Annotated in this window: 40 protein-coding genes and 4 pseudogenes (2 of these 44 only partly in view); 14 read left to right on the top strand and 30 right to left on the bottom strand. The window is 61.5% G+C overall.

Annotated elements, in window-relative coordinates; all coding sequences use genetic code 11:
* The 8 genes from DLM46_RS30570 to deoC all read right to left on the bottom strand — a co-directional run.
* Window positions 1-182: the 5' end (the start) of an ABC transporter permease gene (locus DLM46_RS30570; protein WP_115106892.1), read on the bottom strand. 874 nt of this gene lie to the left of the window's left edge; only the first 182 of its 1,056 coding nucleotides appear in the window; the start codon lies at window positions 180-182; its stop codon lies beyond the left edge, outside the window.
* Window positions 183-202: 20 nt separating this feature from the next.
* Window positions 203-1,729, bottom strand: coding sequence for a sugar ABC transporter ATP-binding protein (locus DLM46_RS30565; protein ID WP_208866352.1), 1,527 nt, complete (start codon window positions 1,727-1,729; stop codon window positions 203-205).
* A 55-nt stretch (window positions 1,730-1,784) separates the two neighbouring features.
* Window positions 1,785-2,789: a substrate-binding domain-containing protein gene (locus DLM46_RS30560; protein WP_115106880.1), complete on the bottom strand. Its 1,005-nt coding sequence runs from the start codon at window positions 2,787-2,789 to the stop codon at window positions 1,785-1,787.
* Window positions 2,790-2,841: 52 nt separating this feature from the next.
* On the bottom strand, window positions 2,842-3,888 hold the full coding sequence (locus DLM46_RS30555; RefSeq protein WP_115106890.1) for an ABC transporter permease: 1,047 nt from the start codon (window positions 3,886-3,888) through the stop codon (window positions 2,842-2,844).
* A gap of 11 nt (window positions 3,889-3,899) precedes the next feature.
* Window positions 3,900-4,838: a ribokinase gene (gene rbsK / locus DLM46_RS30550; protein ID WP_115106879.1), complete on the bottom strand. Its 939-nt coding sequence runs from the start codon at window positions 4,836-4,838 to the stop codon at window positions 3,900-3,902.
* Window positions 4,835-5,314 carry an RbsD/FucU family protein gene (locus tag DLM46_RS30545; protein WP_115106878.1) on the bottom strand — a complete coding sequence of 160 codons (480 nt, stop codon included), beginning with the start codon at window positions 5,312-5,314 and terminating at the stop codon, window positions 4,835-4,837. The genes rbsK and DLM46_RS30545 overlap by 4 nt, the downstream gene beginning before the upstream one ends.
* A 63-nt stretch (window positions 5,315-5,377) precedes the next feature.
* Window positions 5,378-7,771, bottom strand: a complete 2,394-nt coding sequence (locus DLM46_RS30540) for an aldehyde dehydrogenase family protein (protein ID WP_115106877.1) — start codon at window positions 7,769-7,771, stop codon at window positions 5,378-5,380.
* 22 nt (window positions 7,772-7,793) lie between these two features.
* The gene (gene deoC, locus DLM46_RS30535) at window positions 7,794-8,804 is read right to left on the bottom strand and encodes a deoxyribose-phosphate aldolase (protein ID WP_115106876.1); all 1,011 of its coding nucleotides are present in this window, start codon (window positions 8,802-8,804) and stop codon (window positions 7,794-7,796) included.
* Between the two features lie 148 nt (window positions 8,805-8,952).
* On the opposite strand from deoC, the pseudogene DLM46_RS30530 reads away from it, so the two are divergent.
* Window positions 8,953-9,262: pseudogene (locus DLM46_RS30530) on the top strand (DDE-type integrase/transposase/recombinase); the annotation flags it as partial.
* A gap of 14 nt (window positions 9,263-9,276) precedes the next feature.
* Here the strand turns inward: DLM46_RS30530 and DLM46_RS30525 are convergent.
* From DLM46_RS30525 to DLM46_RS30515, 3 genes are all read right to left on the bottom strand, one after another.
* Window positions 9,277-10,326, bottom strand: a complete 1,050-nt coding sequence (locus tag DLM46_RS30525; protein ID WP_115106875.1) for an alpha/beta fold hydrolase — start codon at window positions 10,324-10,326, stop codon at window positions 9,277-9,279.
* A 92-nt stretch (window positions 10,327-10,418) separates the two neighbouring features.
* Window positions 10,419-11,927, bottom strand: a complete 1,509-nt coding sequence (locus DLM46_RS30520) for a M81 family metallopeptidase (RefSeq protein ID WP_115106874.1) — start codon at window positions 11,925-11,927, stop codon at window positions 10,419-10,421.
* 113 nt (window positions 11,928-12,040) lie between these two features.
* Window positions 12,041-13,324, bottom strand: coding sequence for an MFS transporter (locus tag DLM46_RS30515; RefSeq protein WP_115106873.1), 1,284 nt, complete (start codon window positions 13,322-13,324; stop codon window positions 12,041-12,043).
* Between the two features lie 135 nt (window positions 13,325-13,459).
* On the opposite strand from DLM46_RS30515, the gene DLM46_RS30510 reads away from it, so the two are divergent.
* Window positions 13,460-14,377 carry a LysR family transcriptional regulator gene (locus DLM46_RS30510; protein WP_115106872.1) on the top strand — a complete coding sequence of 306 codons (918 nt, stop codon included), beginning with the start codon at window positions 13,460-13,462 and terminating at the stop codon, window positions 14,375-14,377.
* 205 nt (window positions 14,378-14,582) lie between these two features.
* On the top strand, window positions 14,583-16,181 hold the full coding sequence (locus tag DLM46_RS30505) for an EAL domain-containing protein (protein ID WP_115106871.1): 1,599 nt from the start codon (window positions 14,583-14,585) through the stop codon (window positions 16,179-16,181).
* A 90-nt stretch (window positions 16,182-16,271) separates the two neighbouring features.
* Here DLM46_RS30505 and DLM46_RS30500 read toward each other — a convergent pair whose 3' ends face one another.
* The 6 genes and pseudogenes from DLM46_RS30500 to DLM46_RS30470 all read right to left on the bottom strand — a co-directional run bounded on the left by DLM46_RS30500 (window position 16,272) and on the right by DLM46_RS30470 (window position 22,502).
* The gene (locus DLM46_RS30500) at window positions 16,272-17,864 is read right to left on the bottom strand and encodes a gamma-glutamyltransferase family protein (RefSeq protein WP_115106870.1); all 1,593 of its coding nucleotides are present in this window, start codon (window positions 17,862-17,864) and stop codon (window positions 16,272-16,274) included.
* 19 nt (window positions 17,865-17,883) lie between these two features.
* A pseudogene (locus tag DLM46_RS30495) lies at window positions 17,884-19,263 on the bottom strand (aspartate aminotransferase family protein); the annotation flags it as partial.
* 167 nt (window positions 19,264-19,430) lie between these two features.
* Complete coding sequence (locus DLM46_RS30485; RefSeq protein WP_115106868.1) at window positions 19,431-20,156, bottom strand: ABC transporter permease; 726 nt, start codon at window positions 20,154-20,156, stop codon at window positions 19,431-19,433.
* Window positions 20,153-20,851, bottom strand: coding sequence for an ABC transporter permease (locus DLM46_RS30480; RefSeq protein ID WP_115106889.1), 699 nt, complete (start codon window positions 20,849-20,851; stop codon window positions 20,153-20,155). The genes DLM46_RS30485 and DLM46_RS30480 overlap by 4 nt, the downstream gene beginning before the upstream one ends.
* A 68-nt stretch (window positions 20,852-20,919) precedes the next feature.
* Window positions 20,920-21,714 carry an ABC transporter substrate-binding protein gene (locus DLM46_RS30475; RefSeq protein WP_115106888.1) on the bottom strand — a complete coding sequence of 265 codons (795 nt, stop codon included), beginning with the start codon at window positions 21,712-21,714 and terminating at the stop codon, window positions 20,920-20,922.
* 116 nt (window positions 21,715-21,830) lie between these two features.
* The gene (locus DLM46_RS30470) at window positions 21,831-22,502 is read right to left on the bottom strand and encodes a GntR family transcriptional regulator (protein ID WP_115106867.1); all 672 of its coding nucleotides are present in this window, start codon (window positions 22,500-22,502) and stop codon (window positions 21,831-21,833) included.
* A gap of 343 nt (window positions 22,503-22,845) precedes the next feature.
* On the opposite strand from DLM46_RS30470, the gene DLM46_RS30465 reads away from it, so the two are divergent.
* The 5 genes from DLM46_RS30465 (at window position 22,846) to DLM46_RS30440 (ending at window position 31,222) form a co-directional block, all read left to right on the top strand.
* The gene (locus DLM46_RS30465; RefSeq protein ID WP_165848085.1) at window positions 22,846-23,319 is read left to right on the top strand and encodes a peroxiredoxin; all 474 of its coding nucleotides are present in this window, start codon (window positions 22,846-22,848) and stop codon (window positions 23,317-23,319) included.
* A 410-nt stretch (window positions 23,320-23,729) separates the two neighbouring features.
* A complete protein-coding gene (locus DLM46_RS30460) occupies window positions 23,730-24,440 on the top strand; it encodes a response regulator (RefSeq protein WP_115106887.1) in 711 nt (236 codons plus the stop codon).
* A gap of 11 nt (window positions 24,441-24,451) precedes the next feature.
* The gene (locus tag DLM46_RS40615; protein WP_244306423.1) at window positions 24,452-26,344 is read left to right on the top strand and encodes a sensor histidine kinase; all 1,893 of its coding nucleotides are present in this window, start codon (window positions 24,452-24,454) and stop codon (window positions 26,342-26,344) included.
* 317 nt (window positions 26,345-26,661) lie between these two features.
* Window positions 26,662-29,004, top strand: coding sequence for a sensor domain-containing protein (locus DLM46_RS30445; protein WP_115106865.1), 2,343 nt, complete (start codon window positions 26,662-26,664; stop codon window positions 29,002-29,004).
* Window positions 29,005-29,323: 319 nt separating this feature from the next.
* Complete coding sequence (locus DLM46_RS30440; protein ID WP_115106864.1) at window positions 29,324-31,222, top strand: potassium transporter Kup; 1,899 nt, start codon at window positions 29,324-29,326, stop codon at window positions 31,220-31,222.
* Between the two features lie 133 nt (window positions 31,223-31,355).
* Here the strand turns inward: DLM46_RS30440 and DLM46_RS30435 are convergent, their stop codons facing one another.
* From DLM46_RS30435 to DLM46_RS30410, 6 genes and pseudogenes are all read right to left on the bottom strand, one after another.
* Window positions 31,356-32,792 carry an efflux transporter outer membrane subunit gene (locus tag DLM46_RS30435; protein WP_115106886.1) on the bottom strand — a complete coding sequence of 479 codons (1,437 nt, stop codon included), beginning with the start codon at window positions 32,790-32,792 and terminating at the stop codon, window positions 31,356-31,358.
* Window positions 32,793-32,799: 7 nt separating this feature from the next.
* A complete protein-coding gene (locus tag DLM46_RS30430) occupies window positions 32,800-34,374 on the bottom strand; it encodes a DHA2 family efflux MFS transporter permease subunit (RefSeq protein WP_115106863.1) in 1,575 nt (524 codons plus the stop codon).
* A 17-nt stretch (window positions 34,375-34,391) separates the two neighbouring features.
* Window positions 34,392-35,474, bottom strand: a complete 1,083-nt coding sequence (locus tag DLM46_RS30425) for an HlyD family secretion protein (protein ID WP_115106862.1) — start codon at window positions 35,472-35,474, stop codon at window positions 34,392-34,394.
* 63 nt (window positions 35,475-35,537) lie between these two features.
* Window positions 35,538-35,972: a MarR family winged helix-turn-helix transcriptional regulator gene (locus DLM46_RS30420; RefSeq protein WP_115106861.1), complete on the bottom strand. Its 435-nt coding sequence runs from the start codon at window positions 35,970-35,972 to the stop codon at window positions 35,538-35,540.
* Between the two features lie 188 nt (window positions 35,973-36,160).
* Window positions 36,161-37,069, bottom strand: a complete 909-nt coding sequence (locus tag DLM46_RS30415; RefSeq protein ID WP_115106860.1) for a LysR family transcriptional regulator — start codon at window positions 37,067-37,069, stop codon at window positions 36,161-36,163.
* 163 nt (window positions 37,070-37,232) lie between these two features.
* A pseudogene (locus tag DLM46_RS30410) lies at window positions 37,233-37,517 on the bottom strand (AMP-binding protein); the annotation flags it as partial.
* Window positions 37,518-37,853: 336 nt separating this feature from the next.
* Here DLM46_RS30410 and DLM46_RS30405 point away from each other — a divergent pair.
* Together DLM46_RS30405 and DLM46_RS30400 are read left to right on the top strand one after the other, a co-directional pair.
* Window positions 37,854-43,295, top strand: coding sequence for an AAA family ATPase (locus DLM46_RS30405; protein ID WP_115106859.1), 5,442 nt, complete (start codon window positions 37,854-37,856; stop codon window positions 43,293-43,295).
* 291 nt (window positions 43,296-43,586) lie between these two features.
* A complete protein-coding gene (locus tag DLM46_RS30400; protein WP_115106858.1) occupies window positions 43,587-44,984 on the top strand; it encodes a sensor domain-containing diguanylate cyclase in 1,398 nt (465 codons plus the stop codon).
* 135 nt (window positions 44,985-45,119) lie between these two features.
* Here DLM46_RS30400 and DLM46_RS30395 read toward each other — a convergent pair whose 3' ends face one another.
* From DLM46_RS30395 to DLM46_RS30375, 5 genes are all read right to left on the bottom strand, one after another.
* Window positions 45,120-46,184, bottom strand: a complete 1,065-nt coding sequence (locus tag DLM46_RS30395; RefSeq protein ID WP_425274030.1) for a lactonase family protein — start codon at window positions 46,182-46,184, stop codon at window positions 45,120-45,122.
* 168 nt (window positions 46,185-46,352) lie between these two features.
* The gene (locus DLM46_RS30390; protein ID WP_115106856.1) at window positions 46,353-47,909 is read right to left on the bottom strand and encodes a methyl-accepting chemotaxis protein; all 1,557 of its coding nucleotides are present in this window, start codon (window positions 47,907-47,909) and stop codon (window positions 46,353-46,355) included.
* Window positions 47,910-48,182: 273 nt separating this feature from the next.
* Window positions 48,183-49,469, bottom strand: a complete 1,287-nt coding sequence (locus DLM46_RS30385; RefSeq protein WP_115106855.1) for a GRP family sugar transporter — start codon at window positions 49,467-49,469, stop codon at window positions 48,183-48,185.
* A 19-nt stretch (window positions 49,470-49,488) separates the two neighbouring features.
* Entirely contained in the window at window positions 49,489-49,674 is a 186-nt protein-coding gene (locus DLM46_RS30380; RefSeq protein ID WP_115106854.1) for a hypothetical protein, read from the bottom strand.
* A gap of 271 nt (window positions 49,675-49,945) precedes the next feature.
* The gene (locus DLM46_RS30375; protein ID WP_133300395.1) at window positions 49,946-50,521 is read right to left on the bottom strand and encodes a hypothetical protein; all 576 of its coding nucleotides are present in this window, start codon (window positions 50,519-50,521) and stop codon (window positions 49,946-49,948) included.
* 461 nt (window positions 50,522-50,982) lie between these two features.
* On the opposite strand from DLM46_RS30375, the pseudogene DLM46_RS30370 reads away from it, so the two are divergent.
* The 4 genes and pseudogenes from DLM46_RS30370 to DLM46_RS30355 all read left to right on the top strand — a co-directional run.
* A pseudogene (locus DLM46_RS30370) lies at window positions 50,983-51,322 on the top strand (IS6 family transposase); the annotation flags it as partial.
* Window positions 51,323-51,644: 322 nt separating this feature from the next.
* On the top strand, window positions 51,645-53,024 hold the full coding sequence (locus tag DLM46_RS30365) for an agmatine deiminase family protein (RefSeq protein ID WP_165848083.1): 1,380 nt from the start codon (window positions 51,645-51,647) through the stop codon (window positions 53,022-53,024).
* Window positions 53,025-53,084: 60 nt separating this feature from the next.
* On the top strand, window positions 53,085-54,314 hold the full coding sequence (locus tag DLM46_RS30360; RefSeq protein WP_244306422.1) for a phosphatidylserine decarboxylase family protein: 1,230 nt from the start codon (window positions 53,085-53,087) through the stop codon (window positions 54,312-54,314).
* Window positions 54,315-54,373: 59 nt separating this feature from the next.
* Window positions 54,374-54,655, top strand: coding sequence for a hypothetical protein (locus DLM46_RS30355; protein WP_115106850.1), 282 nt, complete (start codon window positions 54,374-54,376; stop codon window positions 54,653-54,655).
* A 70-nt stretch (window positions 54,656-54,725) separates the two neighbouring features.
* Here the strand turns inward: DLM46_RS30355 and DLM46_RS30350 are convergent, their stop codons facing one another.
* Both DLM46_RS30350 and DLM46_RS30340 read right to left on the bottom strand, forming a co-directional pair.
* Window positions 54,726-55,607, bottom strand: a complete 882-nt coding sequence (locus tag DLM46_RS30350) for a transposase (protein WP_115106849.1) — start codon at window positions 55,605-55,607, stop codon at window positions 54,726-54,728.
* Between the two features lie 998 nt (window positions 55,608-56,605).
* Window positions 56,606-57,671 carry the 3' portion of a sensor histidine kinase gene (locus tag DLM46_RS30340; RefSeq protein WP_115106847.1) on the bottom strand. It continues 749 nt past the right edge of the window, so the window shows 1,066 of its 1,815 coding nt (coding positions 750-1,815); the start codon falls outside the window, past its right edge — the gene reads right to left on this strand; it ends in the stop codon at window positions 56,606-56,608.

Here is a 57,671-nt window from a genome sequence, read left to right as displayed (position 1 = left end):
TGGAAAAAGCGCGGATTGATCGCCCCGACAATCAGACACGTCAGCACGAGCAGCGCGACGGTGAACCATTCGGGGTTGCGCATCAGACGCGTGTGCATGTCGAGCTTGCGCACGCTCGGCGCGATGGCCTCCACTGCGGCTGCCGTCTCGGGATGCGGAGCAGACTGAAGGGATTCGTTCATGAGATTGCTGTTCACGTGAGTCAGGCGGCCTCGGAAAGAAGTGCGTGATACAGGCCGGCCTCGTCGAGTTGATCGGCACGGTATTGGGCGGCAACGCGACCTTTCTTCATCATCAGGATGCGGTCGCAGTTCTGTAACAGTTCGGGCAGGTCGTCACTGATCAGAATGATGCCGATACCCTGCTCCGACAAACGCTGCATGATGCGGTAAATGATGTCCTTCGACCCGACGTCGACGCCTACCGTTGGCCCGTGCAGAATCAGGACGCGCGGATCGATTGCAAGCCAGCGGCCAATCAGCACGCGCTGCTGGTTGCCGCCGGACAGCGACTGAACGGGCTTGTCGACGTCGGGCGTCGCGATCTGCAGATCCCTCACCGTGCGCTCAGCCAGTTCCTGCGCGCGGCGCCGGTCGATCTGCGCGAAGCGGTCGCGCAATGTTGAGATCATCGCGGTAATGACGTTGTCGCGGATCGGCTTGTCGAGAAACAGGCCTTCGTTGAGGCGATCCTCGGGCACATAGCCGATTCGCTGCGCCTTCGCATCGGACGGCGTGCGCAGCCGGACGAGGTTGCCATCGAGCGTCACGGTGCCGGCATCCGCGGGACTCACGCCAGCCAGCGCACGCGCCAGTTCATTGCGGCCCGAATCGAGCAGGCCGGTCACGCCGAGAATCTCGCCGCGATACAGCGAAAACGACACATCGGCAAACTGGTTGCGGCGGCTGAGCGCCTTGACATCGAGTATCACGTCATGCGCATCGGTACCGGCGACCTGGCGATACCGCTCGGTCGATAGATGCTTGCCCGTCATCAGTTCGCTGATCTGTGCTTTCGTGAAGTTGGCGATCGGGCCTTGAGCCATCTTCTGGCCGTCGCGCAGCACGATCACCTCGCCGCCGATCGTGAAGCACTCGTCGAGCTTATGGCTCACGAACAGTACGGCGACACCCTCCGCACGCAGCTTCGCGAGCACCGCGATCAGGTTATCGACTTCCTTTTGCGTCAGCGATGTGGTTGGCTCGTCCATGATCACGAAGCGCGCCTCGCTTGCGATCGCACGCGCGATTGCAATCAGCTGGCGCGTCGCGAGCGGCAACTGTTCGATCAATGTGCGCTGAAATTCGGCGTCGCCGGGCAAACCGACTGCCCCGAGCGCGCGGGCCGCGGTCTGCGCGAGCGCCTTGCGATCGAAGGTCCGTGTGAGGCGGCCGTTATGCCCGGCAAGTTCGACCGTCAAACCGATGTTCTCCGCTACGCTCATGTTGGGCAGCAGCGACAGGTCTTGATAGACCGTCTCGACGCCCGCGGCGAGCGCCTCCAAAGGCGACAGGCGCGCGTGCCGCGTGCCTTCGATCACCAGTTCGCCCTGGTCGGGCGGTTGCGCGCCCGAGATGATCTTGATCAGCGTGCTCTTGCCGCAACCGTTCTCGCCGAGCAGATGGTAGATCTGCCCGCGCTCGAACTGCAGACTCACGCCACGCAGCGCATACACGCCGGTGAAGTGCTTATGGATATCGACGACTTCGAGAAGCGGTGCCTGACTCATGTTCACCTGCAACGTTGAAGGCGGCGCGCGCCGGTACGGCGCACGCCGCCGCACATCAGAACGGATACTGCTTGTAGTTCGTCTTGTCGACGTCGACCCAGCCCGCTCCGCGCACGATGATGCCCTTGCCCGGTCCCTTGCTGACGGTCACCTTGTTATAGCCGACGATGCCGAGGTCCGCGCCGTTCTCCACCGTTTTGCCGGCGACCAGCATCTGCGCGACCTTGTTCATCGCGATGCCGGCGAGCTTCGGATCCCAGAACGCGATGCCGTTGACTGCACCGCTTTCAAGGAATTTGCCAGCCTCGGTCGGCAGACCCGTGCCGTACACGCAGATCTTGCCGACCTTGCCCGCTTCTTCGACCGCGCGGCCAATGCCGATCACATCCAGCGACGACGAGCCCTGGAAGCCGTTCAGGTCCGGATGCTTGCGCAGCACTTCTTTCGCGACCTTGTACGCCTGTTCGCCGTCGTTATTGGTTTCGAGCTTCGGCTCGACGAGGTCCATCTTCGGGTATTTCTGCTTTGCATTGCCGATGCCGCCGTCGGCCCACTGCACCTGCGAACGGCTGCCGAGCGAACCCACCAGCACCGCCCATTTGCCCTGCTGGCCCATGCATTTCGCCAGACGTTCGTTCAGACCTGCGCCGTATGCGGTGTTGTCGAACGCTTCGATGTCGACCATCGTGTTCTTCTCGTTGTCCGCTTCATGCGTGACGACCTTGATGCCACGATCCATCGCTTTCTTCAACGCGGGCTCCAGCGTCGGCGGGTCGAACGGCACGACAGCGATCGCCGTGACCTTCTTCGCGATCAGGTCCTCGACGATCTTCAGTTGCTGCGCGGCGTCGGCGCGGCCGGGACCTGTCTGATACACGTTAATGCCCGGGTTGTTCTTGCCGAACTCCTTGACACCTTCGTCCATCCGGTTGAACCAGTTGATGCCGGTCACCTTGACGACCGTGACGATCGTCTCGTCAGTCGCGGCTTGCGCCGTGAGGATCGCGCCCGCCGCGAGAGCGGCGCCTGCGACGGCGATAGCAAGTCGATTCAGTTTCATGCGATGTCTCCTGTGTGGTTCGAATGTGCTGCACATGAAGGAAGGGTTGAATCTAACGTCCCGTCGACGCGGGCGGCCGCGGCAGGTTGGGCGCGGCTCGCGCGCCGCCAATGCCGAAGATCGTGCGAACCCGTTCGCCGCCCGCAAACGCCAGCGACGCAAGCAACAGGAAGCCCCACGCGCAATCGCCGAAGAACTGCGATACGCCTAGCAGATTGAACAGGCTCGACAGGAATTGCAGTGCCGTCGCGGCGAGGAATACGCAGACAATGCGTCCATAGCCGCCCGACGGATTCACGCCGCCCATCACCGCGATCAGGATCGCGATCAGCAGATATGAGTTGCCGTAGTCCCACTTTGCGCTCGACGTATGCGTCGCGCTGATCAGACCGGCGAGCGACGCCAGCACGCCGCACAGGCCATACGTGATGATCAGCATCCGCGTACGCGGGATGCCAGCGTAGAACGCCGCCTTGGGATTGGTGCCCATCAGGAAAAGACGCAGACCGAACGGCATGCGCCTCAACACCCAGCCGAGCACGAGCACTGTCACAACGAAGATCGCGAACGAGATCGGAATCTGCAACCACGTGCCGTTGCCGATCGCCGACAACGGATCGACGTATTCGACCCGTACCGACGCACCGTTGCTCAAGACGACAGCGATACCGGTGAACAATAGCGACGTGCCAAGCGTGCACAGGATCGGCGTTAGACGCAGGCGCGCGATCACGATCCCGTTCAGCACGCCGCCGAGCACACCCATCGCCAGCACGATCGCGGTGAACACGGCCGTGTAGAGCGCAGGCGAATCGTCGGCGGAGACAAGATGCGGCAACAGCATTGCTGCGACCATGCCGGAGAGATTGGAAAGCGCGACGCCCGACAGGTCGATGCCGCCGTTGCCCGACACCATCGACAGCATGATGCCGAGTGCGAGCAGCCCGAGTTCCGGCAACTGACCGCCCATCGACTGCAGGTTGTCGATGTCGACGAACTGCCCGTGCGACAGCACCGTCGCAACGATCACGATCAGCAGGTTCACGCCAACCAGGAAGTTCAGCTGCCTGTCCCTGAACCAGGACGACCAGGACGTCATGTTCAGGCCGCTCACGATTGAACCGCGAGCGGAGCGTGAACGCCCAGCACCGCGTTGATTTCGTCGAGCGTCGGCATCGACGGCGCGGTGCCCGCCCGCGTGACCGACAGGCTCGCCAGCGCGCAGCCGAAGCGCACTGCGTCGAGTGGAGAATCGCCGCGCGACAGTGCCGCAGCGAGGCCGCCAGCAAAGCCGTCGCCTGCGCCGGCGGTTTCCACCACACGGCCGCAATCGAATGCGGGCACGTGCTCCGAAAGCTCGCGCGTGTGAAGTAACGCACCCGCTTCGCCGAGCGTCACGATCACCGCGCGCACGCCCTTCGACAGCAGGATGTCGGCTGCACGACGGGCATCGTCGAGCGTTTCGATCGGCACGCCCGTGAGCGCCGTCGCTTCGGTTTCGTTCGGCGTGATGTAGTCGCACAGCGGGAACATGTCGTCATCGAACGGCACGGCCGGCGCGGGGTTGAACACGGTCGTCACGCCATGACGGCGCGCGAGTTCGAGACCGCGCTTCGCCGCCGGGACCGGTTGCTCCAGTTGCGTGACGAACACCTTCGCTTTTGCAATGTCGGCCTCGATCGCCTCGACGTCGGCGGGGCCGAGCGTGCCGGCGGCGCCGGCCGCGACGATGATCGCGTTGCCGCCTGTGACGTCATCGACGTAGATATGGGCTGCGCCCGTTGCCATGTTGTCGACCACCGTCGCGCGCGACGTGATGCCTTCGGCGGCCCACGTCGATTGCGCGATCTCGCCGAATGCGTCGCCGCCGATGCGCGTGCAGAACACGACGTCCGCGCCGGCTCGCGCGGCAGCCACTGCCTGGTTCGATCCCTTGCCGCCCGGGCCCATCGCGAACGAGGTGCCGGCAATCGTCTCGCCAAGCGCCGGCATCCGGCTCGCGCGGAAGCTCAGATCGGTCACATAGATGCCGAGAATGACGACGCTCATCGCGTACCCTCCGCGGCGTTGGGCGCATCCGGAGCGAGGTCGACACCCTTCTTGAAGATGAAGCAGCCGTAGCCGCGCGCTTCGCCCGTGGCAATCACGCAGTACGCCTGTTTTGCCCGCTCGTAGAACGCGAAGCGCTCGATCGACGCGAACGGTGTCGAACGTCCTTCCGCATGATCGACTTCGCGCTGCGCTTCTCGCTGCACGGCAGGCAAGGCATCGGCATCGCCGACTACTTCCATGCGTTCGGCCGGATGATCGACGAACGAGTCGAGCGGCAGGACCGACAGCACCGCGCGAATGGCGCGCGGCGCGTTCGCGCCGTCAAGCCGCAGCACTTTGCCCAACACGGTTTGACGGGCGACGGAATCCGCGGGGAAGTTCGCGTCGCAGACGACCACTTCGTCGCCGTGGCCCATCGCGCAGAGTGCATACAGCACGTCGGGGTTGAGCAACGGATCGATATTCTTCAGCATGTGTCTCCTCCAACTTACGGGCGCCTGTTACAGGTCTGAGCCCACGGCTGTCATTGCCGGCGATCAGTCGCCGTACGGAATCCAGATGTTCTTGACCTGCACCGCCTGCCGCAGGAACGGCAAACCTTCTGCTGACGCAGCGTGCCAGTCGAACACGCGCCCATGATCGACGAACGTGCGCTTCAGATTGCCGACCGATTCACGCTCGACAAGCGTCGAGAGTTCAGCGCCGCCGAAACTCCACAGCGCGTCGACGTCATCGTGCTGGGCAAGTATCTTTGCAAGCGTCGCGTGTTCGCCGGTGACGATGTTCAGCGCACCCGCCGGCACATCCGATGTCTCGACCACCTGATAGAAATCCGTCGCCATCAACGGGCAGCGTTCGCTCGGCACGACGACTACCCGATTGCCCATCGCAAGCGCCGGCGCGATCACCGACACGAAACCCAGCAACGGCGCTTCGTCCGGGCTGATCACGCCAAGCACGCCGAGGGGCTCGTTCATGGCGAGTGCGACGCCGCGCAATGGCGGCGAATGGACTGCGCCGTCGAACTTGTCGGCCCACGCGGCATACGTGAAGAGCCGCGTGATCGATGCCTCGATTTCACGCCCGGCTTCGGCCTCGTTCGATCCTGCACGAATCACGAGTTGCCGTCTGAATTCGTCCGCGCGCGCCGAGAGGTTTTCCGCGAGGTAGTAGAGTACCTGAGCGCGGTTATGCGTGCTGGTCTGCGACCACTTCGCCGCACTGCGCGCCGCTGCGACCGCATTGCGAATGTCCTTGCGGCTACCGTCCGCCACCTCGCCGACGATAACCCCGGACGGCGCACGCACGACGCGCGAGCTGCCGTTGTCCGGCCGCATCTGCTTGCCGCCGATGAACAGCTTCGCGGTCCGATCCATCGTGCTGAGATAGACGTCGGCTTGCGCGACGGGTCTCGCCTCGTCGCGTTCGTTCGCGCGCAGCGGCAGTTTGGTCCACGCCTGCGGCTTTAGGTACTCGTAGATCCCCTCACGGCCGCCTTCCCGTCCAAAGCCCGACTCGCGATAGCCACCGAAGCCGACACCCGCATCGAACAGGTTCGTCGCATTGATCCACACGACACCGCATTCAAGACGCGGCGCGATGTCGAGCGCGCGGCCGATCGTTTCGCTCCACACGCTCGCAGCCAGTCCGTAACGTGAATGGTTCGCGAGCGCGACCGCTTCGTCGGGCGTGCGAAAGCTCATCGCGACCAGCACCGGTCCGAATATTTCCTCCTGCGCAAGCGTCGAGGCGGGCGCAACGCGGGTGACCAGCGTCGGTGGGAAAAACACGCCGTTCTCAGGCATCCGCAGATGTGCGGGCTGGTAGATCTCGCACCCTTCACGCTCGCCTTGCGCGACAAGTAACTCGATGCGCTCCCGTTGCACCTCGTCGACAACCGCGCCCATGTCGATGCTCTTGTCGAGCGAGTGACCGACGCGCAGCGTCTCCATCCGGCGCTTCAGCTTTTCGATGAAGCGCGCTTCAACCCCCTCCTGCACCAGCAGACGCGAACCCGCGCAGCAGACTTGCCCCTGGTTGAACCAGATCGCGTCGACCACGCCTTCGACCGCGCCATCCAGATCGGCATCGTCGAAAACAATGAACGGCGACTTGCCGCCGAGTTCGAGCGTGAGCGACTTGCCCGAGCCCGCAGTCGCGACACGGATCTGCCGGCCGACACTGGTCGATCCGGTGAACGCGATCTTCGCGACCTGAGGATGGTCGACCAGCTTTGCGCCCGTGCGGCCGTCTCCCGTGACGACGTTCAACACGCCTGCTGGCAGACCCGCGCGATGCGCGAGTTCCGCGAACAACAGTGCCGTCAGCGGCGTAAATTCAGCTGGCTTGAGCACCACGCAATTGCCGGTGGCCAGTGCTGGGGCGATCTTCCACGCCAGCATCAGCAGCGGGAAATTCCACGGCACGATCTGCCCGATGACGCCAAGCGGTGTCCAACCCGACAGCTCGCTTTCCTGAAGTTGCGCCCAGCCGGCGTGATGCAGGAAATGTCGCGCGACAAGGGGAATGTCTATGTCGCGCGTCTCCCGGATCGGCTTGCCGTTGTCCAGCGATTCGAGCACGGCGAAGAGCCGGCTATGCCGCTGCACCATCCGTGCGAGCGCATAGAGATGCCGCGCGCGGCCCGCGCCACCCAATGCCTGCCACGCGGGCAGCGCCTTGTGAGCGGCAGCGACCGCCGCGTTCACATCGGCCTCGTCGCCTTGCGCGATGTTTGCGAGCACACGGCCCGTCGCAGGCTCGCGGGATTCGAATGCTTCAGCACCGTCGCCAGACTCCGACACGCGGAAAGCGCCATCGATAAAGTGGCCGAAGCCGTTCGCATGCTCTGCGATCCAGGCGCGCGCGGCCTTGTCGTCTTCCGGGGCTGGTCCGTATTCCATCGAAGAAAAATATTCAGCTACGCTCATGTGGGGTCTTCGTTGTGCGAGGTCACGCGACCGGGTGACGATGGAATGCGGAATAGCGGCCGCTCACGTGATGCTCGAGTTGTCGCTCGATATCGGCCAGCAGGCTCGATGCACCGATACGGAACAGATCCGGTTCGAGCCATTGCCGTCCAAGTTCTTCTTTCATCAGGATCTGGTATTCGAGCACGGACTTCGCAGTCGACACGCCGCCCGCCGGTTTGAAACCAATTTCGATGCCGGTGCGCTCGAAGTACTCGCGGATCATCCGGACCATCGCGAGCGACACGGCAAGGGTCGCGTTGACGCCTTCTTTGCCAGTGGACGTCTTGATGAAATCGGCGCCCGCCATCATGCAGACCATCGACGCCTTCGCGACGTTCGACAGCGTGCAGATGTCGCCAGTGGCAAGAATCGCCTTCACGTGGGCATCGCCACACGCGGCGCGAAAATCGCGCATCTCGTCGTACAGCGCCTGCCAGTTGCCACTGAGCACGTGCTCGCGGGTCACCACGATATCGATCTCGGCAGCACCATCGGCCACCGACGCTTCGATCTCTTTGAGTTTCAGCGGATGGGGGATCAACCCGGCAGGAAATCCAGTGGACACGGCCGCGACCGGAATGCCGCTGCCCGCCAGCGCCGCGACCGCCGTGCTCACGAAGCGGTGATATACGCAGACCGCCCCCGTAGTGATGGACTTTGCCTGCATTCCAAGCGCTTCGAGCAGATCGTCACGCACCGGGCGGCGGGCTTTTGCACACAGACGCTCGACGCGGCCAGCCGTGTCGTCCCCAGCGAGCGTGGTCAGGTCAATGCACGTGATGGCCTTGAGCAGCCACGCGGCCTGCGCGTCCTTTTTGACCGACCGGCGCGTGCCGAGCGTCGCGACGCGCTGCTCGACCGCCGACCGGTTCACGCGCAACGTGTCGATCCACGACAGGTCGAACGGAACACCGGGATTGCGAGCACGGGAGTGCGACGCGTGCGCGCGACCCGGCCACGCGACCACGGAACTGGATGCTTCATCGAACATGGGTAGGCTCGTTGTTGTGCATTGCGCAACACTTATTGATAACTTGGTATCAGATTAAAGCACAAATGTTATGATTGTGACATAGGGAAAACCTGCATCTCACGGCGGTGCGGCTGGCAGCTGGTGCGGCAACCGGCTGCCTCGATTCGTGGTCAGTTATGAAACCGTGCGCCGTTCATGTAGATAAATTTGGCACGGGCTTCGCGCATCGCGTTAAAGCTGCGCGTCGCAAGCCGGGCTCGACCTGGCACCTCGTTGAAGTGTTCGTGAGGCTGCGCGGCGAGCCTTATCTGCTGTGGCGAGCAGTCGATCAGCACGGCGTCGAGCTCGATATCCTGCTGCAGAAACGTCGGGACAAGGCGGCAGCCAAACGGTTTTTCATGCGCGTGCTTGCCGCGTGTCCTGAGGCACCGCGCAAGATCGTGACCGATCAACTGCGCAGCTATCTAGCCGCGAAAGATGCGCCGGCGGATCACATGCGCGCGACGTCGATCACGGCATCGGCAAAGGCTCTCGGCGCTTCTTGCGGCAAATTGTGACCAATGCCGCCATCGATATTCCGGTGCTGATACTTGCCGGTGAATTTTTTCGCGTACACCGCCGGATCAGGATGCGGCGCGCCGTTCGCATCGCCTTCCATCGTGATCGTCGGGACCGTAATGACGGGCGCCGCAGCGAGACGCTTTTCCAGCGCGTCGTATTGCGACTCGCCTTTCACGAGACCCAGCCGCCAACGATAGTTGTGAATCACGACTGCAACATGATCGGGATTCTTGAAGGCCTCTGCGGACCGGTCATAAGTTGCATCGTCGAAGCTCCATTTCGGCGACGCAAGCTGCCAGATGAGCTTCGAAAAATCATGCCGGTTGGCCTCGTAGCCAAGCCGTCCGCGCTCCGTGGCGAAGTAAAACTGATACCACCACGCGAATTCGGCCTTCGGCGGCAACGGCGCCTTGTTGGCTTGCTGGCTGCCAATCAGATAGCCGCTGACGGAAACCTGCCCCGCACAACGCTCCGGCCACAGCGCCGCGATGATGTTCGCGGTCCGCGCGCCCCAGTCGAAAGCGCCAAACACCGCCTTCTGGATCTTCAACGCATCCATCAACGCGATGATGTCGACCGCGACCACGGCCTGCTGGCCATTGCGCATCGTTTTGCTCGACAGGAAACGCGTCGAGCCGTAGCCGCGAAGATACGGAACGATGACCCGATAGCCCGCCGCGGCAAGAATCGGCGCGACCTCGACAAAGCTATGGATGTCGTAAGGCCAGCCGTGCAACAGGATGACGACGGGGCCGTTCTCCGGCCCGACTTCCGCATAGCCCACGTTGAGCGTGCCCGCGTTGATCTGTTTGATCTGGTCGAACGACGCATTCGACGTCGCGCCATTCGCCGCAGCGACGCCTTGTGCGGATTGATTCGACTGGGCGCGAACAAGCCCGGTCAGGCTCAATTCCATTGCACCGATACCGACTGCGGCGGTCCGCAAAAAGCGGCGCCGGGAGTTGATTTGATCCGACATGAAAATTCTCCTCTTAGGTTGATTCCACTCATGAGCGCGCGAGCTTGAATCGCGCCGGTATGCATGCAAAGTTCGCGTGGTCGACTGTGCCGTCATGCGAGGGTTGAGCGAATCTCGTCGAAGGAAGGCCCCTTCGGACGTATCCGGATGTGCGGATCAAGACGCTGCCACGGCAGGTCGGCCGGGTCCGCAGCCATCGGTCCGGGCGCCTTCGCGACAAGAATGGTCTCTGCGATCGCCTGAAAATCCGCACGAAAATGGACGGAGCTTTTATTGACCAGAATCTTCATCTGCTCGGGTTCGATGCCCGCAACGCGATAGAGATTGCGGTCGAAAATCTGCATCTTGACGCTGCTGACAGCGATTCGCACGCCGTCGATACGCAGGCACGCAACCGGTCCGAGTTCGCCCGTCATGCCGTTCAGCATCGGGCCGTCAAAGCGGAAGCGGCCATCGGACAGATGCTCCACCTCGAACGTGCCTTTCAGCGGCTCATCGCCGGGCACCCCCGAACGGCCAGCCAGCGCAAGCTCGATGCGCGCGCCGACACCGGCGCGATGTGCGGCCGCCGCCGCGTCCGCATCCCAGATCACACCGACGGCCGCATCGGTTGCACCATTGCGCAGCAGCGCTCGTACCATGCCCATCGTATTCGAGTCGCCGCCCACGCCGGGGTTATCCTGCGTGTCGGCGATGATGACTGGCTTGTTGGCGCTCCGGCTGATCCGCATGGCTTCGATAACGGCTTCGTCGGGTGTAAGGAACGGCACTTCCCATGACGATTCCTCTGCGAGCATTCTGGCGTACAGCGTGTCGATCGCCTTCGTGAGCGCGCCATTGTCGAATCCGTAACCCCAGATCACCGGACCGCACTCGGGGAAGTCCGCAGCCGGAAAACCCGGCGCAAACGACAGCGACACGACCGTATCGCGCTCAAGCGCTGCCAGCGCGGTGTACATGTCATGAGCGGGCGCGACCAGCGTGCACATGCCGTTCACCGGAATCAGAAATGGAATGCGCCGGACGACGCGCGTGAATCTGCGCTTCTCCGCGATCAGCCTGTCGAGCAGATGCGCCGCGCGCTCGCCCGTTTCGGCCATGTCGACGTGCGGGTACGTCCGGTACGCAACCATCGCGTCCGCATGCTTCAACATACGCTCGGTCACGTTCGCATGCAAATCAAGGGACACCACGCACGGCATGCTGTCGCCGACCACCGCACGCACGCGCTCAAGCAACTCGCCTTCGCCGTCGTCGGCATGCTCCGCGACCATCGCTCCGTGCAGGTCCAGATAGATGGCATCGAAGCCGCCTGCTTTGACAGCGTCGGTGATCTCGCCGGCAATGCGCTCGAATGCGTCCACGGTCACATGCGCCGACGCGCTCGCGCCCGCCCAGATCACCGGAATCAGCTCATGCCCTTGCGCCTGCGCGACCTTGATGAAACCGCCGATCGGCACGTTCACATCGCGCAGATTCAGCACGTCGGCGCCGCGTGCCAGCGGCGGAAAACCTTCGCCCTGGATGAAGCTCTGGAACGACGCCCTGGTCGGCGCGAATGTGTTGGTCTCGTGTTGAAAGCCTGCAATCAGAATCTTCATTGCCGTTCATCCTTCTGTTCGATACGGAAAGGACAAGGCCTTTCCAAAGCTATGGTGCGTTGCCTGGGGAAACATTCAGCCGTCAGGCGTTGCATGGCAGCAGCGTTGAATCGTCAATGGATGCCGCGCTTGCTGGTGATAATCACGACCGATGCAATCGCAGCCATGCCTGCCATCACGAGCAAACCTGCATGCATGTTGCCCGTGGCGGCCTTGGTCCAGCCGATGACGGCCGGTCCCCAGAAGCCACCGGACAATCCGATCGTGTTGATGAGCGCAATGCCGCCCGCTGCGGCCGGCCCTTTGATGTACTCGGAGGGAATGGCCCAGAAAACCGTGTACGCCATCCACATCATTGCCGTCGCAAGCGTCAGCGTAGCGAGCGTCAGGAAGAGATTGCCGTCGGTGAAAATGGTCGCCGCGAGAAGCAGCGCGCCGACGAACGCGGGCACCGCGCTGTGATGGCGCCGTTCGCCGAGACGGTCCGAACGGCGACCGGCGAAGTACATGCCGAACGCGGCCGCAACATAAGGAATCGCGACGTACCAGCCGAGCCGCGTCGTATCCGCCACACCTTGATCTTTCAGCAACGTCGGCAGCCAGAAGCTGATCGCATAGATCGGGAAGATGATGCAGAAGTAAGCGAGCGCGAGAACGTAGATGCGCGGATTCTTCGCCACGGCGCGGAACGAATGGTCGTGCGTGGTGGGAGCACCGACCTCGCTTTCGAGAAGACGTTGCTCGTCGGCAGAAAGCCACTTCGCCTCGGACGGACGGTTCGACAACACGAACAGCGTCAGCACGCCGAGCACGATGCACGGCAAGCCTTCGACAAGGAACATCCACTGCCAGCCAGCCAATCCGCCGACACCCGAGAACGTCGTCATCAGCCACGCCGATAACGGCCCGCCGACAATGCCGCCGATCGGTCCGGCGACGAACACGACGGCAATCGCGCGCGCCATGCGCGCGGGGCCGTACCAGCGCGACAGGTAATAGATCATGCCAGGCGCGAAGCCGGCTTCGAAGACGCCGAGCAGGAAGCGCATAGCGTAGAACATCGGCACGTTGCGCACGAAGAGCATGCACGCGGACGTAATGCCCCACAGCACGAGAATGCGACTGAAGGTCTTGCGTGCACCGACTTTCGGCAGCATCAGGTTGCTCGGAATCTCGAACAGCACGTAGCCCAGAAAGAAGATGCCCGCGCCGACGCCATAAGCGGCATCGGAGAATCCGAGTTCGCTTTGCATCTGGAGTTTGGCAAACCCGACGTTCACGCGGTCGAGATACGCGAACATGTAGCAGGTGACGAGAAACGGCAAAAGCCTCCAGTTGAGCTTGCTGTAGAGAGACGAAACGGCATCTTCGGCTCTCAAGGTCTGAATCGCTGACATGTGTGTCTCCGTTTTCCCTGTATTCGCCCGGCTCGTCGGGTATGTGCATCGTGCCGCGGAGAAAACTCACTAGCAATAGCAACTATGTTCACGTATCGTTGCTCTATGAGCAACGCAAGGAATCGGAGCCTTTCAATGCGCGAAATTAACCAGACACGGCTGCGCTATTTCCACGAAGTGCTGGTGCACGGCACGATTCGCGGCGCCGCGGACAGCATCAACACGTCGCCGTCCGTGATCACGCGACAGATCAAGCTGCTGGAAGACGAGCTAGGCGCGACGCTCTTCGAGCGTGAGGCGCGCGGCGTCAAGCCGACCGAGGCCGCGGCGTATCTGCTGGAGTTCTGGCGTGGGTATCGATCGCAACAGGAAAAGTTCGAGGACCAGCTGCATGCGCTGAAAGGCCTTCAGCAAGGGCATATTCAGCTGGCCATCAGCGAAGGCTATGTCGACACGCTGGTCGACGACGTGCTCGCGGAATTCTGCACGCAGTATCCGAAGCTGGACGTCGGCGTGGAGATGCTGCCCGTCGACGATGTATTGAACGAAGTCGCGGAAAGCCGCGCGCATATTGGGCTCGCGTACAACCCGCCACCGCATCCGCGTATCGAATATCGCGCGAGTTCGGCGCAACCCGTTGTGCTGCTCGTTCGCCGCGATCATCCGCTGGCGACACGCGGCGGCCCGGCGAATGTCGACGATCTGCTCGCCTGGCCGCTCGCACTGATGCCTGCGACGTTTGGCATCGGCCACGTCGTCAGGATGCTGGAATTCGCCGAGAACATCAAAATCAGCCCGATATTGACCACGAATTCGCTCGCCGCGCTGAAGCGCTTTGTTTCAGCAGGGCATTTCGTGACGCTGATCGGCGAATTCGCCGCATATCGCGAGATTGCGGCCGGCGACCTGTGTATCGTGCCGATCGCGCACCCTCTGTTTCAGGGCACGAAAGCACGATTGCTCGTTAAATCCGGGCGGCCGCTTGCGGCCGGCGCTCAGGAACTGCTCGAATGGATCGTGAGGCGGATGCCGATGTTCGACAACGAAAGTTGAACGCGGCACCAGATCGACATACGGCCCGAGACTTCGATGCGCTAGTCCCTGTCACGTCCAGATCGCGGCACCGTCGTAGGCACCCACCCCGCCGGCCCGTTCGCAATAACATGCTTGATAAATTCGTCTTAAGATACGAACACACCGGCTATACCAGACATCCGTTTCGGATGCCGCCAGTTCACTCCTTTTGCCTCACGCGACTATGCATGACACATCGGAAGCTGTCGGCGAGACGATGCCCAGTGGGTGGTTCAGCAGCCTGATTACCGACTGGCGCGGGGTAAAGCTGCGCCCCTCGCTACTCGTCGCAATCGGTTGCGGCGTTGTCGTCCTGCTGACCGCCCTTCTGCTTGGCGAGCAGTACGCGGCTAGCGCGTTGGCCACGCGTGAACGTCTGATTGGCAACGATCTGGTTGCGTCCGTCGACAGTATCCTGAATCTCGTCAGGTCGCGCCGTCGAACCGAACTGGCGGCGCTCGCGGGACGACCGTGTGGGGATGTCCTGCGTCCCCTGTCGAAGTTGCAGACCTACATCCCGTACATTCGCGGAGCGAATCTCGTGGTCGACGGACGCGTTTATTGTTCCTCCGGCCTGGGACCGATCGACGTTCCGTTATCCGTCTATCTGACGCCGAGCGCCGCGGGTGCCAGTATCAACCTTCTTCCGCAGACCCCATACCACCCAAATGAGCCGGTCCTTGTGATGTTCGATGCAACGGGTAAGGGCACGGGCATTCTGTACATTATCGATGGCGACTATATTGCGGATGCTCTCTCCCACGGCGTCAGATACGGTGCGCAGTATGCTGCTCTGTCAATCGCGGGAGTGGCGCTTCTGACCGACGATGGTGCGTTCGTGCCGCTCTCGAAGTCCCCACCCGTTTACGCGATGCGCGTTGCATCCAGCGCGTGGCCGCTTTCCATCATGGTGTCCCCGTCGGCGGACTTTGTTTCGCAGATGCGCTGGAAGTATGGGCTTATTTTTGGTGCTGCCGGTGTACTGCTGGACATACTTATTGCGGCCGCATATCTCCTGGTGTTTGCGCCACGCCGTCTGCTTCTCGCGGCAGTTCACCGCGCGTTGCGGCAGGACGAGTTTCACGTGGTCTATCAACCAGTCGTAGACCTCGCCAGTCGCGACGCAGTTGGCGTTGAAGCCCTGTTACGATGGCATCACCCGAAGTGGGGGCCCGTCAGTCCCGCTTTGTTCATGAGCGAGGTCGAGTCCAGCACGCTTCATGCGGCTGTGACGAGATTCGTGCTGCACACGGTAGTGGCGGACATGAGCCGTCACGCGCCAATGCCGCCGTTGCGCGTCGCGGTCAACATCTCGCCAAGAGACCTGGGAAGGAAAGGCTTCGTCGCGGAAGTCCTGGCCGTGAGCGGCAGACTGCCGCAAGGCGTCAGTCTTACTCTGGAGCTGACTGAACGGTTTCTTCTCGATAAAAGCGTCCATACCGCGGCCATCTTCAGGACCCTCAGGACACAGGGAATCAAATTCGCGATCGACGACTTCGGTACACACAACAGCAACCTCGATCTTCTGGGACGGTTTCCTTTCGACTTCATAAAAATTGACCGCCAGTTTGTGAGTCAGGTCGATACAGGCGGTGCCGAGCTTATCAAAGGCATTGTGGCCATGGCCAGGCACTTCGGCTTGCAGGTCATCGCTGAAGGTGTGGAAACCGAGGCTCAGCATCAGGCGCTGCAGGATGTGGGTGTGCGGTTTGGTCAGGGATACCTCTATCAGAGACCACTGCGAGCCGAACAACTCGCCTCAAGGCTGCAGGAACACCGGTAACTAACTGCCGCCCACGCCTGTCCTGTTTGCGGCTGATAAGCCTCGCTCATCCCTGTTCAGACGATATCCGCAAGCGTGGCCCGGAAGCGGTCAGAGACCTAACGCGCAGCCGTCTTTGCGATGATCGGACGCACCGGCGAGGGTGCCCTCCTCCCAGTCGATCCAGATGGCCTGCGCGCCGCCGATGGCCCAGTTCGGCCGCACGAGCCTGAACCCCCGCTTCGTCAACTCGTCGCGTGTCGCTATTGGCAAGGTGGATTCGGCTTCGACGACACCCGTGCCCGGTTGCGGAAACACGCGCGGCAAGGAAATGGCCGACTGCATGTCCAGACCATAGTCCAGCACCTTCGACAGGAAGTGAGCGTGCCCCATTGCCTGATAGTGACCACCCATCACCCCGAAGGTCATCTGCACTTTTCCGTTTCTCGTGACCATGCCTGGAATGATGGTGTGCATCGGTCTTGCACGCGGCGCGATCGCATTGGGGTGTCCTTCCTCGATGGCAAAGCTCTGTCCTCGGTTGTGCAGCATCACGCCGCTAACGGGCGCCATGATCCCACTGCCAAACGGATGAAAAAGCGAGTTGATGAAGCTTGCGCAATTGCGATCCTTGTCGACGACGCAGATATAGACCGTGTCCTTGTGGTCTGCGGGTGGGTACGTGGGGATATCCGTCATCGCATGTTCGAGCGTAATTCTCGAGCGCAAGGCGGACACTGATTCGTCGGACAGCAGCCGGTCGATATCGATCGGCTGGCCTCGCGGGTCGCCGAGCAGCGCATCGCGGACCGAGTACGCGAGCCGCGTCGCCTCGATTTCGCGGTGCAGGCGATCGGCGCCGAGCGGATCGTCGGTCGCATCGAAGCCTTCGAGAATTTTCAGTATCAGTAGCGCAATGATGCCTTGCCCGTTCGGCGGACACTCGTGAACGTCGTATCCGCGAAAGCTCGCCTTGATGGGCTTCACGTATTCACCGCGATACTGTGCGAAGTCGTCCAGTGTGTGCAATCCGCCCTTGCGCTTCAGGCTCTCGACCATATCCTCCGCAATGAAGCCCTCGTAGAACACGCGCGGCCCCGCTTCGGCGATGGCCATGAGCGACTTCGCGAGCGCCGGCTGCCGGTGAATCGTTCCCGCAGCCGGCGCAGCACCGCCGACCAGCATCTGCTCACGGCTTACGTCGTCCAATCCAAGCAGCGCAGCCTGGTTCGCCCAGTCCGCTGCCGCGCGTGGCGCGATGGCGTAGCCCTCGCTCGCCAGCTTGATCGCGGAAGCGAAAAGCGCATTGAACTCCATCGAACCGTGATCGCGTGCCAGGGTTGCCCACGCGTCGACTGCGCCGGGCACCGTTACCGCATGCGCCGAATGACGCTCGATCGACGAAACACCCATCGACGCGAGCGTCGCTACGCTCGCCGCCTGTGGCGCCCACCCCGAGCCGTTGAAGGCGATGATGTCATCGCTGCCGCCACGCGAATACAGCGCGAAGCAGTCTCCGCCGATGCCCGTCGAGCCGGGCTCGACGACGCACTGTACCGCGCAGGCCGCAATTGCCGCATCCATCGCGTTGCCGCCGGCCTCCAGGATCTTCACGGCGGCCAGCGTCGAAGCGGGATGCGACGTGGCGGCCATGACGTCCTTCGACATAACCAGCGATCGTCCCGGTTGCTCGAAATCTCTCATTCTGGTTTCCCCTGTCCCGTCAATGGTTCTGCTGCGCTCTACGCAGCGCCAGCGTGTCGTCCAGTGCGCACTTCGCGGCATCGAATATTTCGTCGATCTGCGCATGCGTCACGATGAGCGGCGGGCAGAAATTGACGGTATCGCCCAACGCGCGTGTGATCAGCCCATGAGACAACGCGCGCATCCCCGCGTAGGCCGCCACGCCGTCGGAAGGCGCGAAAGGCTCCCTGGTCTCCTTGTCCGCGACCAGTTCGACGGCGGCAAGCAACCCTGCGCCACGCGCCTCGCCGACGAGCGGGTGTCGGCCAAGCTCCGCCACACGTTCCTGAAAGTGCGGCGTGACGGCTCGCACATGCTCGAGAATGCCGTCTTCCTCGTAGATCTTCAGGGTCTCCAGCGCAACGGCTGCGCACACAGGATGGCCGCTATAGGTGAACCCATGTCCGAATGTGCCGATCCTCTCGCTTTGGCTCACGAGTCCACGGTAGATGCGCTCGTTGACCATCAGCGCGGAGATCGGCAGATAACCCGCGGAGAGCTGCTTGGCCATCGTGATCATGTCCGGCTGCATGCCGTACGTCTGCGAACCGAACATGTTCCCCGTGCGTCCGAAGCCGCAGATCACTTCATCGGCAACGAGAAGAATGTCGTGGCGCTTCAGCACTGCCTGGATTTTCTCCATGTACGTAGCGGGCGGAACGATGACGCCGCCGGACGCCATGATCGGCTCGGCAAAAAACGCCGCGATCGTATCCGCGCCCTCTTCGAGAATCAGCCGCTCCAGCGACTCGGCGCACCGCGTGGCGAACTGCTCTTCGCTCTCGCCCGGCATGCCGTACCGATAGAAGTGCGGGCAGTCGGTGTGCAGAATGCGGTCGATAGGCAGATCGAAGTCGCGATGATTGTTCGGCAAGCCGGTGAGACTCGCCGATGCAACCGTTACGCCGTGATAGGCGCGCGTACGCGAGATGATTTTCTTCTTCTGCGGCCGGCCTATGGCGTTATTGAAATACCAGATCAGCTTGACGGCCGTATCGTTCGCCTCGGACCCGGAGTTCGCGAAGAACACTTTCGACATCGGCACGGGCGCCATCGAAATCAGTTTCTCTGCGAGCAAAATCGAAGGCTCGGACGACTTGTGTCCGAACGCATGGTAGAACGGCAACTTGCGCATCTGTCTGTCCGCGGCATCCGCTAGCCGTGCTTCGCTAAAGCCAAGCGATGCGCAGAAAAGCCCGCCCAGTCCCTCGATATAACGCTTGCCGTCGGTATCGTAGACGTACACGCCCTCGCCGCGCTCTATCACCATCGGTCCCACTTCGCGATGAACACTCAGATTGGTGTACGGGTGAAGATGATGATTGATGTCGTTCTGCTTCAGGGTTTGCATTTGATCGTTCCTTGATTCGTCTCGTCCACGTTCGTGTTCTTCTCTTAAAGCCGGCCTATTTCACAGCTCCCGACAGGAAACGTTGTAGCCGCTCGCTCCTCGGTGCTTTCAAGACCTCCCGGGGATGTCCTTCTTCGTGCAGATTTTCGACAGTCAATGCATTCATGTGGCGTGTTCTAGCCTTTAGCGAGTGTCGCAAAGTTCTGGGGACGCAGATAAACCAGGTATCTGCGCTCGGTGAGCCGGACCAGCAATGCGATGATCGTCGTCAGGCCGAAATAGACCGTCCCTACCGAGATAAACGCCTCAAACGGCGCGTAGTAATTTGCGTAGAAATCGCGCGCGACGCCTGTCAGATCGACAATCGTGATGGCGCTCACGAGCGACGTGCCATGCAGCATCAAAATGACTTCGTTGCTATACGCTGGAATGAATCGACGCAGTGCCGACGGCAGCAGAATTCGTCTCCACGCCATCATCCGGCTCATGCCGAATGCCAGTGCGGCTTCGATCTCGCCGTAAGGTGTCGCTCGCAATGCGCCCGCAAGAATCTCAGTCGTGTATGCACACGTGTTGGCCGTCAACGCAAGCAGCGCGCAATAGTACGGATCGCGCAACAAGGACAGGACTGGATCGCCGCGCTGCCACGCGTCCTGCATCCACTGGAACTGACCGAAGCCGTAGTAGACGATCATCAGTTGCGCGAGCAAAGGCGTGCCGCGTATGAACCACGTGTAGACGGCAACGGGGCCGCTCACGGCACGGTTTGGCGAAACACGAAGCACTGCGAGAGGAATCGCGATCAGCAAACCCAACGCAAGAGAGAAGACCGTGAGTTGAACGGTTACCCACAGGCCGCTCGCGTACGACGAAAACAACGGTCCGAACTGCTCGTATGTCATCGGTGCAGGCTCCCCTCGCGAACGCCTCGGTACAGGTACCCGCGTGCTCGTGCAAGACAGGCCGTCGAACCTGATGTGACCACGAGATACACCGCGCAGGCAGCGAGATAGAACGTCATCGGCGCTTGCGTCGTGCGGCCGGCCTGATCGGCGATGAACATCACATCGTGCAAGCCGATGAGCGACGCCATCGCCGTGGCCTTCAGAAGGACTAGCCAGTTGTTGACGGCAGCCGGCAGTGCGAGGCGCATCATCTGCGGAAAGAGGATGCGCCGGAACGCGAGCCAGCCCGAAAAACCATACGCACGCGCCGCCTCCATCTGCCCGCGCGGCACCCCCAGAATCGCGCCGCGGAATGTTTCCGCGTAGTACGCGCCGAAGATGAAACCGATCGTCAGCACGGCAGCGGCGAATGCATCGACATCCGGCGCGTGAAACCCCATCACCGACGCTAACTGATTGAGGATCAGTTGCCCGCCGTAGAACACGAGCAGCATCATGACGAACTCCGGCACGCCCCTAACGAGCGTCGTATAGGCCGAAGCCAGCGAGCCGAGCCAACGCGAGCCGTAGACCTTCGCCACCGCGCCGGCCATGCCGATACACACCGCAAGCACCACGGACAGCGCGGCGAGAATGAGCGTGATGCCGGCACCCCGTAAAAGCGCTGGAAAGTACTGCTGTAGTTCGAGCATGGTCCGACCCGTAAACGCTTCGACAGACATCGCGACAAACGTGCACCTACTTCGATGCGCTGGAAATGTCAGTAGATGTCGAAGTCGAAATACCTTTTCTCGATCGACTGGTACACGCCGTTTGCGCGAATCGCTTCGATCGCGCGGTTGAACTGCTGCTTCAGGTCGTCGTCGCCCTTTCGGACGGGAATGCCGTAGCCTTCACCGAGCAGAGCTTTCTGCTCCGGTGTCGTACCGAGGATCGGCTGGCCCAGGAACTTGAAATTCGCGCCTTCCGGCTTGGTCAGAAATGCGCTATAGGCGGCCGTCGCATCCTGCAAGCCGGCGTCGAGACGGCCGGAACGGAGGTCCATGTAAGCCTCGTCCTGCGTTGCGTAACGCACGATCTGAACGCCGCTCTGCGCCCAATAGGCACTCGCGTATTTATCGGCCAGCGTGCCCCGCTGCACGCCAACGCGCTTGCCCTTCAACTCGGCCGGTGTCGCGTCCTTGATCGCGGTCGCCTTGGGCGCGATCAGTCTGCGCGGCGAGTTGTAGTACTTTTCGGTGAAATCGACCTTCTGCTTGCGTTCGGCCGTAATCGCCACGGAGGCGACGATCGCGTCGATCTTCTCCGCCTGCAGCGCGGGAATCAGGCCGTCCCAGTTGATCTGCACCAGCGTGCAGTTCGCATGCATCTGCGCGCACAGCGCATGGATCATGTCGATATCGAAACCAACCGGCTGGCCGTCCGGCTGAATCGACGAGAACGGCGGATAGGCACCCTCATAGCCGATGCGGATGTCTTTCCAATCCTTTGCGTGCGCATTCAGCGCAAGCGCGCATACGACCAGTCCCAGCAGCTTCTTTGCGAGTCGTTTCATGTCGAGGCTCAAACGTTGGTGGTAGTCATCTGCAGCCATTTCTTCAGCCGCACCCTTTGTTTATTCGTAGAACTAATGCTTTACAAAACTTGCTTTGCTGCGAGCAATGTATTTTTTTAGCGGCCCGACGTCATCCATTGCCGGATGGCAGGAACCGTCGCTTCGATGTGCTCCCGAACTACCGCCTCCACCGCTACGGGATCGCCGCTTTTGATGGCATCGATAATCGTCATATGGTCGTCGCGCGACGACGTCGGCTTCGCGGCGAGTTGCAACCAGAGCCGCATATGCGGTTCGACGACGGTATGAAGACCGGCAATCTGAGAGACAAGACGTTTGCGTCCGCTCAGCTGGCAAAGGTACTCATGAAAATTACGGTGCGCGCTCACCCACTGATGCGCGTCCTGCTCGTGACTTTCCATCACTTCGACGAGCCGGCCGAGCTCCGCAATGTGTGCGGGTTTGATGCCGGGCAGCGCCATCCTGGCTGCGAGGCCTTCGAGCGCGCCACGCATGCAGAAGACCTCTTCCATTTCGTCCGCATCGAGCCCCCGGACAATCGCCCCACGGTTTGGACGGATGACGACGAGCCCTTCGCTGGCGAGTCTGCGGAATGCTTCGCGCACCGGCATGCGGCTCGTGTCGATGTCGGCCGCGATCTCTTCCGGAATCAGACGATCGCCCGCGCGATAAACGCCCATCCGGATGCGGTACAGAACGTAGCTGTATGCCTGCTCTTCCGCTGTTACCGCGAAGCCTGCACGAAAGGACTGAACGCTTTCTTCCATGATCCCGATTAACCGATTGACCGATAAAAGCCGTGTCGCACTGAGGGCAGAACTGCCTCCACGCGCCGCGGGGTGGCCATGCCCCAAGATGAAATATATTTGTAAGACTGGATATTTGTATCCGTGGATTCAATATATCAAGCCAATATAGCGGCCAAATAAGTAGAAACCCTTGGTTTTGGTCACTCTTGGGGTGATGCTCTTCCGCGCGATTTATCTTGAGCAATTGCGGCCTCGCCTGGCGTTGTTCCAGCCACGCTCATTCCGGTTGATGTTGGGCAACGATGGGGCTTTTTGTTTTTTGGGCGTCCCATCAGTCGTCGGCTCACCGAGAGAGCTAAACATGAACGATACGACGACCATCGACTGGTCAACCATGCCGGTACCTATAGACGACGGTGGGTCAAGCCACCTGATGGGACAGTCCGTGCCAGGCATTGCTTTGAACTCGACGGACGGAGACTCTGTTGACCTGAGTCGTCTCGCGGGACGCGTCGTTATTTACGCTTACCCCTGGAAAAAGCTTCCTGACGGGCCGCTGCCCGATGGGTGGGTGTCGATCCCCGGCGCTGCGGGATGCACGCCACAGTCATGCGCCTTCCGCGATCGCGCCGCGCAAATCAAGGCGGCCGGCGCGAGCTATATCTTCGGACTTTCGACGCAAGATACGCCGTATCAGAGAGGCGCCGTCGAGCGTCTGCAACTGCCGTATCCGCTGTTGTCCGACGAGCATCTTTCGTTGGCGAAAGCCCTTTCCCTGCAGTGTCGCCTTGCGCACTACCCGCCGTCTTCTCCACTGTATCGTCGCTCGTTATGATTTTGAATTCGCGACGCTCGCCAGGCAGTCGTCCCTCGACCGCCAACCCCGTATCGTAGCTTTCATAAAGATTATCGGCAGTGCATGCTGATACGATCCTCACATACGGAAATGAGGATCGCCATACCTCAAACCAGGTATGGACCATTTTCAAACAATGAAATAAACATCTCCCATCCGGGTATTCCGTGGGAGTGGATACTGCAGACGGGCAATATCCACGCGGCGAGTGCAGGCCGATCCCGCAAACGAGGTATTGCGCCTTGCGCCCCTGCTGCCAGACTCTACCAAAGTGACGTAGGGGCTTCGCTTTTAAAAAACCCGGGCCTCCCGATAAAATGGAAACGCGTACGTTGCAAACCCAGGCGGATACCAAGCAGCAATCCTCGTGGCCAACGCTGAACTCACCCATGACGAACGTCGCCTCGAGTCCCGACGACTCACTGCTACCCGGCCCGATATTGATCGTCGAAGACGATCCGCTCACGCAGATCCGCTTTCGCGACATGCTCATTTCGCTGGGCTACACGAGCGAAGCGCTGCTGTTTGCGGGCAGCATCGCCCAGGCAAAAGCGCTTCTCGCCGAACAGCCGATCGCCATGGCGCTGATCGACGTCGGCCTGCCGGACGGCAACGGCGTCGACCTTATCCGCGTGCTTCATCAGCGTGATACGACGTTGCCGATTCTGGTAATCTCCATGTGGAATACCGAAGAGGTCGTCGTGACCGCTCTGCAAGCTGGCGCGACCGGCTATTTGCTCAAGGAGCGCGACGAAGTCGAGATTGCGTTGTCGATCCGCAGCGCGCTGCGGGGCGGGGCACCGATTGATCCGTTTGTCGCCAGACGCATTCTTCAACTGATCGGTACCGGGGGAACGCTGTTGGCGAAGCCGACAGCCAGGACATTACGGGAAGGTGACGTCACAACATCTTTGAGTGCACGCGAGATCGAGATTCTCTCACTGGTGTCCAAGGGGTTGACCAACCGTGAAATCGCCGATGTCCTGTCATTATCGAAGCTGACGGTCGGATGCCATATAAGAAATATTTACAAGAAGCTTGCCGTCAGTTCACGTACGCAAGCGGTCTTCGAAGCGCGCTCGTATGGCTGGCTGCCGTAATTTGCGCGTGCATGCTCGCGCCCTCATCATGGGCGCTCGCACCCGTCACCCCGCCTGCTGAAACGCCCTCGTTTTCCCGCGTCGAAGCCGTCCGCGCCCAAACGCTGGCTGCGCCATCCGCCATCCCAATCGAGCGAGCCCAGCCTCCGGCCACCGGATGGGTCGACGTCAAGCTCCCGGACTACTGGTCGACGCGCTGGCCCGATTTCGATGGCGTCGTGTGGTACCGGCTGACCTGGCAACAGGTGCGCGTCGACGCACCCAGCGCCGTCCTGCTCGACTATCTCAACATGTCAGGCGCGATCTATCTGAACGGTACGCTGCTGAATCGAGATACGCATCTTACGGAGCCGCTGTCGCGAGCCTGGAACACGCCGCGTTATCTGCTGTTGCCGGCCGCACTCCTGCACGAAGGCACCAATACCCTGCTCGTGCGTGTTTCGGGAATCGCCATGTATCAAGCCGGATTGGGCCCCGCTGCAATCGGGCCGCCTGCTCTGATGCAGGCCCGCTTTGACGACGCACGCCGCGTCCGGCTCGATCTGCAGCTGGTCAGCCTCGCGGTCACCGCCACGCTGGGCTGCTTCTTCCTGTCGATGTGGCTGATGCGAAGCAAGGAAACCGTCTATGGCTGGTTTGCCGTCACGACGCTCGCATGGTGGGTTGTGGGCTACAACCAGGTGGCGACCAGCACCTGGCCGTTCGCCAGTACCGACGGCTGGGAGATCGTCAACACCATTGCCTTCTCGGTGTACTGCGCCTCGTACACAGTCTTCATCCTGCGATTCTGCGCGCGGCGCTGGCCACGCTACGAGCGTGTGCTGTGGGGCGTTGTCGTCCTCTCCAGTGTCGTACTCGCCTGTCAGTCACACCAGCGGGTACAGAACCTGCGCGCACTGTTGGAGACGGCGCAGGCCCTCCACTACTTTGCGACCAGCCTGGTCTTCCTCTTCTTTGCGTGGCGCCGCGGGAATACTGAGCACCGTATTCTCGGATGTTGCGTGGCGGTCTTCGTGGCCGCCGGCCTCCACGATCTGCTGGCCTTTCTCGCGATCCTCCACGACAACATCTACTACACCGCGCTGACGTCGCAATTGCTGATGGTCGGCATGGCGCTCATGCTAGGCCGGCAGTTTATCGCCAACCTGCGCCGGATCGAAGGCTTCAACAAGGATCTGGCGCAAAGCGTCGAGGCGGCCAGATCCGAGCTTACGCGTACCTTGCAGCGCCAGCATGAACTGGAAATCGCCAACGCCCGCCTCGGCGAACGACTCAATCTTGCGCATGACCTGCACGACGGCCTCGGGGGCACGCTGGTGAGCAGTATCGTGACACTCGAACGCGCACCGCACGATGTTCCACCACAGCGGTTCCTGTCCATCCTGAAAGAGTTGCGCGACGATCTGCGCATCATCATCGATTCGGCAGCCAGCCAGCATTACGGCGAGACCACGCTGGCCGACCAGATAGCGCCGTTGCGGCACCGCTTGACGCGTCTGCTCGACACAGAGGGCATCGAATGTCGCTGGCACGCTTCCGGCATCGAGGGTTGCGTGCTGCCGGCGGCAAAAAGCCTGGAAATCATGCGCATCTTGCAGGAAGCATTGACGAACGTTTTCAAGCACAGCCGCGCGAGCCGTGTCGAAGTCGGGATGTGCCATGACGAGCAGGGTCTGCGGGTCACGGTCCACGACAATGGCGTGGGTATCGCTCCCGGTGCTGACACGGACCACCATGGAACGGGCATGCACAGCATGCGCGCGCGTGTCGGCAGATTGGGCGGCATATTCGATATCGAGTCATCGCCTGGCTCGACACTCGTCGCGGTGCAGTTTCCGTCGCTCGCCATGAAGAAAAATGAAAAAGACCCGCCCATGGCTGACCTGCTCCCGGACCAGGCATAACGGCATGCCGATTCCCGGCTGACGCGAACGGGACGCGCGGCGGGGTCCGGCAATGACCTCGGCGTGCGGCAAGCGACAATCCAGCTTTCGCTTCATTCGCTCATGTCGTCAAATCAGGCCCCGGCAGCCCCTCAGCCGCCTTCCATCAGGGCCTCGGACTCGAGCGCGGCTTGACGGGCTACAGAAAATTCGTCGGCTGCCGTTAGCAACGGTGTGCCGGCTACGGTCCTGGTTCCACCGCGACGCCGTGCGGACGCCGTGCTTTATGAACTGATGATTGGCCGCTTGCACAAACATCCTAAATACCTACTTGCGTCATGAACCAGCTTTCCACTGCTTCAGTTTCCTGTGGTCCGGGCGACGCAATCACGACTCACGCAGCGGGCGACCCGTGCGCCACAGCGAGAATCGACGCGCGCGCACTTTTGCAGTGCGCAAGTGAATGTGCGCTCGAGGTGGAACGCCATCTGCTCTCGCTCGCGGTCAACGAAACGGATACCGCCATCGTCGTCACCGATCCCGACGGTACGACGATCTACGTCAACGACGGTTTTACGCGCATGCTCGGCTACACGCAGGCCGACATGCAGGGAAAGGTGCCAAGCGCAATCGTCACTGGCCGGTACACGGATGAGGAAACGCTGGCCTATGTCCGGGAACGCGTCATGGCGCGCGACAGCTTTCGGGCGGAGATTCTCGTCTATGACCGCCTGGGCAAACCACTCTGGATCTCCGCAGTCGTCAATGCAGTCAAAAACAGGCATGGCGAGTGCACGAGCATGGTCGGTGTGTGGACCGACATCACGCACACAAAGATGCATGAAGTGCTTCAGCACAAGGTACTGCATGCGATGGCTCGCGAAGCGCCCATCTTTAACGTGATGCTGCTCATCTGCCTCGAAGTCGAACGGATCGCGCCCGAAGTGATCGTATCGATCCGATGCCTCGACAAGGAACAGAAGCTGCGGATTCTGGGTGCGCCGAGCTTGCCCGGCCATTACGTGAAGGCTATCGACGGGGTCGTGCTCGGCCATGAAATCGGCGGTCGCGAGGTGCCCGGCCTCGAAGGCCAGTTGGTTACCTTCGCCGAACAACCGGCCACTTCGTTCTGGGGACGGCAAAAGGAACTCGCACAGTCCTGCGGGCTCGCGACCTACTGGTGGCATACCATCACGTCGAGCGATGGACGTACGCTCGGCACACTGGCGTTCTACTTCCGTGAGTCACGTCATCCCGACAATCTGCACCGGCGCCTTGCAGATGTAAGCCTGGACCTTGGCTCGCTAGCGCTGGAGCGTGAGGCAAGCAAGGACAATATCCGGCGTCTTGCCTACTACGACAGCCTCACCGGCCTGCCCAATCGCAGCGCGCTCATGGCGCTCACCGAATCGCTGATTGCCGACGCGACCCGCAAAGGCCAGACCTTGGCCTTGCTGTTTCTCGATCTCGATCGCTTCAAGCAGGTGAATGACACATTTGGCCATTCCGCCGGCGACACGCTCCTGTGCGGCGTTGCACGACGCATCGAAGCATGTATGTTTGAATCCGACCTTGTGGGCCGCCTGGCAGGTGACGAGTTCGTGATCGTATTGACGCCGTGCGATGCCGAGGAAGCGGCGCTGCGGTGCGCGTCGATCATGGCGAAACTGAGCGAGCCGATCATGGTCGGCTCAATGACCATCACACCGACCGCGAGTGTAGGCATCGCCCTCTTTCCACAGCATGGCAATGATGTTCACACACTGTTGCTGCACGCGGACAGCGCCATGTATCGGGCGAAGTCCGCAGGGCAACATCGATATTCGCTGTTCGACCCCGAATTGAACAGGATCGCGGAGGAAAACCTCAAGCTCGGCCGGGCACTTCGAGAGGCACTACGAACTGATCAGCTGCAGTTGCACTACCAACCCCAGGTGAGCCTCGAAGACGGAAGTATTCATGGCGTAGAAGCATTGGCGCGCTGGCGTCATCCGGACTTTGGAACGATATCGCCGGAGCGGTTCGTAGCACTGGCGGAAGAAAGTGGGCTGATTGCCAGCCTCGATCGCTGGGTACAGCGCAAGGCGTGCAGTCAACTCAGTGCATGGCGTTGCCTCGGGCTGGCGATTCCTCACATTTCCGTGAATGTCTCCCCGACTACCTTTTGCGATCGTGCGTTTCCAGAGCGGATTGCCCAGATGCTCGACGAACATGGTCTTTGCCCATCGGACCTGACGCTCGAGGTGACGGAAGGTGTCTTACTCGATAAGGTATCGGGAGCCCTCGCCAACCTGAGCGCAGTGCACGCACTGGGTGTCGGGTTGTCGATCGATGACTTCGGTACTGGCTATTCGAGTCTCAGCTATCTCTACCGGATGCCCGTCGATGAACTCAAGCTGGACAAGAGCTTCGTTTGCGAACTCGAGTCCAATGAGAGCGCAAGGACGCTGGCAGGTGCTGTGATGAGCATAGGTGCGAGCTTGCTTCTGGACGTCGTTGCCGAAGGCATAGAGTCCGATGCGCAAATGCGGACCCTGCAGGATCTGGGTTGCAGGGTGGCGCAAGGCTATCTGTTCGCACGACCCATGACTGCGGAAATGCTGGTTGAGTGGATGAAAGAACCTGCCCGCACCCTTCCCGCCTTCAAGCCGCCGGCCGGCATGGTGCGCCGGGGCAAGTGAAGGCACGTGAAGGCACGTGAAGGCGCGCGAAGGCGCGATTAGCCGCGCGCCAGTCAATTGAACCAAACACAGCACTGCAAGGTGTTCTGAAAGGAAGCCACGGTAGGATTCGGCATCGCGCGGGTCGTTGTCGGGAAACGACGCGGCCCGTCGCGCCTGTTCAACGTCGTGGACTGCTGATATGGGTACTTACATTCTTCTGGGCGGCGGGTTCGGATTCGCCCTGTTGATCGCGATCTGGGGAATCTGGCGGTCGTCCGCGCCGCGCGTCCCATCATGCCAACGGCGCCGTGGCTTACTTATACCTTACGACAGGCCTATGTCCTCTTCCGCCATCCCATCCTCTTCTCCTGCGGCCAAGGCCGCGCCGAACCTGGTGCTTGGCGCCATTGGCGTGGTCTTCGGCGACATCGGCACGAGCCCGCTCTACACGTTGCGGGAATGCCTGAAAGCAGCCGGCGGCGTCACGCAGATGAATGTCTTCGGCATCGTGTCGTTGATTCTCTGGGCGATCATCATCGTCGTCACATTGAAATATGTGAGCTTCGTCATGCGCGCCGATAACGACGGCGAAGGCGGCATACTCGCGCTCACCGCGCTCGCTTCAGGCGTCGCGCCGGCGCGGCTTCGCCATCTGCTGCTGACCCTCGGCGTATTCGGCGCCGCCATGTTCTACGGCGACTCGATGATCACGCCGGCCATCTCCGTGATCTCCGCGGTCGAGGGCGTGACGCTGGTCGATCCGCATCTCACCGAGTGGATCGTGCCCATCTCGCTCGTCATCCTCACGGGTCTTTTCAAGCTGCAGAAGCGCGGCACCGGCGCGGTCGGCAAGGTGTTCGGCCCGATCATGATCGTGTGGTTCGCGACACTCGCCGCGCTCGGTCTGTCCCATATCGTCACGCACGCCGGCATCTTGCGCGCGGTGTCGCCCGTCTACGCCGCCGCTTTCGTTCTCCATGCGCCGGGTACCGCGTTCATCGTGCTGGGTTCGGTGTTTCTGGCCCTGACGGGCGGCGAGGCGCTCTATGCCGACATGGGCCATTTCGGCAAGAAACCCATCCGGCTCGCGTGGCTCTTCCTCGTGCTGCCGAGCCTGATCCTGAACTACTTCGGTCAGGCGGCATTGGTCCTCGAGAAGCCGGCCGCGGTGGCCCAGCCGTTCTTCGAGTCGGCGCCGGGCTGGGCGCTCGTGCCGCTGGTGCTGCTCGCGACCGCGGCGACCATCATCGCCTCGCAGGCGGTGATCTCCGGCGCCTTCTCGATGACCAAGCAGGCGGTTCAACTTGGTTTTCTGCCGCGCATACCGGTGGTTCATACGTCGAGCCATGAAATCGGTCAGGTGTACGTTCCGTTCATCAATATTTCTCTGTACGCGGCCGTGGTGTTTCTCGTCGTGTTCTTCAAATCGTCCGACAATCTCGCCGCGGCATACGGCATAGCCGTCGCCTCGACCATGTTGCTGACGACCTTGCTGATGTATTTCATCACCCATTGCCTGTGGCACTGGAAGCCGCTGGCGACAGCAGCGGTGATCGGACCGCTGGCGCTCGTCGATGCCGTGTTCGTCTCGAGTAACGTGAGCAAGGTGATGGAAGGCGGCTGGTTTCCGCTGCTCGCGGGCGGCGCACTCTTCACCGTGATGACCACCTGGCACAAAGGCCGCGAAACGCTCATGGAGAAAATGAAGAGCGATAACCTGCAGTTGGCGCCGTTGATTCACTCGCTGTGCGACGGCGCCCATTCTCCGCCTCGCACCAACGGCACCGCGGTGTTCCCGGGGGGCGTGGCCGGCATGGCGCCGAACGCGTTCCTGCACAATCTGAAGCACAACGGCGTGATGCATCAGTTCAACATCTTCATCGCCGGCACCACCGAAAATGTCCCGCACATCGCCGACGAACAGAAGGCCGTCGTTGAAAGCCTCGGCCACAGGTGCTACGCGATCGCGGTCCGTCATGGCTTCACGGAAATCCCGAACGTGCCGCGGATTCTGGAGTTGGCGCAAAAGCAGATGCCGGACTGGCAGTACGAGCCGGCCGATACGTCGTTCTTTCTCGCCCGCGATACGGTACTCGCCACCGGCGAAAGCAAGACGATGTCCCTGTGGCGCGAAAAGCTCTTCGCGTTCCTCGCGAGGAACGCGGCGCAGGCCGCCGAATACTACAGCCTGCCTGCGAACCGGGTGGTCGAAATGGGCGGCCAGATCAACATTTAGGCGACCGGGCGCCGCCGAGGCGGCGCCGTTTGCATATTTCCAAAGGATCAGCCCGGTTGCAACCAACGACAACGATGCAGTGCACTATCGCAGTGTTGCAGGCATCGTTGTTCCCATGTCCCATCGCGCCGGCTCATTTTGCCGCCACCGAACTGGATGCCGCAGCGGTGGCGGTATCGTTCTGACTCCAGCCACCACCCAGCGAACGATACAAGGCAACCGCCGAGAGCGCATGCTCGCGTTGCGCCTGATTCAGCGCATCGGAGTCGCGCAGATACGCTTCCTGCGCTGACAGAACGTCGAGGAAGTCGGTCGCGCCGCCCTTGTACAGTTCGTTGGCGAGCTTCAACGACTTGTCCGATGCGCCCAGCGCGTCCTGCAGCCGCTGCGTCGAGTCCGTGGTGCTGACGAGATCCGCGCGCGAATCCTCGACCTCGCGAAGCGCCTCCAGCATGGTCTGATGCAGGTTGAGTTCGGACTCGCGCATTTTGCTTTCGCTCTGCTCGATCCCCGCCGTGATACGGCCGGCATTCAAGATGGGACTGGTGGCACTGAGCGCCGCGCTGAACAGGTTGTCCGTGAGCGTCGGCAGACCGAGATAGGAAGCGGCCAGCAACCCGTCCGACAGATTGAGCGAAAACTTCGGATACCGCTCGGCCTTCGCCACGCCGACCTGCGCCGCGCGCTGTTCGACCTGGGCGTATGCGCTCAGCACATCGGGACGCCTGAGCAGCGCCTCCGACGGCAGCGTTTGCGGCGCGCTCACGGGGGGCGCGGGAATCGGCGCCGGTGTCGCCAGGACCAGCTTGTCGACCGACTCAGGCGTTCTACCCGAATAGACCGCAATCAGATTCAGCTGGTGCTGGATGGTCGCCTGGGTCGGCGAAATCCTGGCTTTGAGCGCGTCAAGCTGGTTTTGCGCACGGGCGACGTCGAGCTGGGTCGACAGGCCGAACTTCAGCCGCTCCTGCGTGAGTTGCAGCGCCCGCTCGCGGATGCGCTGGTTGTCCTGCAGGATCTTGAGTTCAGATTGCGCCCAGCGCAGATCCACATAAGCCGACGCGGTGTTGGCGGCGAGCGCGAGACGAACGGCATCTTCGGCACGCTTCTGCCCGACGAGCTGGGCCTGAGAGGCGAGCAGATCGAGCCGCTCTCCGCCAAACACATCCGGCGACCAGCTGAGCGCGAGCCCGATGCCGCCCTGCTTCACATAGCCCAGCGGCGGCGGCGTGTTCTGGCGCGTGTCGGACACATGGCCCGTTGCGTCCAGTTCCGGCAGCAGCACGGCGCGTTTTTGCACCGTCAGCGACTGGGCCTGCTTCACGCGCTCGGCGGCGGCTTGCAGGTCCAGGTTTTCGGAGAGAACGATGTCGATGAGCTGGTCGAGAACCGGGTCGCCGAAATGTGCCCACCAAGTCTTGGCATCGATATCCGACTTCGGCACGTCGACGCTCCAACCCTGGGGCGCCACGCTTTGAACCGTAGCTGGAAGCGCTGCATGCTCTGCCGGTTGTACAGCACAGGCGCTGACGAACACGCTGACTGCGGCAGCAATAAGAAGTTTTTTCATGATGACCTCAATGCGCATCCGGAGGAGGAGCGGTGTTGGAGATGGGTTTCGAAAACAGGACACTGATAATGGCGACCAGGAAGCAGAGAGAAAGCACGTAGAACGTGTCCGCGAACGTCAACGTCAGTGCTTCGCGGTAGACGAGCGCGTGCAGGTTCGCAAGTCCCGACTGCGCGGCGTTCAACGCATCGCCCGCCGCGGCGGCCCAGTGCGCCGTCCGTTCGTCCAGCAGCGCTTCGACCTGCGGTGTGCCTGTCGTGACACTCTCGTTCAGACGCAGATAGTGAAAATTCAGCCGGTCGTTAAGCATCGTCGAACTGACCGCGATGCCAATCGCGCCGCCGAGATTGCGCATCAGATTGAACAGACCGCTTGCCGACTTCAGACGCGATTGCGGCAACGAACCGAGCGCCATCGTCACGATCGGCGGCACAGCGAACTGCTGGCCGATGCCGCGCAGCGCCTGCGGCAACAGGAGCTGCTGCCAACCCCAGTCGTGCGTCAGCGGCGTGTACAGGTAACAACCGGCACCAAAGCAGATCAGACCGAACATCAGCAGCGCGCGCATGCTGAAAAAGCGCGACGCCAACGCATAAGCACCCAGCGCCAATAGCTGGAACGCACCGACGGAGAGCAGCGCAATACCGATCTGCAGCGAGTCGAAGCCGCGCACCTGAGCGAGAAACAGCGGCGTGAGAAAGACCGCGACGAAGATACCGATGCCCGTCACGAAAGACAGCAGGCTGCCGATGCCGAAGTTCCTGACCACCAGCGCCCGGATATCGACGATGGGGTCTTTCGCTGTCAACGCGTGCACCAGGAAGAGAAATCCGCAGATTGCCGAAATCCAGGTGCAGGCGACGATGATGTGGTCGCTCATCCAGTTCTTGCGCGGGCCCTCTTCCAGCACGTACTCGAGACAGCCGAGAAAGCCCGACATCAGCACGATGCCCAGGTAGTCGCCCTTCTTCAGCAAGCTGAGATCCGGATCGTCGATATGCACGTACTTCGGCACGAGCGCCGCGACGGCAAGACCCGGGACCAGGTTCAGATAGAACAGCCAGTGCCACGACCACTGATCGGTGATCCAGCCGCCGATCACCGGCCCCACGGCAGGCGCCAGCGAAGCCAGTGCGCCGATCGTGGTCGAAGCGACGAGTCGCTGCTTGCCGGGGAACAGCACGAATGCGGTCGTGAAGACGGTCGGAATCATCGCCGCGCCGAGCGCCCCTTGCAGGCAGCGGAAGAGAATCATCGAGTTGATGTCCCACGCGAGGCCGCAAAGCATGCTCGTTGCAGTGAAGCCGATCGCCGATGCGACGAACAGCCAGCGTGTCGAAAACACTTTCGAAAGCCATCCGGACATCGGGATCACGAGGATCTCCGCGATCAGGTAAGCGGTCTGTACCCACGACAACTCGTCCTGACTGGCAGAAAGCCCGCCGCCGATATCGCGAAGCGACGACGCGACAATCTGGATGTCCAGCGTGGCCATGAAAAAGCCCAGGCACATCAGGCCGAACGCAAATACACGTTGCTTCATCGGCTGCGATGCCGGGTCCAGCGTATGAGGGTTATGCATGATCTGCTCCGTGGCGCTCAGCTACCGGTATGAACGGTGACAACCGCGGACAAGCCGGGACGCAGCACGTCGGCGAGACCGGCTTGCGGATCGAGGTGGATGCGCACCGGCACACGCTGAACGATCTTCGTGAAGTTGCCCGTGGCGTTTTCCGGCGGCAGCACGCTAAAAGTCGCGCCCGTGGCCGGTGCAAGGCTTTCCACCACGCCGTGGAAGGTACGGCTGGAAGCATCGAGCGACACGTCCACCTTCTCGCCGCCCTGCATCTTCTTGAGCTGATCCTCCTTGAAGTTCGCGTCGACCCACAGACCATTCGACGGGACGATCGTCAGAATCGGCACGCCGATTTTCGCGAGCATGCCGACGCGGCCGGTGCGATTACCGATGTAACCGTCGACAGGCGAACGAATGGTCGTGTATTCGACGTTCAGTTCGGCGACGCGCTGCGCGGCCAGCGCGGTATTGACGCGTGCTCTCGAGTCATTCAGTTGCGCCGCGAGCACATCGAGTTGACGCTTCGCGGCTGAAACGCCTGCATCGCTGCGCTCCACTGCGGCTTGCGCCTTCGTGTAGTCGGCATCGGCGCGCTCGACGATCTGATTCGAAACCGCATCGTCCCTGACCAGTTCGCGGTAGCGCGTCTTGTCGGACGACGCGCGCGTCAGTTCCGCCGACGCCGAGTTCTTTTCTGCTGCCTGCTGGGCGATCACCGCGGCCTGGAGCGTCTGCTTCGCCTCCAGCTCCGTCACCTCCGCTCGTGCGCGCTCGACATCCGCCGTTGCCTGCGCGAGCTGCGCGTCATAGTCCCGCGCGTCGAGGCGTACCAGCACCTGGCCCGCCTTCACGCGCTGGTTGTCGGTCACGTCGATCGTGTCGATAAAACCCGTCACCTTCGGCGCCATGACGGTGACATTGCCGCCGACATAGGCGTCGTCCGTGGTCTGTTCGAGACGCATGACGGTATACCAATAGGTCGCCGCGGCGGCGAGCACAACGACGACAATCGACGCTGCAAGCTTCATCCACGGAATCTGTCGGCTCTTTACAGAAGCCTCGCCTGCCACTGCGGCCTTTGAAGAGGGAGATACAGTCGTATTCATCGGTTCACCTGTGTATATGCACTATGATTGATAAAAACTGAATTGCTGAAACGTGTTCACTGCCTAGGTCGCTGCGATGTCGGCCTTGATGCGAAACAGTTCGGCGCGAAGCTGCGCTGCCCGTTCGGAACCGAACCTGAGTTCGAAAGCCTCCTGGGCTGCCTGCCAGCTGACGGATGCTTCCGCCAGCTTGCCCATGCCGTATTCGGTCAGGTCGAACACCAGCCGGCGCTTCCCGTTCTCCTGATACCGGCCTGCCACCAGGTCCGACTTGAGCAGCGGTTTGAGAGTGCGCAGAAGCGTCGTACGCTCAACCACCAGAACGGCAGACAATCGCGCCATCGTGAGACCGGGATTCCGGGCAAGCACGCTGAGAATGCTGTACTGCGACGGCGTGACGCCCGTTGCAGACAGATAGCGCTCGTAGAATTGCGAAATTCGACGGGCGGCCTGGCGGACAGCGAAACAGTCGTCGTTCTGGAGAAATTGAGTGTGCATGCGCACAGATTAGCGGGACGAGCACCGGGAAGCGATGCCGGCTGGATTACCAGTTTGTTGTCACGATGTGCATCAATCGGACATCGGACGGGGGCCTGCGAACCTGGGTACAGGCGCTGGCCGCGGGCGCATCGAGGCCGCTCAGCCTTCTACGGTGGCGCACCATGATGGGCCCCTTTTTTTCAGGTCTAGCGCGCCGTCGCGGGCACTCCAAAAAAATCGGCCGCATGGTCGATGAAGGCGCGCACCTTGGCCGGCAGCAGCGTCCGGTTACTGTAGGCGAGCCGAATCTCGATGCTGTCGTCGACAAGCTCGAAGTCGGCGAGCAGACGCACGAGCTTGCCGGAGGCCAACTCGCCCTCGACCAGCGGTCCGGGGACGACACCGATACCGAACCCCTGCAGCACCATCTCCCGGTTGAAGGTGGGACTGTTCGACGAAACATCGAAGCGAAACGGAACCGTCAGTTCTTCCTTCCCGATCCGGAAACCGATGCTGGGTCGCCGAATCGACGGCGACATCGCCACAAAAAGATGAGTGGCCAGTTCCGACGGATGCTTCGGCGTTGACGACGCCTGCAGATACTGCGGCGTCGCGACGATGACGACGGGCATACGCTCGAGCAGACGCACCACCGCTGTCTCACTCGTCAGCATGTAAGGAACGACGATGCCGAGGTCGTATCCATCCGCAACCAGGTCTACGGAGCGCTCAGTCAGCGTCACATCCAGGGTGACTTTCGGATGCGCCCGCTTGAACCCGGCAATCAATGGAACCAGCCGGTTGAGCGTCGCTGTCGTGTGGGCGACGAGGCGCAAAACGCCGCCCGCCGCTCGCGTCTGATTGCCGACGTCCGCCTCGAGCGATTCCAGGTCGTCCAGGATGCGTACGCAGCCTTCGTAGAATCGCTCCGCTGCTTCCGTGAGCGACACCTGTCGCGTTGTCCGGTGCAACAGCCTGCACCCCACCCGCTCTTCCAGGCCCGCGATCGCCCGCGATACCGCCGGCCGCGTCAGCCCGTGAATATCCGCTGCTCGCGAGAAGCTCTTCAATTCGACCACCGACCGAAAAACCCGCAAGCTTTCGACATAGTCCATGGTGAGATCTCACTGGCGTAGGGTGATGAGGATGGCCAGATTACCGAATTTTCGCTGCCGCGCCGGATTTCAGTTGCGAATCTGAACCATGAAGACAACGCGGACGGCAAACCGCAATGGTCTCGGCACCATTGACAAGGCTCTAAGGCAGAGCGATGCCGGCGCCCTTGGGCAGGCCGGTGGTTCCCGTCGTGTAGAACGTCGTGGCCCGGGTGTTCTCGTCGAAGTCGGGGAAATCGTAGCTGGTCGCGCTCGCTGCGAGCATCGCCTCGTATTCCGTGGTGAACGCAATGGTGTGCGCGCACGCTTCACTGCCCGGCTCGTCGATCCACACGAAGGTGCGGACCGTTTCGAGCTGATCCTTGATCGCTTCAACCACCGACAAGAAATCGGTGTGGACGAACAGCACCTCTGCGCCGGCGTGGTTGATCGTGTAGGCGATCTCCGCCCGTTGCCCGTCCGCGATCCCCCGCCTTTCGTCATACTTTTTTGCGCGGATCCTGTTCGCCGGTACAGTGTTGCCGGTGCAGCACGAAGCGAAGGGCACCGTCCGACTAGCGTGGGCAGGTAGGTGCTCACCTCGGGCGCTCCGGCGAGGTCATTATTTCGTCGCGGTCGTCGAGGTGTATCGTGACAACGATGCCCGCTGCTGTACGCGTTGCTGACTGCGCAGATGCCGCCTTGTAACTGGCGCTTCATGGATACCCGGCGCAGTCGAGGCTGATGAATGGGGGCGCCCCTCTTAACCAATGACAGGCAGAAGCCTGATGACGAAGTACGGTAGATGAACGCTACACACGGTTCCGACGCAGCTGGCAGCCTCCAGATCCTGTGGGAAGACGGCGAGCGCGTCTTCTGTCGAGCGCGGCCCCCGGGCGGCAACGACAGCGTGCTGCTTGCGCGGGCCGGCGCCGAACATCCGTCACCCACCAGCCTCGCTCGCCTCGCTCACGAATTCGCATTGAAGGACCAGCTCGACAGCGCATGGGCGGTGCGGCCGATGGAGCTGGTGCACGCAGACGGCCGGACCGTGCTGGTGCTCGAGGATCCGGGCGGCGAGCCGCTCGAACGGCTGATCGGCGCACCCATGGAGGTGCAAAGCGTGTTGTACCTCGCCGTGAGCATCGCCGCGGCGCTGGGCCAGCTCCACCACTCCGGCCTCGTCCATAAGGACCTCAAGCCCGCTCATATTCTGGTGAACTGCGCGGACGGCCAGGTGCGGCTCACCGGGTTCGGCATCGCCTCGCGGCTGCCGCGCGAACGGCAGCCGCCCGTGCCGCCCGAAACAATCGCCGGCACGCTCGCCTACATGGCGCCCGAGCAGACCGGGCGGATGAACCGTTCGATCGATTCGCGCAGCGACCTCTATGCATTCGGCGTCGCGCTCTATCAGATGCTCACCGGTGCGCTGCCGTTCACGGCCGCCGCCCCCATGGAATGGGTGCACTGTCATGTCGCCCGCAAGCCGACGCCGCCCAGCGCGCGGGTCGAAACGGTCCCGCCTGTCCTCTCGGGACTCGTCATGAAGCTGCTCGCCAAGACACCCGAGGAGCGCTATCAGACCGCGGCCGGCGTCGAGCGGGATCTGCGGCAGTGCCTGGCCGAATGGCAGCGTCAGCGCCGCATCGATGCCTTCCTGCTCGGTGAACACGACATGCCCGACCGGCTGCTTATCCCCGAGAAGCTCTACGGACGGGAGCGCGAGGTCGAGGCTCTGGTCGCTGCATTCGAGCGCGTCGTCAGGAGCGGCAGGCCGGAACTGGTGCTGGTTTCCGGCTATTCCGGCATCGGCAAATCCGCGGTCGTCAATGAACTGCACAAGGTGCTGGTGCCGCCGAGGGGACTCTTCGCCTCGGGCAAGTTCGATCAGTACAAACGCGACATACCCTATGCGACGCTGGTGCAGGCCTTTCAAGGCCTGGTGCGGCCGCTTCTCGGCAAGCGCGACACGGAGCTGGCGAGCTGGCGCGACGCATTGATGGAGGCACTGGCGCCGAATGCGCGGCTCATGACCGATCTGATCCCCGAACTGAAGCTCATCATTGGCGATCAGCCGCCGGTCCAGGAACTCGAGCCGCATCAGGCACAACGCCGTTTCCAGCTCGTCTTCCGGCGCTTCATGGGTGTCTTTGCCCGACCGGAACATCCGCTGGCGCTGTTTCTGGACGATCTGCAATGGCTCGACGCCGCGACGCTAGATCTGCTGGAGGACCTCCTTACCCGCGCCGATCTGCAGCACCTGATGCTAATCGGCGCCTATCGTGACAACGAGGTCGATGCCGCCCATCCGCTGATGCGCAAGCTTCAGGCCGTCAGGAACGCGGGCGCCCGGCTCGATGAAATCGCCCTGGCGCCTCTCGCCTGCGAGCACGTGGAGCAATTGATTGGGGAGACGCTGCGCGGCGAGCCGGAACGCGCCGCGCCGCTCGCGCAGCTCGTGCATGAGAAGACCGCGGGCAATCCGTTCTTCGTCATTCAGTTTCTGCACGCGCTCGTCGACGAGGATCTACTCACCTTCGATCATGAGACGGCCTGCTGGTCCTGGGATCTGCCCCACATTCATGGCAAGCGTTACACCGACAACGTGGCGGACCTGATGGTCGCGAAGCTGGTCCGCCTGCCCATCGAAACGCGGCAGGCGTTGCAACAGCTCGCCTGCCTCGGCAACACGGCCGCGCTTGCGATGCTGTCGAATGTCTTGGGGCACTCGAAGCGGCAGGTCCGGGCGTTGCTGAAGCCTGCAGTCCACCAGGAACTGGTCGAGCAGCTCGACGGCTCCTATCAATTTGTGCACGACCGGGTGCAGGAGGCCGCCTATTCACTGATCCCGGAAACCTCGCGCGCCGAGGCTCATCTGCGTATCGGGCGGCTGCTCGCGGCGCAGACACGCCCCGGGAAACGCGAGGAGGCGATATTCGAGATCGTCAATCAACTCAACCGCGGTGCGGGGCTGGTGACCTCACAAGAGGAGCAGGAGCAGCTGGCCGAGTTTAATCTGCTCGCCGCCCGGCGCGCCAAAGCGTCGACAGCCTATGCGTCCGCCCTCACCTATCTGATCGCCGGTGCTGAACTCCTGAAGGACGATTGCTGGGAGCGCAAGCATGAACTGATCTTCTCGCTGGAGCTGAATCGGGCCGAATGCGAATTTTTGACCGGCCGGTTATCGGTCACGGAAGAGCGCTTGGCAACGTTGTCGTCCCGCGCGGCGACAACGGTCGAACAAGCGCTCGTCGCATGCCTGCAAATGGATATCTACCTGACCCTCGACCAGAGCGGCCACGCGGTCGCTGTTTGTCTCGACCACCTCCGGCGCGTCGGTATTGAATGGTCGGCCCATCCGAGCGACGAGGACGTGCAGCGGGAATACGAGCGCATCCAGTCACAGCTTGCGGGCCGGACCATTGAGGAGCTCATCGATTTGCCGCTGATGGAGGACCCGGCGTCCCTCGCGACCGCCGATGTTCTGGGCAAGCTCTTGAGGCCGGCATGGTTTGCCGATGCCAATCTGGCTTCCCTGACGATATGCAAAGCGGTCAGTCTCAGCCTCCAGCGAGGCAACTGCGATGCTTCATGTTTCGCCTACGTCATGTTTGCCAGGATCGCCGGACCGCGCTTTGGCGACTATCAGGCCGGATTCCGGTTCGGCCAGCTCGGCTACGAACTGGTCGAACAACGCGGGCTCAAACGCTTCGAGGCGGTGACGTATCTTTGCTTCGCGCTTTACGTCGTGCGCTGGATGAAACACGTGCGCTTTAGCCGCGCGCTGCTGGACCGCGCGTTCGAAGCGGCGAACCGCAGCGGAGACCTCCCGTCTGCCGCCTATACATGCTGCCACATCGGTTCGAACCTGCTCTTTGCCGGCGAGCCGTTGAGCGAGGTGGAACGCGAAGCCGAACAGGGCCTGGCGTTTTCCGGGAAGGCACGATTCGGCCTGGTCATTGATAACATCACCACGCAACTCGCGCTGATCCGGATGCTCCGCGGCATGACACTGAAATTCGGCTGCTTTGACGCCGGCGAGTTCAACGAGCTTCGTATCGAGCACCATTTGTCCAGCAACCCGGCCCTGTCGACCGCCGCGTGCTGGTACTGGATCCGGAAATTACAGGGGCGCTATATCGCTGGCGACTATGCAGCGGCCATGGACGCTGCAGCGACGGCACAGCCTCTGCTATGGAGCTCATCGGGACATCTTGAGGAATGCGAATATCACTTCTACGGCGCGCTGGCCGGTGCCGCCCATTGCGACCGCGCACCAGCCGGGGAGCGACAGCAGCATCTGGACGCTGTGGCTGCGCATCACCGGCAGCTGCAGGTCTGGGCGACGAACGGTCCGGAGAATTTCGCGAACCGCGCGGCGTTGGTCGGTGCCGAGATGGCTCGTCTCGCGAGCCGCGACAGTGACGCGATGCGTCTCTACGAAGAGGCCATCCGGTCGGCGCGCGCAAACGGCTTTGTGCACAACGAAGCGCTTGCCAACGAACTCGCGTCCCGCTTCTACGCGGCACGCGGTTTTGAGAAGATTGCCCGTGTCTATTTGCAGGACGCCCGACAAGGCTACCGACATTGGGGCGCCGACGGCAAGGTGCGGCAACTCGACGAGATGTATCCGCATCTGAGGGAGGAGGAGCGCGTGCCCGGGCCGACCAGTACGATCGGGGCCCCAGTCGAGCACCTCGACCTCGCTACCGTGATAAAGGTGTCGCAGGCCGTCTCGGGTGAGATCGTGCTGGACAAGCTGATCGATATGGTCATGCGCACGGCGATAGAACAGGCCGGCGCCGAACGAGGTTTGTTGATTCTTCCGGACGGCGGCGAACAACGGATCGCAGCGGAAGCCACGACGGGCGGCGACACGCCGCGCGTGCAGTTGCGCGATGTAGCGGCGAGCGCGGCGGTGCTGCCCGAGTCGGTGCTCTACCATGTCCTGCGCACGAGGGAGAGCGTTATTCTCGACGACGCCGCGGGCGAGCCCACGTTTGCCACGGATCCTTACATCCGTCAGCATCGGACCCGTTCCATTCTCTGCTTGCCCTTGATGAATCAGGCCAAGCTCATCGGCGCCCTCTACCTCGAAAACAATCTGATCACCCGCGCATTCGCGCCAGCCCGGATTGCGGTGCTCCGGCTGCTCGCCTCCCAGGCGGCGACCTCGCTCGCCAACACCCGTTTGTACCGCGATCTGGCGGAACGCGAAGCGAAGATCCGGCGCCTCGTCGATGCCAACATCATCGGGATCACCGTGTGGAATGCCGATGGTGACATTCTCGAGGCCAATGACGCCTTTCTTCGCATGGTGGGATACGAGCGCGAGAATCTTGTTTCAGGTCGCCTGCGCTGGAAGGATCTGACGCCGCCGGAATGGCGCGAAAGCACCGAACAAGCCGTGGCCCAGGCCGCGCGGACCGGCTTTACGCCGCCCGACGAGAAGGAGTACATCAGGAAGGACGGCAGCCGTGTGCCCGTCATGGTCGGCAGGGCCGCATTCGAAACCGGCGGGAAGGAAGGCGTCGCTTTCGTGGTCGATCTGACCGAGCGCAAGGAAGCGGAGCACCGCTTGCGCGAGTCCTACGAGATGCTGCGGGAACTCACCTCCCGTCGCGAGACGGCTCGCGAGGAAGAGCGCAAACACATTGCACGGGAAATGCACGACGAACTCGGACAACACCTCACCGCGCTTCGCATGAGGGCGTCGGCACTACGCATGCAGTTTGGCCACGAACGCCCGGAACTGCTCGAACAGACTCAGGCACTGATTGCGCTGGTGGACGAAACCATGCAGGTTGTAAGGGGCGTCATCGCTTCGCTACGCCCTGCGGCGTTAGACACGGGCATTGCGGCAGCGCTCGAGTGGCTCGCCGCCGAATTCAACCGCAATGGCCGCACGATGTGTCGTCTCCGCTTGCCGGACGAGAATATCGTGGTGAGCGAGGACCGCGCTGTCGTGCTGTTTCGCCTCGTCCAGGAGGCGCTGACCAATGTCGCCCGTCACGCCGCGGCCAGGCAGGTGATCATCACGCTGGAACGAACGCCCGATGCCTGTCTGCTGGAAGTCCGCGACGACGGTCAAGGATTCGATGCTCTGGCGACCAGAAAAAAATCGTTCGGACTGGCTGGGATGGAGGAGCGCGTTCTGATGCTGGGCGGTAAGATCGACATTGTCAGTTCGCCCGGAACCGGCACCGCGATCAAGGTAAGTCTTCCCGAGGCATGGTCGAGTTGCTGAGTTTTAACGTTTCATCGCTGACGACGACCCCGCGCTCGACCCGCCACTCAGTACTGACTCGAAATCCAGTACGATCGGCACACGGACCATGACGAATCGCAGTCAGGATTTCCTCAACCCATTTTCATCAAGCCCCTACAGTTCGACGCTTGCACCGGTGCTTTAGACCGCTCATAGTCAGCGTCTTGCGCGGCTCAGGCGAAGGCCTGAGGCGGCAAGGCACAACCTGAGCGGTTGATCCACTCATGACACGGCCGAACCTGTTTAACAACGACGTCGGAACCAAGCTTGATGTCTGAACTCATCGATGAGCAGGCCGATTCGCCGCGCTCGGATTTTTTCAACCGGTACGCCCGCCTGCTTCCCGGAGCCGTTGCGCTCCTGTCGATGCTGGTCTTTCTCATTGCCGCGCCGTTCGCGAAGATCCCGCTGCGTCAAGTGCCCGCCTTTATTCCGGCATATGAGTCGGCGCTCGTCCTTAGCGATCTGATCACTTCAGTCCTTCTGTTCGGCCAGAGTGTGATCGCGCGTTCGCGGGCACTCGGCGCATTGGCAAGCGGCTATCTGTACACGTCGACGATCGCCCTTCTCCACATGTTGAGCTTTCCGGGGTTGTTCTCGCCGACCGGACTCCTGAATGCGGGACCGCAAAGCACGGCGTGGATATACATGTTCTGGCACGCCGGGTTTCCGTGCTTCGTCATTGCCTATGCGCTGCTCAACGACAGGAAACCGGCAAGGATCACCGGCCGCACCGGCGGAGCAGGCAGGTTGATGTTCATTGTCGGCGCTCTCCTTTGCCTCGCGGCGGGGATGGTTGCCCTCGCCACAGCAGGAGAACGCCTGCTGCCTGAAATCATACGGAACAACCACTACACGCCGGCGATGCGATGGGTGGCGGGATCGACCTGGGGATTCTGTCTCCTCGCTCTCGCGGTGCTGTGCCGGCAAAGACGGCGTTCGGCGATCGACTGGTGGCTCATGGTCGTGCTGTGCGTCTGGATTTGCGACGTCGCGCTGAGTGCCGTGTTCAACGGGGGGCGCTACGACCTCGGGTTCTATGTCGGGCGAATCTACGGCATGTGCGCAGCCAGCTTCGTCCTTCTTCTGCTGCTGATCGAAAATACCTTGCTTCATTCGCGACTCGCTGCAGCACTTGACGAGTTGAAACGGCTTGCCACGACAGATCCGCTGACGGGCGTCGCCAATCGTCGCGCCTTCGACGCCGCGCTGACAGCGCACTGGCAACGCGCCGTCCACGACCGGTCGCCGCTGTCATTGCTGATGATCGACATCGACTTCTTCAAACGTTTCAACGATCACCACGGCCATGTCGAAGGCGACCGGTGCCTCGTGCTCGTTGCCGAATGCCTCACGCGGACAGTGCGGCGCGCAAACGATCTGGTTGCACGCTATGGCGGCGAAGAGTTTGTGGTTCTGCTGCCGGAAACCGATGCAGCGTCGGCCGCTCACGTTGCCCAGCGAATGTGCGACGCGGTAGCCGCACTTGCGATTCCAAATGGCGGTGCGCCGCACATGGCCAACGTCACGATCAGTGTCGGCGTCGCCAGCCTGGTCATCGAAACAGGCGCCGAGATGACGGATCTGACCAAGGCTGCCGATCACGCGCTCTATCTGGCAAAGGCTGCGGGGCGTGGGCGGGTCGAAGAAGCGAGCTTGATCGCCTAGTCAAATTGGCCGCGCTGCACGCTCGGCACGCGGGGCAAGGACGGCAAGGACGGATTCGCCGTTCTCCGACCTACCCTGTCCCGGCGTGCCGCGCAACATCGCAGGCGACTCACCCGAGGCGCCGAAATCCAAATCTCAATTGACGTTCGTTCCCTCGAACTCGACGATTTCGATCCAGTTCGCCCCCTTACCTACCGGATATTGCCCAAGCGCACTCAACGCGCCTGTCTTGCGGTCGATGCGGTAAGCGCTCAGGTTCGTCGACAACTGACCCACCGCCAGCAGGTACTTGCCCGACGGGTCGATATTGAATCCGCGCGGTTGTTTTTCGGTCTGGTACGTACCGATGCGCGTCAACTCACCCGAGGCCGCGCTGACCTTGTAAGCCGCGAGCGTGCTCGATGTGCGCTCCGATGCATACAGGAAATGCCCGTCGGGCGTCAGGTGAAGATCCGCTCCCCATGGCTTGTCGCCCGAGAAATCGGGCGGCAGGATGGAAACCGTCTGAACCAGCTTGACCGTGTCGCGGGAGCTATCGAAGGCGAGCACGTGAAGCTTGCCGTCGAGTTCATCGATCAGATACGTAAAGCGATGATCGGCCGAGAACACGAAGTGGCGCGGTCCCGATTTGGGCGGCAACGAATACGCAGGCGCGGCGTCCGCGGTCAACTGCCCGTTCGACGCGTCGAACTTCAGACGCAGCCAGGCATCCGAGCCGAGTACCGACGCGAACACGTAGCGGTTGTCGGGGGCGCTGCGGATCGCGTGCGCCATCGGGCCGGTGTTGACAGTCTGCCGCACTTCGCCGACCACGCCATCCGAGCCGATCCGGTTCACCGCCAGAAGGTTGCCGCCGTATGACGCGGAAAAGAGGTAGCGGCCGGTCGCGTCCGTCGAGACATACGCCATGCTGTCCACGAGCGGTGCGCGGCCGAGTTCGATCAACCGGCCGTCGAGCGGATTGACCGCGAAGCTCACCACGCGATACGGCTTCGAGCGCAGGCCGGCGTAGAGCCGGAGATGGTCGGGCGAAAACGTCATCGGCATCACCGTTCCGGCGACAGCCACAGTCTCCACGGCGGCAAGCGAGCCACTCGACTTGTCGAGGCTGAAGACCGAGATATCCTGGCTATCTGCATTCGATACGTATGCGTAGGTTGCGGCCTGCGAGGCGCAAGACACAGCAACACCAGCCAACATGATTGCACCTGCACCCAGGACACCTTTAATGTTCATGCTCACACTCCGTTTTGAAAATGATTGAAGTCGCCTGACGTAAGCGCACGCGATGGGCGCCTCGAACGACGCTAGTGATCTGCTCGAGAAACGAATGCTCGACCAGCGCCATGTTTTGATGATTCGTAGCGCCTATTGACTGCCGAGACGAAATGCCGACACCGCATCCGTCATCGACTGCGCCTGCTGCTCGAGCGCGCTCGCGGCAGCCGCGGCCTGTTCGACGAGCGCGGCATTCTGCTGGGTGACCTGATCCATCTGGGTCACTGCCTGGCCAACCTGTTCGATGCCGGCGCTCTGCTCGATCGTCGCCGCCTTGATTTCATTCATGATGGTGGCCACGCTGCGCACTGCACCGACAATCTCCTTCATCGACTGCCCCGCCTGGGCGACAAGGCTATTGCCGTTCGCGACGTCCTCGACCGATGCGCCGATCAAGGCCTTGATCTCGCGCGCGGCATCGGCGCTGCGCAACGCGAGACCGCGCACCTCGTTGGCGACCACGGCGAAGCCGCGTCCCTGCTCGCCCGCCCGTGCCGACTCGACCGCCGCGTTCAACGCGAGGATATTGGTCTGAAACGCGATACTGTCGATCATCCCCGTGATCTCCGCGATCCGGCGAGAACTCTGGCTGATCGCACTCATCGTCTGGATGGCGCGCTCCACGACTTCGCCGCCGCCCTGCGCGACGTCCGCCGCGTTCGAAGCCTGTCTGCTGGCCTGCTGTGCGTTGTCCGCGTTCTGTTTGACGGTCGACGTCAGTTGTTCCATGCTGGCCGCGGTTTCTTCCAGCGCCGCGGACTGCTGCTCCGTGCGGCTCGACAGATCGAGATTGCCCGCGGCGATCTCCCGCGCCCCGGTGTATATCGCCTCGCAGCTATGGCGCACGTTCGCCACGGTCTGTGACAAACCACGCTGCATTCGTTGCATCGCCGCAAACAGCTGACCGATCTCATTGCCGCTCGCCTCGGGAATGCGCGCCGTCAGATCGTTCGCCGCGATCCGATCGAGCAGGTCGGCGGCGTTCTTTAGCGGAGCCGTCACGATGCGCCGCAGCGCGAAATGCGTGGCGACGATCAGTGCAAGCGCACCGCCCACCCCAACAACGACCAGGCTGAAGACCCACGTGTATTCGCGATCGGCCTGCGCGATGGCGTCGCTCGACAGCGTGTTCGCCATGCTCTGGAATTTCTCGACCTTCACCGAATACGCTGCGCCCGCCGCCGTAATGTCGCGATCGTTGATCGCGGCGTAGGCGTTCGTGTCGCCGGCACGCAGGGCATCGGCGGCTTTCTTCAGGATCGCCGCGAGATCGACCGACGCTTCGATCAGCTGCCGCTTCAGCTCGTCGTCCTGATCACGAAACACGGGCGCGTTGCGAAACGACTCCGTTTCCGTGGCCGCCCGGTTCAGTGTGGTCTCGGCGTTTTTCAGCGCCGAGTCGCGCGTCGCTTCGTCGTTGCGCTCCTTGAGCGCCGAGTAGGCTCGCGTCAGCGCGGCTCGGGTGCGCGTGGAATCCTTGTAGCCGTCGTTGACGAGAATTTCCTGCGTCGCAATCTGATGGATGCGCGCGAGATTGCTGTTCGCGCGACTGAGCGTGGTGGTACCGAGCACCCCGCCCAGCACAATCATCGCGGCAAAGATCAGGAACACAGCCAGCAGACTATTTCGAACCGATACGTTTCGCATGCAGCTTTCTCAACCCAAAGTTGTACGATGACAGGTTTAACGGCAGATCGCGGAATCTCTTTAGCGAAATAAGCGTTTTCGACCTTTAGCGGAATAGGCGAGCGTTTCGAGACCTTCCGCAGAATAAGCGTTTCGACCGATTTGACATAGGATGTCCGACCACTTATCTGTCAATGGTCAGGGCGCTTTCTTCGGCGAACCTACCGACGCTTGGTGATGCAACAGGATTCCTCGCCTTCCCTCAGGAGGCGAGGAATGGTTAATCTGCCTTGCTTAACTAAATCGCGTCCGGCGACCCAGGCTCCATCCACCGATCACCAGGCTCCCGAACAGTATGGCGCCAAGAGCCACGATCCAGGCGTCATTTACTTCCAGCGGAGGCACGGCGGCACGAATACCTAGGTAAAGGAAAACCGCTGTTGCGGCGAGTACGATAGCGTAATCCCACCAGCGCCGTTTTTCGCTGCGCGATCCGAATTCTTCGCCGGACTGCGCCATAATGGCCTCTTCATAATTGAGGTGGTAGCGGTTGCACTCACGAAGCACTGCTTCGTCGGCGGAGTCTTTCTCTTTTCCAGAAGCCTTTGCGGTGCTGATGGCAATCGCTCCGATAATCATTACGAGCGACCCGCCGATCACGAGCATTATGTGGAAAAGATCGGCCTTGGCCAGTTCACCGAAAACTAGAGCGCCCCAGGCGAGCCCCCAAAGCTGGTTAGTATTGGAGAGCGGAATGCCGCGGCCAATACCAAGATATTTTGCCGCGAACTGCTGGAAAAGGTCGCCGACGACCCAAACGAAGCCCCCTAGAAAGAGCCAGAAGAGCAGGCCCGGATGCTGGAGGAGATGAAACACGGAAGAATTCATGCCGCCGTCCAGCGTGAGCGTAAGGGTGAGCACCATTCCCAATTCACCTATGGTGAATGCCGTAACGAAGGAGAGTGGATTCATGCCACTTACATAGGCTTTTCGGTAGGGAATATACATGGTTCCCCACATAAAACTAGCGCCCAATGCCGCGGCAATTCCGCTAATTGCATGCTTCCCAATTGCTCCTCCATGAATGGTGCTGAAGCCGAGCATGATGGCTGCGATAACGATGGCGATGGCGCCAACCACAACCTTGCTGATATTGCTGCGGCTCGCTCCCTTCAACTCACCGAATAGGAAGCGCCCCCATATGAGGCCGATAAGAGAGTTGGCATTCCACAAGGGAAATGCGACCGCGAGACCGACGTCGCGAATGGCAAAAACGGAGAGCGTGTTCGCAATGGCCCACAGGCAGCCGGCGAGTAAAGCCCATACAATAAGATGTTTCTTCGACGCCAGGTCCGCAAAGACGTAGCTGGTGCCTTTCAACATAGTGGGAAATGTCCAGCGGGCAGTGAATACACCCACTACCATGCACAGGGTGATGGCAAAGGGCGAGAAACCTGCGGACACAAGTTTGGTGGGCGCTTCCGATGAGCCTAGCCAAATGCCGGCTGTAACGCCACAAACAATACCGAGTCCGTGTAACGAAAAGGCGCTAGGTGGCTTATTTTGCAAAGCGGTAGACATGTTCTATCCCCTTTCTTCGTTAATGTAAAACGGTTAACATCAGTATTCCAATGACCATTACGAAAAACGGCACCAGGAATTGGCTGTCTGTTATGATGGCCAGCGCTGTCGATTGTTTCCGTGTCGACAGATCCGGCGGGAGAGCGTTGCCATGCCCGATTGTGGCAATGATTTTATTTTCAATATTGTCCTGACGTACGTCCATTTTTTATCTCCATATTTAAGATATTTTCAACCGCAAACATTTCGGCTTAATCCGTGCTCATCGGGTTCTTTGTCTCCTCCTCTCACATGCGGTGGCGTTGTTACATAAATCCGGCCGCATCGCCGGAATTCAGTATCACAGCCCCCCCTTTGCCCTCAATTGCGATTCATACAACAACGTCCATGCCGGCACTTCGGGTCTTTCAGACTCGGTGCGATGAACGTGTTTAAGTGCTTAAACCTCTGCCGCGACCATCTCGGTCCGGTTCGATTTAGCCAAAGCAGGTTGATAGAACGTCCGGAGAGCGTGCGCACCTCGACAACGCGGAGGTACTCGGTCGGTTCGGTCTGCGGCAGAATGTCGTCACGCGCATCTGGCGCTCGCTCCTCGCATTGCCACCCACGCCAGGAATCCAGTCGCCGCAGTACGTTTTCGCGATCACCAACGCGCGGGTGATAGCGACTGCGAACCACCACAGAAGCACGTTCGGCACGCTTGGTACAAACGGTTGGCCGTTGTTCAGCATCGGGCCGACGCCGATATGCGCAAGCCAGCCGCCAAACAGATCGTGCAACTCGAGGCCCTGGAACGGCAGACGCGTGATCGGATCGGTGCGCGCGTAGTCGCCGACAACGGAGACGATCGTGCGGTCGGCGAACATGTTCGAGCCGCCTGTGTCGACCGAGATGACTGCGAATACGAGCACTACGCCTGAAATCGCGGCGCATTCCAGACAGCCCTGGAAGCGCTGGCACCACGCTTCAATGCACAAGTGCCCGTCTGCGCGGTCTTCCTCTTGGACCTTGTCCTCCAGATGCGCAGATAGTTGCTTACTGGCTACTCCCACGATGTCTCCTTGGCGCTTTGCCGCGAGGGCCAGCTCAACAGCAAACATCTGAGCGGCGGCCTCGCCTGTGCAAAGGCTCATGTCTCCATCTTTCTCTGTGTGTCGTTACAGGTCGAACGACCGGGGGTGTGCTTCCCATGCGTTCACGAGGCAGAGTAGACGAACACTTCAGCAATTGCAAATAAAATTGCATATCTATTTAAAAATGGAAAATTTATTCCATTTATAAATCAGGAGTAGCTATATTGGTGGCAAATCATCAGGATTTCTACTCGCACGCCTTTGACCAGTACGTGCCGTTTCATCTGAATCTTGTCAGTGTCCGGACAAACACATCGGACTCCTATTCGCCCATCTTCTCGAATCGATGCACCACGCATAATTTCACACGCATTGAATCAGGCTCTGTCGCAATAAGGCGTTGAAGTGAAATTGACGGACGCAAACTGCTGGCGGCCACGATGACAGTGATGACAAAGAAGCCGCTAACGACATTGCCGCCCGGCATCGCCAGGGTGCTCAAACGGCTGCACTACCCGTTGGACGTGATTTTGCTGTGTGTGCGATGGCACGTGGCCTACTCGCTGAGCTTGCGAAACCTCGAGGAAACGATGGCTGAACGCAGTTTCGAGGTTGATCATTCGACCGTACATCGCTGGGTGATCAAGCTCGTGCCGTTGTTTGAGAAAGCTTTTCGCAAGCACAAACGTCCGGTCGGCAAAAGCTGGCGGGTCAATGAAACCTACATCAAGGTGGGCGGCCAGTGGAAGTATCTCTATCGCGCGGTGGACAAGGCCGGGAAGTGGAGCGGCCCCTTGAATCGCCGGACACAGTTCTCGACACGCTGCCTTCATCTGTTCGATATCAACACGCTGTCAAGAACGGTCGTGGTCGGTCGGTTACTTTTAATGCGAATTGCATGAATCTGATTTGAGTGCAGAATCCGAGCCCGCGACGGATAACGGCATCCACGTATTGGCCATTTACCCAGGGAAAAAAGATATCTAAAAGTATTCAATTCAGATAATCCATCGGCTTTCTTCGGACTATATTCCAGTCACCCGGGAATTACGATTTGATCGACATAGGCGCTGTTTTTCCACTCACCCATGCGGAGATGGACATGTCAGACCACCAGTTGTTGAATCGCCCCAGCCCAGAACAGCTCGCCGCTTACTTCCTTGCCCGCACCGGCTGCGAGCGCCCGCCGCCCAGCAAGATCTATCACAACGACACGCCGTCGCCAGTGACCGCCGTACCGGAATTCGCCGATATGGGCGCCGTCCTGATTGCGTACCCCGGCACCGTGCCGCCGCCAACCGGCCACAGCCAGGAGCCACCCGGCGGTCCACGCTCGTTTGGCATTCCGAACGAGCTGATCGTGCGCATGCAGCAGAACGACACCGCCAGGCCGGTCCACATCTTCGTCATGTGCGCCGACCTCGATCAGCGCGACCCCATCTTGCGCGATTTGCAGCAGACAGCCGACCAGTTGTCGCTCAAGTTCGACCCCGAGCATCTGCATCTGGTCGGCTGGGACACCGACACCTTCTGGACCCGCGACTACGGTCCGTGGTGGGTGCACGATCGCAAGGCCGATACCTACGCCATCGCCAAGCACACCTATACCACGCTGGGTGGCGGCGCCGTAGGGCTCGTCGAGGGGGCCGAGAACGTCAATCCGATGGAGGGGCTGGGCATCTTCCGTCCCAACGACGACTACAGCGCAGTCAAGCTGTCGGACTTCATCAACGGCCCGATCCGCAAATGGAACAAGGCCAAATGGCCCGGCGACAAAAAGCTGCCGCAGATCGCCGTGCACGACTGGTACTACCTCGGCTTGCTCAACGTCGGCGGCAATTACATGGTCAACGGCCGGGGCGTGGTGGCGTCGTCCTACCTCGCCGCCACGCAGAACGAACTGCCGGGCGGCAAGGACGGCCAGTGCGAAGAGGTGGTGGCCAAGCGCATGGAATACATCCTCGGCCAGCTGAACCGTTTCATGGGCATCAGCACCTACCACGTGCTGAGCGACCCGACCGGCACCTACATCGGCCATATCGATTGCTGGGGCAAGTTCCTCGCGCAAGACAAGGTGTTGATCGCGTCCTCTCAGGACGAGAAAACCAATCAGGCCTTCGACGCCATCGCCGCCTCGTTCGCCAACGAAGGCTTCAAGGTCTACCGCGTCCTGTGCCAGGACAGCTACGTCGCCAGCGCGGACACGCCGGCCACCAGCGCGGCCTACACCAATAGTCTGATACTGAACCAGCATGTCTACGTGCCGCTGTCGGGCAAAGGCTACGAGCAGTATGACCGCGACGCGCTCAGTGTCTACAGGGAGGCGCTGCCCGGCTACACGATCGTTGGCATCGAAGGCAAGCCGGAGTTCCCGTGGCTGGGCACCGACGCCATGCACTGCCGCACGCGCGCCATCCCGCGCAAGGTGATCGACGACTGGCAGGCCGCGCTGCACGGCGCACCGCACTGGGCCCAGTCCTGACACCCGCCCCCTCATCCGCGCACAGGAGTAATCGCCATGACCGCGACAACGCCATACCGAGTGGGCGAATGGCTGCCCTCGGACCAGACATTCCTCGATAACTGGCTCGCCAAACTGATCGCCGAGGTGGAGCGCGCGCCGCAGCCGCTGCACCCGGTGGTCGACGAACTGCGCCAACTGATCGAAACCGATCCCACCGTCTACATGCTGTTCAATCAGATGTTCGAGCAGGTGCCGCACAAGCCGCCCTACAACAGGGACCCGACCGGCAAGCCGCAGGTGCGCGACTACCGCGTCATGCTACGGCTGGTCAACGCGATCATGACGCGTGCGCCGGAGTTCAACGAGACCGGTCTGGTCGGGTTCCCTATCAACGCGATCTTCGACTGGTCGATGGCCACGCCGGGCGGCTTCGCGGCCTTCCTGAATGCCGACGTCAACCGCGCGCTGAAGAACGTGCTCGACGAATGGGGCCGCTACCTGGCCTCGGCCGATTCGGTCTATGTGCTGAACACCGATCCGCGCACCGGCTGGCTCGGCGCGGACGCCATGAGGGCCATGCCGCATTTCGTCGAGCAGTTCCAGTGCAACCCCGAGCTGCCCCACTACGGCTTCACCTCCTGGGACGATTTCTTCACGCGCCAGTTCCGCGAAGGCCAACGCCCGGTCGCCGCGCCGCGGGACGACGACGTGATCGTCAACGCTTGCGAATCGGCGCCCTACAAGATCTCGCGGCAGGTGAAAATGCGCGACAACTTCTGGATCAAGGCGCAACGGTATTCGCTGTCGCACATGCTGGACAACGACAGCCTGCTGCCGGCGTTCGACGGCGGCACCGTCTACCAGGCCTTCCTCAGCGCGAAAAGCTATCACCGCTGGCACAGTCCTGTCAGCGGCCGCGTCATCGAGGCCCGCGTGGTGAACGGCACTTACTATTCGGAAACCATGTACGAGGGCTTCGACCCGGCGGGGCCGAACGATTCGCAGGGCTACATCACGGAAGTCGCGACCCGCGCGCTGATCTTCATCCAGGCCGACAATCCGGCCATCGGACTGATGTGCTTCATGGCGGTCGGCATGGCCGAGGTCTCGACCTGCCAGATCGCGGTGTACGAAGGTCAGCAGATCCGCAAGGGGCAGCAGCTGGGCATGTTCCACTTCGGCGGCTCGACGCACTGTTTGATCTTCCGCCCTCAAGTGCAGCTCGACTTCGACCTGCACGGCCAGACGCCGGGACTGAACTCGGAGAATATTCCGGTCAACTCGCGCATCGCCACGGTCCGGAAATAATTTGGATCACCAGGAATCGCGGCTGCGGCCGCGATTCTTTTTTCGCCGCGGAGGAACGCATGTGCACCAGCATCATGGCCGAAAAAAAGGCGATGGCCGACAACACCATCCTGCTTTCGCGCAATGAGGACTTCACGCGCAACAACTGGAACCAATACCTGGTTTGCCGCACGCTGCCGCAGTACCGCAGCGGTGACAAGCACGCGCTCAGCCAGGGTCAATGGGTGGTGGGCAAAGGGGTGACCGTGCCGGTGCCGCAGCGTGCCTATGGCTACAGCTCGATCCCCGACTGGGCCGGCTACGAAGAGGCGCTGTGCGCGATCGGCGACCGCTATTTTTAAAACGTAATGAGCTAATGACGCAAATCACCGTGGCGCACCAGCCCGGCTAGGCCGTCGCCGGGCTACGCGCCTATGACAGGTTCAGGCTCAGAATCTGCTCCGATGGAGCGGCGTCGGCGTCAGGCTCGCGTGCCGTCGAGTCGGTTGCGGTTGCGGTTGCGCTTAAGGGACAATGCCGGTCGATCCAGCGGCGTGCCCAGTTAAGCGCGTGCCGTTGCGCACTTTCGACGTCGGCGAAGCGCGGGCCAACGAGTCCTGAACGTTCGACGCGCTTGCCATCCTTCACGATCTCCGCCCATGCGCGGAACATGGCGCCCGGAACCGGCTCCGCCGCCGCATGGATGACGTAGCCGCGCCGGTCGGTAATCTGCGAGCTGTACGATGACGGCCCCCCGCGCATGCTGCGCGTGCGGAACGCTTGCGCCAAGGGCCACGCCACCGCTGTCGCTCGCGACTCGACACCGAGGGGCGCATCAACCCTTTGCCCCTGAAGCTGCCGGCTGATTTCAGCGAATGGATCGGCGGCCGCCGAACCGTTGGTTGCGCCCTTCGACGACTGCCATGCCCCCGCACTCCTCCAGACCACGCCACCCGGACCGTCGCCGGCGTGCCTGCGCGAGACCGCTCCCGACGCCGGTCTCGCGGCAGCGGAAGCAGGTTTGGGAATGAAGGAGAATTGTCTTCCGGTTCGCGACAGCAGTCGAATCATCTCCGCAAGCGTACCGTTCAGTTTCCATTCCTCGAATCGGCCTCGGCATGTCGGGCCGGACGGATAACGGGCCGGCAGCCTCGACCATGGTTCGCCGGTTGTCAGAATCCACAGGACTGCATTGGCGATGACGCGCGGCTCGATTCGGCGCCTGCCGCGGCGGTTCAGACGAACAGCCGGCTCATCGGCGACGAGCTCGGCAACCATGTTCCATTCGTCATAACTTAGCTCTTCGAAAAACATGTCTTTCTCCACGCAGACTGGGCCGGTCCACGCCTCTGGGCAGTCCCGGATTCATGACTCCCGATCCGGGTGATGTCCTCGGTTGCTCAGTATGTCAGTACGCTCGGTGCCGCTGACGGAAGTCGCACGGGGCCAGTGCCGACACTCCGATCAACGACGCACAGCACAGGGTCCCACGCGTGCCCCCGGACAATTTCCGCAGGGAGCGGACAAGGATTTTCGGGAACCAGCGGACAGCAAACGGGGCACGGGCGCTCCCTTTCGCTTGTTGAAGTTTGTCCGTCGACGACCGGTGCCATGACGGCCTGACAGATCTATCCCGCCGTCGTATGACGGCTTGCCAATCCAGACTCGTGCCGTGCGGAGTATCCGTTTCGGTGAGCCATCCGGCTGATGTCATGATCCCGAGCACGTCGGGAGCGGGTGAAAGATCCGGTGCGATGGCCAACGCGTTCGACTGCATGCGTATGCCGTCAGGCGGCAAGCCGGTCAAGGCTCATAGCAGGCCGGATCGTCTCCGGCGGAAATACATGCCAGCTGCCATCGTTGTGACGGAAGAAAAACACTGTAAGCGTACCGGCCGGCCGCTGGGCCTCGACGCAAATACAGCGTGCGGCGGTGGGCCCCGGAAGACGGCGAAGCTGAACCCGCACAACACGTCCGCCGGTCGCGCCAAACCACCTGTCAACCAGCACGCGCAAGGACTTCTCCGCCGCAGCCATATCCGCCTCCGTGTGATCCCCTACGAGACCATGCTAGGGCTTCGAAATACTTCTTTCCGTCGGGAGCGGCGGATCACGCGGTGGGGAATCATTGATTCGCGCGTCAGGATTTCCGTACATTGGCGGTTATCCCGGGAGCCGCCCTACTCTGGCGGCATGCCGGGCCGATCCGGCGTTGTGAAGGGGACAGAAGAGGCGCTGCTCGATGGGTTGCCGGGACTGGCGTTCGCGGTCAACGACAGGCCGCGCGGCAGAGCCTGGCATGCTCCTCCCCGGTTACCGGGAGGTGACGAAATCGTCCTGGACGCAAAGGCGCACGACCGATCCGCAGTCCGGCTCGCTCTGGATATGCAGGCTGGCGTCGATCAACCGGGCGCGTTCGGCCATCCCCTGCAAGCCGTATGAGTAGCCGGCGCGCGCAGCCGCGATATCGAAACCTCTTCCGTCGTCGCGGATGCTCAACTCGATGCCCGCTTCGGTGCTGACCAGCGTCACGTCAACGCGCGACGCTCCAGCATGGCGGGCCACATTGGTCAGCGACTCCTGCACGATGCGGAATATCGCCGTCGCACGCGGATCGGCGAAACTGGGTTCGGCACCCTCCATGTGAAAGTAGCAGGGAATCTGCGCATGGCGGCTGAAGTCCTCGGCGAGCCATTCCAGCGCCGACGCAAGACCAAAGTTCAGCGCCGCCGGCCGAAGGTGGCTCGACACGTGGCGCACGATCTGGATAGTTTTCTCGACCAGCTCCCGCATCTCAGCGGCTTTTCGCATCGCAACAGAATCGTCGGCGAGGTGCATCTTCAGCAACGACACGTCCATTTTCAGCGCGGTCAGCAACTGGCCGAGCTCATCGTGGATTTCCATCGCGATGCGTTTTCTCTCCTCCTCGCGGGCCGCCTCCAGATGCGCGGACAACTCGCGCAATTGCTCGCGCGACGCCAGCAGTTCGAGCTCGGTCCGTTTGCGCTCGCCGACTTCCAGTTCGAGCTGGTCACGATGGCGCCGCAGGTTCTCCTGCGCGCGCTTGCGGACGGTCACATCGGTCAGCAGGCCCTCGAGAGACCGCGGGGCGCCAGCGCCGTCGGCAACGCCACGCGCGTTCAACTGAGCCCAGATCGGCTTGCCGTCCAGCCGGTGCAACTGCAATTCGAGGCCGGCAATTTTGCCGTGCGTGTTCAGGATGTCGAACAGTCGCTCCGTTTGCGACGGCGAAAACGGCCGCCGGTCGGGATCGTGTGTCCATGCTTCGATCAGCTCGGTCGCCGTGTCGTACCCGAGCAGCTGCGCCATCGCCGCGTTGGCCTCGTTGAGCCGCCCGCTGCGATCCAGCAGGAAGATG

The organism is Paraburkholderia lacunae, from assembly GCF_003353175.1.
GTDB lineage: Bacteria > Pseudomonadota > Gammaproteobacteria > Burkholderiales > Burkholderiaceae > Paraburkholderia > Paraburkholderia lacunae.
This window is presented reverse-complemented; position numbering and strand designations above follow the sequence as displayed.

What these genes read in the sequence shown, in the direction of transcription:
- DLM46_RS30395 (WP_425274030.1), bottom strand. Translation starts at nt 46,184, where the DNA reads ATGTTGGCTGGTGTTGCTGTGTCTTGCGCCTCGCAGGCCGCAACCTAC.
- DLM46_RS30350 (WP_115106849.1), bottom strand. Translation starts at nt 55,607, where the DNA reads ATGTTTTTCGAAGAGCTAAGTTATGACGAATGGAACATGGTTGCCGAG.
- DLM46_RS30385 (WP_115106855.1), bottom strand. Translation starts at nt 49,469, where the DNA reads ATGTCTACCGCTTTGCAAAATAAGCCACCTAGCGCCTTTTCGTTACAC.
- DLM46_RS30400 (WP_115106858.1), top strand. Translation starts at nt 43,587, where the DNA reads ATGTCTGAACTCATCGATGAGCAGGCCGATTCGCCGCGCTCGGATTTT.
- DLM46_RS30565 (WP_208866352.1), bottom strand. Translation starts at nt 1,729, where the DNA reads ATGAGTCAGGCACCGCTTCTCGAAGTCGTCGATATCCATAAGCACTTC.
- DLM46_RS30545 (WP_115106878.1), bottom strand. Translation starts at nt 5,314, where the DNA reads ATGCTGAAGAATATCGATCCGTTGCTCAACCCCGACGTGCTGTATGCA.
- DLM46_RS30475 (WP_115106888.1), bottom strand. Translation starts at nt 21,714, where the DNA reads ATGAAACGACTCGCAAAGAAGCTGCTGGGACTGGTCGTATGCGCGCTT.
- DLM46_RS40615 (WP_244306423.1), top strand. Translation starts at nt 24,452, where the DNA reads ATGCTCGCGCCCTCATCATGGGCGCTCGCACCCGTCACCCCGCCTGCT.
- DLM46_RS30470 (WP_115106867.1), bottom strand. Translation starts at nt 22,502, where the DNA reads ATGGAAGAAAGCGTTCAGTCCTTTCGTGCAGGCTTCGCGGTAACAGCG.
- DLM46_RS30540 (WP_115106877.1), bottom strand. Translation starts at nt 7,771, where the DNA reads ATGAGCGTAGCTGAATATTTTTCTTCGATGGAATACGGACCAGCCCCG.
- DLM46_RS30425 (WP_115106862.1), bottom strand. Translation starts at nt 35,474, where the DNA reads ATGAATACGACTGTATCTCCCTCTTCAAAGGCCGCAGTGGCAGGCGAG.
- DLM46_RS30515 (WP_115106873.1), bottom strand. Translation starts at nt 13,324, where the DNA reads ATGTCAGCGATTCAGACCTTGAGAGCCGAAGATGCCGTTTCGTCTCTC.
- DLM46_RS30415 (WP_115106860.1), bottom strand. Translation starts at nt 37,069, where the DNA reads ATGGACTATGTCGAAAGCTTGCGGGTTTTTCGGTCGGTGGTCGAATTG.
- DLM46_RS30525 (WP_115106875.1), bottom strand. Translation starts at nt 10,326, where the DNA reads ATGTCGGATCAAATCAACTCCCGGCGCCGCTTTTTGCGGACCGCCGCA.
- DLM46_RS30355 (WP_115106850.1), top strand. Translation starts at nt 54,374, where the DNA reads ATGTGCACCAGCATCATGGCCGAAAAAAAGGCGATGGCCGACAACACC.
- DLM46_RS30485 (WP_115106868.1), bottom strand. Translation starts at nt 20,156, where the DNA reads ATGACATACGAGCAGTTCGGACCGTTGTTTTCGTCGTACGCGAGCGGC.
- DLM46_RS30445 (WP_115106865.1), top strand. Translation starts at nt 26,662, where the DNA reads ATGAACCAGCTTTCCACTGCTTCAGTTTCCTGTGGTCCGGGCGACGCA.
- DLM46_RS30420 (WP_115106861.1), bottom strand. Translation starts at nt 35,972, where the DNA reads ATGCACACTCAATTTCTCCAGAACGACGACTGTTTCGCTGTCCGCCAG.
- DLM46_RS30520 (WP_115106874.1), bottom strand. Translation starts at nt 11,927, where the DNA reads ATGAAGATTCTGATTGCAGGCTTTCAACACGAGACCAACACATTCGCG.
- DLM46_RS30380 (WP_115106854.1), bottom strand. Translation starts at nt 49,674, where the DNA reads ATGGACGTACGTCAGGACAATATTGAAAATAAAATCATTGCCACAATC.
- DLM46_RS30430 (WP_115106863.1), bottom strand. Translation starts at nt 34,374, where the DNA reads ATGCATAACCCTCATACGCTGGACCCGGCATCGCAGCCGATGAAGCAA.
- DLM46_RS30480 (WP_115106889.1), bottom strand. Translation starts at nt 20,851, where the DNA reads ATGCTCGAACTACAGCAGTACTTTCCAGCGCTTTTACGGGGTGCCGGC.
- DLM46_RS30390 (WP_115106856.1), bottom strand. Translation starts at nt 47,909, where the DNA reads ATGCGAAACGTATCGGTTCGAAATAGTCTGCTGGCTGTGTTCCTGATC.
- DLM46_RS30460 (WP_115106887.1), top strand. Translation starts at nt 23,730, where the DNA reads ATGACGAACGTCGCCTCGAGTCCCGACGACTCACTGCTACCCGGCCCG.
- DLM46_RS30465 (WP_165848085.1), top strand. Translation starts at nt 22,846, where the DNA reads ATGAACGATACGACGACCATCGACTGGTCAACCATGCCGGTACCTATA.
- DLM46_RS30560 (WP_115106880.1), bottom strand. Translation starts at nt 2,789, where the DNA reads ATGAAACTGAATCGACTTGCTATCGCCGTCGCAGGCGCCGCTCTCGCG.
- DLM46_RS30440 (WP_115106864.1), top strand. Translation starts at nt 29,324, where the DNA reads ATGTCCTCTTCCGCCATCCCATCCTCTTCTCCTGCGGCCAAGGCCGCG.
- DLM46_RS30555 (WP_115106890.1), bottom strand. Translation starts at nt 3,888, where the DNA reads ATGACGTCCTGGTCGTCCTGGTTCAGGGACAGGCAGCTGAACTTCCTG.
- DLM46_RS30505 (WP_115106871.1), top strand. Translation starts at nt 14,583, where the DNA reads ATGCATGACACATCGGAAGCTGTCGGCGAGACGATGCCCAGTGGGTGG.
- DLM46_RS30435 (WP_115106886.1), bottom strand. Translation starts at nt 32,792, where the DNA reads ATGAAAAAACTTCTTATTGCTGCCGCAGTCAGCGTGTTCGTCAGCGCC.
- DLM46_RS30365 (WP_165848083.1), top strand. Translation starts at nt 51,645, where the DNA reads ATGTCAGACCACCAGTTGTTGAATCGCCCCAGCCCAGAACAGCTCGCC.
- deoC (WP_115106876.1), bottom strand. Translation starts at nt 8,804, where the DNA reads ATGTTCGATGAAGCATCCAGTTCCGTGGTCGCGTGGCCGGGTCGCGCG.
- DLM46_RS30405 (WP_115106859.1), top strand. Translation starts at nt 37,854, where the DNA reads ATGAACGCTACACACGGTTCCGACGCAGCTGGCAGCCTCCAGATCCTG.
- rbsK (WP_115106879.1), bottom strand. Translation starts at nt 4,838, where the DNA reads ATGAGCGTCGTCATTCTCGGCATCTATGTGACCGATCTGAGCTTCCGC.
- DLM46_RS30510 (WP_115106872.1), top strand. Translation starts at nt 13,460, where the DNA reads ATGCGCGAAATTAACCAGACACGGCTGCGCTATTTCCACGAAGTGCTG.
- DLM46_RS30500 (WP_115106870.1), bottom strand. Translation starts at nt 17,864, where the DNA reads ATGAGAGATTTCGAGCAACCGGGACGATCGCTGGTTATGTCGAAGGAC.